This is a genomic window from Streptomyces sp. NPDC088387, from assembly GCF_044753385.1.
Taxonomy (GTDB): domain Bacteria; phylum Actinomycetota; class Actinomycetes; order Streptomycetales; family Streptomycetaceae; genus Streptomyces.
Genome location: NZ_JBIVNC010000004.1, coordinates 569,861 through 625,125, shown reverse-complemented (window position 1 = coordinate 625,125; position 55,265 = coordinate 569,861). Strand labels below are relative to the sequence as shown.

At 69.8% G+C, this 55,265-nt stretch carries 59 protein-coding genes and 1 pseudogene (1 of these 60 cut by a window edge); 36 read left to right on the top strand and 24 right to left on the bottom strand.

Translation table 11 applies throughout. From position 1 onward, the window contains the following. Positions 1-103: 103 nt before the first annotated feature. The gene (locus ACIQAC_RS14360; RefSeq protein ID WP_369389844.1) at positions 104-346 is read right to left on the bottom strand and encodes a helix-turn-helix transcriptional regulator; all 243 of its coding nucleotides are present in this window, start codon (positions 344-346) and stop codon (positions 104-106) included. A 466-nt stretch (positions 347-812) separates the two neighbouring features. Here ACIQAC_RS14360 and ACIQAC_RS14355 point away from each other — a divergent pair, with 466 nt between their 5' ends. Both ACIQAC_RS14355 and ACIQAC_RS14350 read left to right on the top strand, forming a co-directional pair. Then, positions 813-1,130 carry a helix-turn-helix domain-containing protein gene (locus tag ACIQAC_RS14355; protein ID WP_402190421.1) on the top strand — a complete coding sequence of 106 codons (318 nt, stop codon included), beginning with the start codon at positions 813-815 and terminating at the stop codon, positions 1,128-1,130. Position 1,131: 1 nt separating this feature from the next. Then, positions 1,132-2,463: a tyrosine-type recombinase/integrase gene (locus ACIQAC_RS14350; protein ID WP_402190750.1), complete on the top strand. Its 1,332-nt coding sequence runs from the start codon at positions 1,132-1,134 to the stop codon at positions 2,461-2,463. Positions 2,464-2,534: 71 nt separating this feature from the next. Here the strand turns inward: ACIQAC_RS14350 and ACIQAC_RS14345 are convergent, their stop codons facing one another. From ACIQAC_RS14345 to ACIQAC_RS14315, 7 genes are all read right to left on the bottom strand, one after another. Continuing rightward, complete coding sequence (locus ACIQAC_RS14345; RefSeq protein WP_402190418.1) at positions 2,535-3,080, bottom strand: Pycsar system effector family protein; 546 nt, start codon at positions 3,078-3,080, stop codon at positions 2,535-2,537. 54 nt (positions 3,081-3,134) lie between these two features. After that, on the bottom strand, positions 3,135-3,518 hold the full coding sequence (locus tag ACIQAC_RS14340) for a hypothetical protein (RefSeq protein ID WP_402190416.1): 384 nt from the start codon (positions 3,516-3,518) through the stop codon (positions 3,135-3,137). Continuing rightward, entirely contained in the window at positions 3,515-4,489 is a 975-nt protein-coding gene (locus ACIQAC_RS14335; protein WP_402190414.1) for a hypothetical protein, read from the bottom strand. Before ACIQAC_RS14335 ends, ACIQAC_RS14340 begins: the two co-directional genes overlap by 4 nt. A 99-nt stretch (positions 4,490-4,588) precedes the next feature. Further along, complete coding sequence (locus ACIQAC_RS14330) at positions 4,589-6,856, bottom strand: hypothetical protein (protein WP_402190413.1); 2,268 nt, start codon at positions 6,854-6,856, stop codon at positions 4,589-4,591. After that, entirely contained in the window at positions 6,853-7,683 is an 831-nt protein-coding gene (locus ACIQAC_RS14325) for a hypothetical protein (RefSeq protein ID WP_402190411.1), read from the bottom strand. The genes ACIQAC_RS14330 and ACIQAC_RS14325 overlap by 4 nt, the downstream gene beginning before the upstream one ends. Before the next feature lie 168 nt (positions 7,684-7,851). Beyond that, positions 7,852-8,526, bottom strand: coding sequence for a Crp/Fnr family transcriptional regulator (locus ACIQAC_RS14320; RefSeq protein WP_402190748.1), 675 nt, complete (start codon positions 8,524-8,526; stop codon positions 7,852-7,854). Between the two features lie 434 nt (positions 8,527-8,960). Then, positions 8,961-9,566 (bottom strand): hypothetical protein, encoded by a 606-nt coding sequence (locus ACIQAC_RS14315; RefSeq protein ID WP_402190409.1) that lies wholly within the window; start codon positions 9,564-9,566, stop codon positions 8,961-8,963. A gap of 392 nt (positions 9,567-9,958) precedes the next feature. Between ACIQAC_RS14315 and hemL the strand changes: the two genes are divergently transcribed. From hemL to ccsB, 7 genes are all read left to right on the top strand, one after another. Beyond that, complete coding sequence (gene hemL / locus ACIQAC_RS14310; RefSeq protein ID WP_402190406.1) at positions 9,959-11,302, top strand: glutamate-1-semialdehyde 2,1-aminomutase; 1,344 nt, start codon at positions 9,959-9,961, stop codon at positions 11,300-11,302. Positions 11,303-11,388: 86 nt separating this feature from the next. Next, a complete protein-coding gene (locus ACIQAC_RS14305) occupies positions 11,389-12,036 on the top strand; it encodes a histidine phosphatase family protein (RefSeq protein WP_402190745.1) in 648 nt (215 codons plus the stop codon). Between the two features lie 213 nt (positions 12,037-12,249). Beyond that, complete coding sequence (locus tag ACIQAC_RS14300) at positions 12,250-13,617, top strand: polysaccharide deacetylase family protein (protein ID WP_402190403.1); 1,368 nt, start codon at positions 12,250-12,252, stop codon at positions 13,615-13,617. Positions 13,618-13,683: 66 nt separating this feature from the next. Next, the gene (locus ACIQAC_RS14295; protein ID WP_402190400.1) at positions 13,684-14,340 is read left to right on the top strand and encodes a TlpA family protein disulfide reductase; all 657 of its coding nucleotides are present in this window, start codon (positions 13,684-13,686) and stop codon (positions 14,338-14,340) included. Positions 14,341-14,443: 103 nt separating this feature from the next. Next, positions 14,444-15,169, top strand: coding sequence for a cytochrome c biogenesis CcdA family protein (locus ACIQAC_RS14290; protein ID WP_402190744.1), 726 nt, complete (start codon positions 14,444-14,446; stop codon positions 15,167-15,169). 3 nt (positions 15,170-15,172) lie between these two features. Further along, the gene (locus ACIQAC_RS14285) at positions 15,173-16,945 is read left to right on the top strand and encodes a cytochrome c biogenesis protein ResB (RefSeq protein WP_402190398.1); all 1,773 of its coding nucleotides are present in this window, start codon (positions 15,173-15,175) and stop codon (positions 16,943-16,945) included. Then, complete coding sequence (gene ccsB / locus ACIQAC_RS14280; protein WP_402190395.1) at positions 16,942-18,117, top strand: c-type cytochrome biogenesis protein CcsB; 1,176 nt, start codon at positions 16,942-16,944, stop codon at positions 18,115-18,117. Before ACIQAC_RS14285 ends, ccsB begins: the two co-directional genes overlap by 4 nt. Before the next feature lie 10 nt (positions 18,118-18,127). Here ccsB and ACIQAC_RS14275 read toward each other — a convergent pair whose 3' ends face one another. Together ACIQAC_RS14275 and ACIQAC_RS14270 are read right to left on the bottom strand one after the other, a co-directional pair. Next, positions 18,128-19,108 carry an isopenicillin N synthase family dioxygenase gene (locus ACIQAC_RS14275; protein WP_402190393.1) on the bottom strand — a complete coding sequence of 327 codons (981 nt, stop codon included), beginning with the start codon at positions 19,106-19,108 and terminating at the stop codon, positions 18,128-18,130. Next, entirely contained in the window at positions 19,101-19,565 is a 465-nt protein-coding gene (locus tag ACIQAC_RS14270; RefSeq protein WP_402190391.1) for a nucleoside deaminase, read from the bottom strand. Before ACIQAC_RS14270 ends, ACIQAC_RS14275 begins: the two co-directional genes overlap by 8 nt. 139 nt (positions 19,566-19,704) lie before the next feature. Here ACIQAC_RS14270 and ACIQAC_RS14265 point away from each other — a divergent pair, with 139 nt between their 5' ends. After that, on the top strand, positions 19,705-20,475 hold the full coding sequence (locus ACIQAC_RS14265; RefSeq protein WP_402190388.1) for a CDP-alcohol phosphatidyltransferase family protein: 771 nt from the start codon (positions 19,705-19,707) through the stop codon (positions 20,473-20,475). On the opposite strand, the gene ACIQAC_RS14260 is transcribed toward ACIQAC_RS14265, so the two are convergent. Then, positions 20,414-21,235: a MerR family transcriptional regulator gene (locus ACIQAC_RS14260; RefSeq protein ID WP_402190386.1), complete on the bottom strand. Its 822-nt coding sequence runs from the start codon at positions 21,233-21,235 to the stop codon at positions 20,414-20,416. The two genes, ACIQAC_RS14265 and ACIQAC_RS14260, sit on opposite strands and share 62 nt — an antisense overlap. An 80-nt stretch (positions 21,236-21,315) precedes the next feature. On the opposite strand from ACIQAC_RS14260, the gene ACIQAC_RS14255 reads away from it, so the two are divergent. After that, a complete protein-coding gene (locus tag ACIQAC_RS14255; protein WP_402190383.1) occupies positions 21,316-21,921 on the top strand; it encodes a hypothetical protein in 606 nt (201 codons plus the stop codon). 77 nt (positions 21,922-21,998) lie between these two features. Here ACIQAC_RS14255 and ACIQAC_RS14250 read toward each other — a convergent pair whose 3' ends face one another. Then, positions 21,999-22,340 carry a PLD nuclease N-terminal domain-containing protein gene (locus tag ACIQAC_RS14250; RefSeq protein WP_402190381.1) on the bottom strand — a complete coding sequence of 114 codons (342 nt, stop codon included), beginning with the start codon at positions 22,338-22,340 and terminating at the stop codon, positions 21,999-22,001. An 88-nt stretch (positions 22,341-22,428) separates the two neighbouring features. Here ACIQAC_RS14250 and ACIQAC_RS14245 point away from each other — a divergent pair, with 88 nt between their 5' ends. Together ACIQAC_RS14245 and mqnP are read left to right on the top strand one after the other, a co-directional pair. Further along, positions 22,429-23,880, top strand: a complete 1,452-nt coding sequence (locus ACIQAC_RS14245; RefSeq protein ID WP_402190379.1) for a menaquinone biosynthesis decarboxylase — start codon at positions 22,429-22,431, stop codon at positions 23,878-23,880. Beyond that, complete coding sequence (gene mqnP / locus ACIQAC_RS14240) at positions 23,877-24,779, top strand: menaquinone biosynthesis prenyltransferase MqnP (RefSeq protein ID WP_402190376.1); 903 nt, start codon at positions 23,877-23,879, stop codon at positions 24,777-24,779. The genes ACIQAC_RS14245 and mqnP overlap by 4 nt, the downstream gene beginning before the upstream one ends. A gap of 327 nt (positions 24,780-25,106) precedes the next feature. On the opposite strand, the gene ACIQAC_RS14235 is transcribed toward mqnP, so the two are convergent. Next, the gene (locus ACIQAC_RS14235; protein WP_402190742.1) at positions 25,107-25,649 is read right to left on the bottom strand and encodes a rhomboid family intramembrane serine protease; all 543 of its coding nucleotides are present in this window, start codon (positions 25,647-25,649) and stop codon (positions 25,107-25,109) included. Positions 25,650-25,900: 251 nt separating this feature from the next. Here ACIQAC_RS14235 and ACIQAC_RS14230 point away from each other — a divergent pair, with 251 nt between their 5' ends. From ACIQAC_RS14230 to ACIQAC_RS14190, 9 genes and pseudogenes are all read left to right on the top strand, one after another. Beyond that, the gene (locus tag ACIQAC_RS14230; protein WP_402190374.1) at positions 25,901-26,584 is read left to right on the top strand and encodes a UbiX family flavin prenyltransferase; all 684 of its coding nucleotides are present in this window, start codon (positions 25,901-25,903) and stop codon (positions 26,582-26,584) included. Between the two features lie 112 nt (positions 26,585-26,696). After that, positions 26,697-27,152 carry an Lrp/AsnC family transcriptional regulator gene (locus tag ACIQAC_RS14225; protein WP_402190371.1) on the top strand — a complete coding sequence of 152 codons (456 nt, stop codon included), beginning with the start codon at positions 26,697-26,699 and terminating at the stop codon, positions 27,150-27,152. A 47-nt stretch (positions 27,153-27,199) separates the two neighbouring features. Continuing rightward, positions 27,200-28,363, top strand: coding sequence for an aminofutalosine synthase MqnE (gene mqnE, locus ACIQAC_RS14220; protein ID WP_402190370.1), 1,164 nt, complete (start codon positions 27,200-27,202; stop codon positions 28,361-28,363). Between the two features lie 370 nt (positions 28,364-28,733). Continuing rightward, a complete protein-coding gene (locus tag ACIQAC_RS14215; protein ID WP_402190367.1) occupies positions 28,734-29,258 on the top strand; it encodes a GNAT family N-acetyltransferase in 525 nt (174 codons plus the stop codon). 78 nt (positions 29,259-29,336) lie between these two features. After that, positions 29,337-29,636: a DUF4229 domain-containing protein gene (locus ACIQAC_RS14210; RefSeq protein ID WP_402190365.1), complete on the top strand. Its 300-nt coding sequence runs from the start codon at positions 29,337-29,339 to the stop codon at positions 29,634-29,636. A 129-nt stretch (positions 29,637-29,765) separates the two neighbouring features. Beyond that, entirely contained in the window at positions 29,766-29,894 is a 129-nt protein-coding gene (locus ACIQAC_RS14205; protein WP_402190363.1) for a putative leader peptide, read from the top strand. Positions 29,895-30,012: 118 nt separating this feature from the next. Next, on the top strand, positions 30,013-31,329 hold the full coding sequence (locus tag ACIQAC_RS14200; RefSeq protein ID WP_402190361.1) for a dicarboxylate/amino acid:cation symporter: 1,317 nt from the start codon (positions 30,013-30,015) through the stop codon (positions 31,327-31,329). A 287-nt stretch (positions 31,330-31,616) separates the two neighbouring features. After that, a pseudogene (locus ACIQAC_RS14195) lies at positions 31,617-32,414 on the top strand (family 16 glycosylhydrolase); the annotation flags it as partial. Positions 32,415-32,602: 188 nt separating this feature from the next. Beyond that, positions 32,603-33,247 carry a TetR/AcrR family transcriptional regulator gene (locus ACIQAC_RS14190; protein ID WP_402190360.1) on the top strand — a complete coding sequence of 215 codons (645 nt, stop codon included), beginning with the start codon at positions 32,603-32,605 and terminating at the stop codon, positions 33,245-33,247. A 51-nt stretch (positions 33,248-33,298) separates the two neighbouring features. Here the strand turns inward: ACIQAC_RS14190 and ACIQAC_RS14185 are convergent, their stop codons facing one another. Beyond that, complete coding sequence (locus tag ACIQAC_RS14185) at positions 33,299-34,177, bottom strand: MaoC family dehydratase (RefSeq protein ID WP_402190359.1); 879 nt, start codon at positions 34,175-34,177, stop codon at positions 33,299-33,301. Positions 34,178-34,476: 299 nt separating this feature from the next. Here ACIQAC_RS14185 and ACIQAC_RS14180 point away from each other — a divergent pair, with 299 nt between their 5' ends. Beyond that, positions 34,477-36,459: an AMP-dependent synthetase/ligase gene (locus ACIQAC_RS14180; protein ID WP_402190357.1), complete on the top strand. Its 1,983-nt coding sequence runs from the start codon at positions 34,477-34,479 to the stop codon at positions 36,457-36,459. Positions 36,460-36,473: 14 nt separating this feature from the next. On the opposite strand, the gene ACIQAC_RS14175 is transcribed toward ACIQAC_RS14180, so the two are convergent. Then, on the bottom strand, positions 36,474-36,743 hold the full coding sequence (locus ACIQAC_RS14175; RefSeq protein WP_402190356.1) for a DUF397 domain-containing protein: 270 nt from the start codon (positions 36,741-36,743) through the stop codon (positions 36,474-36,476). Then, positions 36,740-37,579 carry a helix-turn-helix domain-containing protein gene (locus tag ACIQAC_RS14170; protein WP_402190355.1) on the bottom strand — a complete coding sequence of 280 codons (840 nt, stop codon included), beginning with the start codon at positions 37,577-37,579 and terminating at the stop codon, positions 36,740-36,742. Before ACIQAC_RS14170 ends, ACIQAC_RS14175 begins: the two co-directional genes overlap by 4 nt. Before the next feature lie 117 nt (positions 37,580-37,696). Between ACIQAC_RS14170 and ACIQAC_RS14165 the strand changes: the two genes are divergently transcribed. Beyond that, a complete protein-coding gene (locus ACIQAC_RS14165; RefSeq protein ID WP_402190354.1) occupies positions 37,697-38,122 on the top strand; it encodes an ATP-binding protein in 426 nt (141 codons plus the stop codon). Positions 38,123-38,155: 33 nt separating this feature from the next. On the opposite strand, the gene ACIQAC_RS14160 is transcribed toward ACIQAC_RS14165, so the two are convergent. The 4 genes from ACIQAC_RS14160 to ACIQAC_RS14145 form a co-directional block, all read right to left on the bottom strand. Further along, on the bottom strand, positions 38,156-38,665 hold the full coding sequence (locus ACIQAC_RS14160; RefSeq protein ID WP_402190352.1) for a hypothetical protein: 510 nt from the start codon (positions 38,663-38,665) through the stop codon (positions 38,156-38,158). 89 nt (positions 38,666-38,754) lie between these two features. Beyond that, entirely contained in the window at positions 38,755-39,390 is a 636-nt protein-coding gene (locus ACIQAC_RS14155; protein WP_402190350.1) for a class I SAM-dependent methyltransferase, read from the bottom strand. 79 nt (positions 39,391-39,469) lie between these two features. After that, on the bottom strand, positions 39,470-39,784 hold the full coding sequence (locus ACIQAC_RS14150) for an AzlD domain-containing protein (RefSeq protein WP_402190348.1): 315 nt from the start codon (positions 39,782-39,784) through the stop codon (positions 39,470-39,472). Continuing rightward, positions 39,781-40,539, bottom strand: a complete 759-nt coding sequence (locus ACIQAC_RS14145) for an AzlC family ABC transporter permease (protein WP_402190346.1) — start codon at positions 40,537-40,539, stop codon at positions 39,781-39,783. The genes ACIQAC_RS14150 and ACIQAC_RS14145 overlap by 4 nt, the downstream gene beginning before the upstream one ends. Before the next feature lie 77 nt (positions 40,540-40,616). Between ACIQAC_RS14145 and ACIQAC_RS14140 the strand changes: the two genes are divergently transcribed. Then, positions 40,617-41,195 (top strand): helix-turn-helix domain-containing protein, encoded by a 579-nt coding sequence (locus ACIQAC_RS14140; protein WP_402190344.1) that lies wholly within the window; start codon positions 40,617-40,619, stop codon positions 41,193-41,195. A 127-nt stretch (positions 41,196-41,322) separates the two neighbouring features. Here ACIQAC_RS14140 and ACIQAC_RS14135 read toward each other — a convergent pair whose 3' ends face one another. Next, entirely contained in the window at positions 41,323-41,526 is a 204-nt protein-coding gene (locus ACIQAC_RS14135) for a cold-shock protein (protein WP_004984723.1), read from the bottom strand. 331 nt (positions 41,527-41,857) lie between these two features. On the opposite strand from ACIQAC_RS14135, the gene ACIQAC_RS14130 reads away from it, so the two are divergent. From ACIQAC_RS14130 to ACIQAC_RS14105, 6 genes are all read left to right on the top strand, one after another. Further along, positions 41,858-42,706 carry a menaquinone biosynthetic enzyme MqnA/MqnD family protein gene (locus tag ACIQAC_RS14130; RefSeq protein ID WP_402190342.1) on the top strand — a complete coding sequence of 283 codons (849 nt, stop codon included), beginning with the start codon at positions 41,858-41,860 and terminating at the stop codon, positions 42,704-42,706. A 140-nt stretch (positions 42,707-42,846) separates the two neighbouring features. Next, positions 42,847-44,634 carry a protein kinase gene (locus ACIQAC_RS14125; RefSeq protein WP_402190340.1) on the top strand — a complete coding sequence of 596 codons (1,788 nt, stop codon included), beginning with the start codon at positions 42,847-42,849 and terminating at the stop codon, positions 44,632-44,634. Positions 44,635-44,642: 8 nt separating this feature from the next. Then, the gene (locus ACIQAC_RS14120; protein WP_402190337.1) at positions 44,643-45,359 is read left to right on the top strand and encodes a prepilin peptidase; all 717 of its coding nucleotides are present in this window, start codon (positions 44,643-44,645) and stop codon (positions 45,357-45,359) included. Between the two features lie 166 nt (positions 45,360-45,525). Further along, complete coding sequence (mqnC, locus tag ACIQAC_RS14115) at positions 45,526-46,725, top strand: cyclic dehypoxanthinyl futalosine synthase (RefSeq protein ID WP_402190334.1); 1,200 nt, start codon at positions 45,526-45,528, stop codon at positions 46,723-46,725. Between the two features lie 7 nt (positions 46,726-46,732). After that, on the top strand, positions 46,733-47,335 hold the full coding sequence (locus ACIQAC_RS14110; protein WP_402190739.1) for a hypothetical protein: 603 nt from the start codon (positions 46,733-46,735) through the stop codon (positions 47,333-47,335). Positions 47,336-47,523: 188 nt separating this feature from the next. Further along, the gene (locus ACIQAC_RS14105) at positions 47,524-48,228 is read left to right on the top strand and encodes a demethylmenaquinone methyltransferase (protein WP_402190332.1); all 705 of its coding nucleotides are present in this window, start codon (positions 47,524-47,526) and stop codon (positions 48,226-48,228) included. Positions 48,229-48,258: 30 nt separating this feature from the next. On the opposite strand, the gene ACIQAC_RS14100 is transcribed toward ACIQAC_RS14105, so the two are convergent. Beyond that, positions 48,259-48,570, bottom strand: coding sequence for a PASTA domain-containing protein (locus ACIQAC_RS14100; RefSeq protein ID WP_402190329.1), 312 nt, complete (start codon positions 48,568-48,570; stop codon positions 48,259-48,261). A gap of 120 nt (positions 48,571-48,690) precedes the next feature. Further along, a complete protein-coding gene (locus ACIQAC_RS14095; protein ID WP_402190327.1) occupies positions 48,691-49,197 on the bottom strand; it encodes a GNAT family N-acetyltransferase in 507 nt (168 codons plus the stop codon). A gap of 47 nt (positions 49,198-49,244) precedes the next feature. Here ACIQAC_RS14095 and ACIQAC_RS14090 point away from each other — a divergent pair, with 47 nt between their 5' ends. Together ACIQAC_RS14090 and ACIQAC_RS14085 are read left to right on the top strand one after the other, a co-directional pair. Further along, a complete protein-coding gene (locus ACIQAC_RS14090; RefSeq protein ID WP_402190325.1) occupies positions 49,245-50,579 on the top strand; it encodes a geranylgeranyl reductase family protein in 1,335 nt (444 codons plus the stop codon). A 146-nt stretch (positions 50,580-50,725) separates the two neighbouring features. After that, on the top strand, positions 50,726-52,546 hold the full coding sequence (locus ACIQAC_RS14085; protein WP_402190322.1) for an FAD-dependent oxidoreductase: 1,821 nt from the start codon (positions 50,726-50,728) through the stop codon (positions 52,544-52,546). A 105-nt stretch (positions 52,547-52,651) separates the two neighbouring features. On the opposite strand, the gene ACIQAC_RS14080 is transcribed toward ACIQAC_RS14085, so the two are convergent. Then, complete coding sequence (locus tag ACIQAC_RS14080) at positions 52,652-53,506, bottom strand: C40 family peptidase (protein WP_402190319.1); 855 nt, start codon at positions 53,504-53,506, stop codon at positions 52,652-52,654. 706 nt (positions 53,507-54,212) lie between these two features. On the opposite strand from ACIQAC_RS14080, the gene ACIQAC_RS14075 reads away from it, so the two are divergent. The 3 genes in view from ACIQAC_RS14075 to ACIQAC_RS14065 are tightly spaced (at most 14 nt apart) and all read left to right on the top strand, a layout consistent with a single transcriptional unit that may run on beyond the window. Then, complete coding sequence (locus ACIQAC_RS14075) at positions 54,213-54,572, top strand: NADH-quinone oxidoreductase subunit A (protein ID WP_007383963.1); 360 nt, start codon at positions 54,213-54,215, stop codon at positions 54,570-54,572. Between the two features lie 14 nt (positions 54,573-54,586). After that, the gene (locus ACIQAC_RS14070) at positions 54,587-55,141 is read left to right on the top strand and encodes an NADH-quinone oxidoreductase subunit B family protein (protein ID WP_161166212.1); all 555 of its coding nucleotides are present in this window, start codon (positions 54,587-54,589) and stop codon (positions 55,139-55,141) included. Next, positions 55,138-55,265, top strand: the beginning of a protein-coding gene (locus ACIQAC_RS14065; protein WP_402190316.1) for an NADH-quinone oxidoreductase subunit C. Its footprint extends 679 nt past the window's final position; 128 of the gene's 807 nt are visible here — the first part of the coding sequence; its start codon is at positions 55,138-55,140; its stop codon lies beyond the right edge, outside the window. Before ACIQAC_RS14070 ends, ACIQAC_RS14065 begins: the two co-directional genes overlap by 4 nt.

Here is a 55,265-nt window from a genome sequence, read left to right as displayed (position 1 = left end):
GCGGTCAGCGCTGCCGCAGCCGCCACGGACCCGCCGCCTTGGCCCGAGCCCGTTCGGTGGGAGTCTCACACACCGGAAGGCAGCGGACCTCGAAGAAGGACGGTCAGGCCGTGAGGTCGTACGACGTCTGGGCGTCCAGCCACGCGTCCACCTCGCGCCAGCGGTAGCGCAGGTGACGGCCGACCTTGTGGACGCTGGGGCCGATGCCCCGGTACTTCCACTGGTAGAGGGTCTTCACCGGTACCCCGAGATAGGCGGCGACCTCCGCAGGGGTGGCAAGCGGGCCGCGCTGGGCAGCCGCAGCGGTGGCAGGGGCGTTGGTGCTACGGGGAGGGGTCTTCGGCACAGGGCTCCTTTTCGGTTTTGAACAATGGGCTGGACAACACAGCCACACCACTCGGAGAAAAGTCCAGAGTTGGTTCTGAAACTCCTCACTACTTCTTTCGGCGTGGCCGGGGAGAGGGAAACAGTAAGGGTGGATCCCCGGTTGCCGAAATCGCTCCCGCCAGGCCCGGATTTTCGCGCGGCGAAGCAACCGGTCGAGGTGCCGGAATCCGGTACCTCCGCAGCTCAGAGGTAACGCCTGGCGGTCAGAGATGACGTGACTGGCCCACCGGGCATCATGGCTTATGTATGTTCAAATCGCCCGTCTCGAAAACGGCGAGGGAAGTTAACACGATGCCTCGGCCGAAACGCCTCGCGATGTACCGGAATTCGACGAGATGAACGCCACTTCGCCCTCGAACGACTTTTGGAGAGTTTTAGAGCTAACTCTTGCCATGGCGCCCGGATGTAAGTTACAGGTATCTGTCATGCCCAACCGACCTGTCGAGATAGGCCCTGCCGGCCTCCACACCGCCCGCGCCATCGAGTACCTACGTCTCGTGCGCGGCCTGACCCAGCACCAGCTCGCCGCCCGCTGCACCGCATTGGGTCGTCCGACGGCCAACACCGCTCTCAGCCGCACCGAACGCGCCCGCCGCCGCTGCGACGTAGACGACCTCGTCGCCCTCGCCGTCGCGCTCGGCGCCCCTCCCGCAGCTCTGCTGCTCCCGTGGCCGACGCGCTCCCCGGTGTCCCACACCACCTCCCACTCCCTCACCCCCATCCAGGAGGCCCTTCTTGGCTGACGTGCACGACCGTTGGCACAAGTCCCACCCCAGGCCCACCGAGGCCGAGTGCGGCGAGCACAAGAGCCGTACGAAGCGGATGGTCCCCACCGCCGACCACGGCATCGGCAAGCGTTGGCAGGTCCGCTACCGCGACCTGGACGGCCACCAGCGAAAGGAGAACTTCCACACCAAGGCCGAGGCGGACAAGCGCGCCGCCGAGGTCGACGTCGAGATCCGGCAGGGCTCCTACGACGTCCCGGCCGAGACGAAGCAGACGCTCGGCGCCTACGCGCAGAAGTGGCTCGACGCGAACTCCGTCGGCCCGACCACCGCGCTCCGCTACGAGGCGACCGTCCGCAACCACATCCTCGAGCACCTCGGCCGACGCGAGCTGCGGTCCCTCAACCAGCCCTCAGTTATCCAGGGTTGGATCCGCACCCTCCAGGACGCCGGCCTGGAGGTGTCGACGATCGAGGGCATCTTCGACATCCTCTCCAGCATTCTTGGCGCAGCCGTGGAGGACGGACTGCTGCCAAAGAACCCGTGCAAGGCGAAGTCGGTCAAGCTTCCGACGGCGACCAAGAAGAAGATCATCCCTTGGTCGCTGGAGCGCGTCCGCGCGGTCATCGCCGGACTCCCGAAGCGCTTCCAGGCCGGCGGCAAGCTCGCCTTCGGCTGCGGTCTGCGGCAGGGCGAGGTGTTCGGCTTCGCCGTCGAGGACATCGACTCCAAGGGCGGCTGGATCCACGTCAACCGCCAGGTGCGGCTGGTCGGTACGAAGCTCGTCTTCGCCCTGCCCAAGGGCAACAGGATCTGGTCAGTGCTGTTGTCGGCTCAGCTCGCCGCCGCCCTCAAGGCCCACATGAAGGAGTTCCCGCCGGTCGAGGTCACCCTGCCCTGGACCAAGCCGGACGGCGAGCCGAAGACCTTCCGCCTCGTCTTCGTAGACAAGAAGGGGCGGGCCTACAACCGCAGCGTCTTCAACATGGGCGACTGGAAGCGCGCCCTGGCTGCCGCCGGCGTGATCCCTCCCCGCGAGCGGGGCGCGCGCTACCTCCAGGCGGCCCCTGACGACGGCATGCACGCCCTCCGGCACGCCTACGCCTCCGTACTCCTGGACGCGGGGGAGAGCATCAAGGCGCTCTCCGAGTACCTCGGCCACTCGGACCCAGGCTTCACGCTGCGGACGTACACGCACCTGCTGCCGTCCAGCGAGATCCGCACCCGTAAGGCGATCGATGACGCCTTCACCGAGGCCAACGCTGAAGACCGAGGTAGCGCTTCCGATGGTGGGGGTACATCCGTGCCTACACCGCAAGCAACGTGCCAGCGTTGTGCACTGGCCGCCTGACAGCCTCTTCCGGCACATGACGAGAGGGAGCGGTGGGCGAAACGGCCTGCATGGATTGGCTTGTTCGCCGCTCAGACTGCTGCCAGCACGCTCCCCCCAAGGGCAATCGTTCCGAGGAGGAAGCAGACCAGTCCTGTCCTGATCCACCGGTGCTTGGCCGCGACGATGTCGCTCGTGTTGCGGAGCGCGATCACCAGGCCGGACATCTGTTCCTCTTCGGTGGTGCGCAGAGCATCAGCGAGTACTCCGGAATCCGCGGCGCGACGGATGTCGAGGAAATACGTCAGGGGACTGCCGGCCCGCCACTGGCTCGCCCGGTAGCGAGGGGCTGTCGCGAACAGTAGAAAGCCCAGCGCAAGAGCCCAGGTCAGAGCGCTGGCCGCGCCCAGGGTTCGACTGAAGCCTGTGGCCGGCATCCTGCTCCAGTACGTGCTCAGGACGACTCCGGCACACACACCCAGCGCGCCAATGAGAACGGATGCCTTGGTGTCGGCACGGCCGATTTCGGTTCGCACCTCGGCCAGCAAGCGTTCCGCGGCATACACACCTGCGTGATCGGAATTGAGCGTTGGGGCGGGCCCGTGAGAGGAGGACGTTGTGCTCGTGACACGCATCATCTTCGGTTCTCCTGACATCGATTCCGGTTGGAGACATCCCCTGCCGCCGTCACATCACGGCAAACCGGACCACAGGAGGGCACCCGCTACCAGCAGGCCGCCCCACAACGCGCCGCGATGACCGAGTTGGCCTACTGCCTCGCGCAGCGCCGACAGGACGGTGCCCACACAGCGGTGTCCGGCGTTTGCGACAGCGCACACCGCGTCTCCGTAGGTGTAGGCGAAGGGGGCGGCGTGGCCGGAGACACGGCGCTGTGCCCGGGTCCAGCAGTATTCGGGCAACAGCAGTCCGACGACCATGACATTCATGGCGTATTCCATGCCGGTCTCTAGGTGCGTCAACAGTGGTACCGCAGCCCAGCGGAGCAGCACGTAGCAGGCGATGCCGACGACGAGAGCGGGCACGAGGGCCCGTTCAACGTCCGCGGGCGTGGTCACCGTTCGTCTCCCGATGCGTCCGGTCGCTCGTCCTGGTCACTGGTCCCCCGCTCCAGCTGTTCCCGATAGAGGGGGTGTTTGCGTGTCCGGCCCCGGCCGGCGTCGTTGAGCCGCTCCTTCACAGCCGACAGAGCCGCCCGCGAGGCATCCTCCAGCATGTGATCCTCAACTGCTCCGGAGTCGAGGACCCGCTCGATGACGCGGATCTGGTTGGCGCTGGCCTCGCGCTCGTCATCACGAATGGATTCGATGGCGAGCGGGATGTCCGCCGGATTCTGTGCGAGGTGCGCGCCCCAGCGCTCGAACTCGCCCTGAGACAGCAGCCGGGCGTAGAAGGAGCTGCGCTCCTCCATGACTTCGTGTTCGTTGTGGGTGCGCAGCCTGGTCAGTTCGTGCTCGCTCCGCGTCCGCTGCTTGGTGTAGTCGAGGGAGCGCAGTGAGGACAGTTGGCTGACCGCCTCCTCGTCGAGGCTGAGCCTGACTTCGCATTGGATGTCCAGCCCTTCGGCGGCCGCCAGAGGCGTGGTGACCAGCGCCTCCATCACTGCGACCTCGGCATCGGCGCTCTCCTCGATGGCGTACCGGCGGCTTTCCCGGCGCATCCGGGTCAGCAGGCGGGGCTCCAGCAGTGCACGGACGTCGCGGATCTGCCGTTCCACCACCTTGGCGGGGTCGATGACCCGCCAGGTTAGATCGGTCTCCGCGGAGAAGAACGCGGCATCGCCGTCGCTAGGCAGCCGGTGCTCCAGCGACATGTGTTGGATGCCCATGTCTACTTCGTACAGCGTGCGGAAGTTGCTGGTCACCAGCTCTCCGCGAGTGGGCTGCTGATGCGGGAGATACGTCTGCGGTCGTCCTCCGGACGTCAGGAACACGAGTGCGCGTTCCGCGTAGGCCGGTGGCCGGTGGCGTACGTATTCGAAGCGGCCCAGGCTCCGTATCTGGCGTACAGGGTCGTTGACGAGTGCCATGAGTTCTCCTGCTATCGGGGCATTGCGTACGAGGCGGTGAGTTGCGTGAGGCTGGCCGAGTCTTGGCGGCGGCCGGAACCGGGGATGACGGGTCTGCCGTCACAGGGGACGGGGCAGTGCCGCGGGGCCTTTGGCGAGGGCGATCCCGAGCCGGGCGGCCGTGGGGCTCTGGCCTCCGTCCGGGATTTTGACCCGGCGCAGAAGGAAATCCAACCGGTCCCAGTCGTTCTGGTTTTCGACCAGCAGAGGGAGCAGTCTGCCCAGCGCCTCCTCTACGTCCGACACCGTGTCGTATCGGTCCGTCTGCTCGAATGGCGCCTCGGTCGTAAAAGCTCGGTGCCGTGCCGCTTTCGCGGACGCACGCTCTGCGACCCGGACCCAGCGAACCAGTTCGTCACGTGCCGCGTCGCGGCTGGAGCGACTGTCCAGCAACGCCCGCCACATCACGACGGCGTACCGTCGGGCGTGGGCGTCGTGTTGCGCCAACCACAGAAGGCTCGGCCACGTCGTCGCCTCGGTGCTCACGGCCCGGTGGCGCCTGCGCGCACCCCGCAGAAATCCTGCTACTGCCAGTTCGCGCAGGGGACCAGAGCTTGCGTGCCACTGCACGAGTCGCTCCAGAACCGGGACGGCTGCGGGCCCCTGAAGCAACGCCTCCAGTGCCTGCTCAAGCGCTGACTGGAGTGCGCCGTCCGGTGGCGGTTCGGTCGCGGCCATCCGCCCGATGTCCCGGAGCGCACTCGGGGCTGTGGCCCCGCCCAGCAGAGCGTATGAGCGAGCGACCGTCCACCTCCGTGCCAGGTGACGTCGGCTGCTCCAGTCGGAGAGTAGGCGCCTGACCGCTGTGTCCATGCCATGTTCGGCGGCGGTGTACAGCGCCCATGCGGCGAGCTGCCGCTGCATCGGCCTCGGCGAAGAACCCCATTGATTGAGGAAGCTGTCGAAGGCGTAACCGAAGTCCACGGCCGCCAGCACTCCCGAGGCCACTGCGGCTCGGAGCCGTACGAAGGTCCGGCGGTCCGTCACGAGGGTGTCGAGCCAGGCCAACAGGGGCTTTCTGACAGCTGGATGGCTTGTCCAGACGTGGCGTAGGGCGGTGCTCCAGAGGGAGTGGTTCTGGAAGGCGACGACCCGTTCGGGCAAGCGTCCCCATGCGGTGTCGGTCTCTTCGTCGTGTTCCTGGGCCCTGGCCAACCTCAATCGGTCTTCCGGGGATGAACCGAATACGGGATATCCGGCGGTGCGATCGGGTTCCTCGACGGTGCGAAGCCGCATGTAGAGGAGGTCTCCGAGTTCGGCCACCAACGGATATGGCAATCCGTCGAATACGGCGAGCGAGATCAGAAACGCTTTGTCGCGCAGCGGGGCTCCGCCCGAATGCTGGTCCTCACTGAACCACCTGCTGGCGATCTCCTCGGCCGATCTACGGCCGTACCTAGACAGCTCCTCTTCGTCGCAGCGTCCCGCTGCGTACTCCACGAGAAGCCGAGCGAAGTCGGCGGCCTCCGTGGGTGACGGGCTGGCGCTCAAATACCGTATGGTCGGCTCCAGTTCGAGTAAACGTCGTACCCTGTCGGCCGCTGCGGCATCACCGGCCGGTCCGTCTGCCGCTGAGCCCTGGATCGCGTGCAGCAAGTGAGCCCGTGTGATGTCGGCGGCGGGAAGCGGTTGCCAATCGTGCGCTGTCACTTCATCCATGACGGTGCCGTGCGCTGCGACGACGACAAGGAGCCCGTCGTCCCCGAGACGGCGGCGGATGGCGTTGAGATGGATGTCCCGCAACGGACTGTCCTGGCTGGTGATCGGGTCCACCACCAAGTGGGCTCCGCCGGGCTGGACGTGGTCGGCGAAATCGGCCGACTCCGTGCCTGGATCCAGCGCAATCACCTCGCTGGCTTTTGGACCGACCTGCATGAGCATGCGCAGGGCCGCGGTCCTACGACCTGTGCCGGGCCGCCCGCGCAGAACGAGGACGCGCCGGGCGGTGAGTTGCGCGCACAGCTCGTCATACCGCCGATTCGGTGCGAACGTCTCGGCAAGGTAGTTGAGTTCCGCTGTCGGTAGAGGGCCGACAGTGTGCAACCGGGGCAGGCGGGTTTCGTGCAGGTGCACATCGACGCGCTTGTCGCCTGCGACGACATCGCCTGATACCTGGGTGTCCCCCATGACATTGGCTCGCCCTGACCGCAGGTGCGGGGCGAGAGCAAAAAGCTGCTCGATGGCCTCCCATGCCTCCGGGGCGGGGTCTTCATCCGGTGGCGGTGCCGCCACGTCCCCGGTATCGGCGGCCCGCCCGGGATCCTTCTCTGCCTTGGGTCCGGCGCCGGCGTCCTCGGGGTCTAAGGGGGCATCCACGTGCTGATTCACTCTCCGCTTCCTTCCACGTCCCGATGCCGAGTCGACCCGGTGGAGCTGGTACCAACGTGCTTGTCACCCGCAATGGCGTCCCCGGCGATGCTCGCGGTCCCGAAGAAGAAGTTGCCGGTGCGCGTGTGCAGCGCCGGAGCCGGAGCCGCGTCGGCCGAGTGCTCAGACCTGGGTACCGGTGCGGCCGCCTGCGCGGGGATGGACGACGAGGTCGACTCCGCGGCGGGCTGCTCCGATCCGGCGGTGTCGGTGTGCCGTCGCGAGATGTCGTGGTACCAGCCCGTCAGCGTGGCACCTTCTTTGCTGTCGACGGTCAGCGGGTGGAAGTGCTCGGGCCGTACACCTGGATGCGCGTGACGCACAACGCCCTGATACACGGCGTTGGACACGCAGAGGACACTCGGCTCCGACGTAGCGACAAGCTCCTTTCGTAGCGCCGGTGCGTCAAGGAGCCGGAAGGCATGGACGAGATCCGCGCCCACTGCACCGAACTCGTCCAGTGCCACTTCGCCGGTATGGACGACGATCCGCAGGCTGATCCGAGCACCCTCGGCGGCCAGCCGATTGGTGCTGACGAGTTGCTCAGGTGTCGCCGTCAGCAATGCCCTGAGCAGCGCGGGCTTCGGCACGGCCGGATCGATGAGGACGAAGACGCCGTCGCCGCGGTCCTCGCTGCGATACTCGGTCGGCTCGATGGCGGCAGCCGACAGCGTCTCGTGGAGGACTCTGTACAACATGCGGTGAATGACGGCTTGTTCGCTGTCGCGACGCCGCCCCGATCCCTCCATGTCCATGAGCAGGATCGTCTTGTTGCTGGGTTCCGCCATGTGTCTCTCCTCAGAAGCGCGCGACCGGCGCGCCAGGCCAAAGCGAAGTGCAGGAGGGCGAATCGACCACCGGGCCGACCGCCCTGGCTGTCCGGAGCGCTCCATACCCAGGGTCAACCAGCACGTCGTGCGCCGCGAGGATCATTGCCGCACGGTTGGTGTGACGGATTACGCAGAGCCGCCGATCCGCCGCAGCATGTCCGGCTTGACTACCACCAGGGCCTGACGGTGCGTGGTGACGTAGCCGCGCTCCCGTAGTTCACGAAGAAGCCGAGTAACCGACTCACGAGACGACCCCACTGCTCCGGCGAGCTCCTGCTGAGTGAGCGGCACCCTGACGAGAACGCCCTCTGGTACCGCCTCACCGTGGTGCTGAGCCAGCTCCAGCAGCAGGCGCGCCAGTCTCTCCTTGACGCCGCAGGCCGCGAGCTCCAGCCGCTTGCGGTCCGCGGCACGCATTCGGTCTGTGACAACGGCCATGAGCTGACGCGCCGCGGTCGGGTGGGCGTCAAGGTACGCCTTGAAGCGGTCCGCCGAGATGACCACTGCCCGCACCGGCTCCAACGTGGTCACCGAAGCGGACCGTGACGTGTCCTCGAGCGCGGCGCTTTCGCCAATGACGTCCCCAGGCCCGCGCAGAGCCAGCAGTGCTTCGTGCCCGCCGGGGGAACCGTCGGTCACCTTCACCCAACCTTCCAGGACGAGCAGGACGTGGGAGGACGGCTCGCCCTTCATGAGCAGGGCGGTACGAGCTGGATAACGCAGCTCGGCTCCGGCGCTGATCAACGCCGCCGAGGCCGCCTCCGGGAGCCGGGCGAGGTAAGGGACGCGGTCGTCGGTCAGAAGGGATACGGCGGCCTCAGCCGAAGCGCGTAAGGCTCCTGGCTTCGCGCTTCCAGCGGCGCTCTCCACAGCGGTGTCCTTCCCGCAACAGAACTCACTCGCCCCCAACGCCGCCCGTCAAGCGGACACCCGAGCAGTTCGCGGAAGCCTGCGGGATCGTCTGTGGCACGAGGTTTTGTCAAATGCCCGATGATTCTGACGCATGCCTCTGACGATGGGCAATGTTGAATGCACAACGCGTCACCGGCATCCCATCGACCTACGCGCAGTACCGGGACGGGCAGAGCACGAGTTACGGGGAAGGGCGCGGCGCACGCCAGTGGCCTGATCACAACTCATGTGCCCTCAATGTGCCCTGGCCGCCCAAGAGCCCCTCCCCGCCACCAAAAAGGGCGAGGCCCGAAGACCCCGCCCGAAACCACCGAAAGACCAGGTCACGGCCACACAAGGCAATACGGCTGATGCCCCGCCTCGTGGAGGCGGTGGCTGAAGTCCTGCCACTCGTGGAGCAGTTGGTACACGTTGAACGCGTCCCGCGGACCACCCCGGTCCGGGACCGTCGACCAGATGAAGGCGGCCGCGCCGACCGCTTCCTCGCCGATGCCGCGCAGGGGGTCGACGACCGTCATGGGGAGCTTCACGACCGCGTAGTCGGGGTGCAGGACGACCAGTTCCAGCGGCGGGACCTTGTGGAGGGGGACGCCCTCGATGCCGGTGAGGACCATCGCGGCCATCGTCTCCGGCTTGATCTTGGTGAACATGCCGTTCATACCGAGCTCGTCGCCGCCGAGTTCTTCGGGACGCATGGAGATCGGGACACGGGCTGCGGTCGCGCCGTCGGGCGCGCCGAAGTACTTGTACGTCACCCCCACCCGACCACCATTCCTGCTCCCGGCCCTGAGCCCGTCCAAGGGCTCACTCGGTGCACCCTGTGCCTGTCGCGCTTCGGCTTCCTCCGCTTCGCGTCGGTGCCTTCCCCGCCGGGCACGTCGAGGACCCAGGTCGTCGGTCCCCTCGCCCAGTCCGCCACCGCGATGCATATCTCCACCCGACTGCTTTTCTAGGAGGCGTGGCCCCCGCCGCGCAACCCGATCATCGTGTCAGTGACCTCCCCCACGGCCGCGCGCCGAAACGTGCGTTGAAACACCTGTCCGCAGGATCTTCGCAGCCCCCGACCAATACGGCTGGCACGAGCTGTGTGTCTCACCTCTCAGTTGTCAGTTTCGCAGATGGACGGGGAACGACCACCCGTTTGCGCCGCGCCGACGCCCGACGGCATGCGAGGGATCGGCGGGCATGTGACGGCTTGCACAGGTATCCGACCAGGGTCCGGCCGGGTTCCCCCGTCGCCTCCCGCGCGTCCCAACCCCCTGGCCTACCCTGAGGGCATCACTGCCCACGGAGTCCGAGAAGTCGGAGAAGTCGCAAGGTCATGAGCGAACTGCCCAGCGAAGTGCCCATCGAACGGCCCTATCCCTACGAAGCACCCGCCTCGCAGGCGCTGTTCGACCGTGCGGCGGCCGTCACGCCGGGTGGCGTGAACTCCCCGGTGCGCGCCTTCCGCGCGGTCGGCGGTACCCCCCGGTTCATGGTGTCCGGCACCGGCCCCTACCTCACGGACGCCGACGGGCGCGAGTACGTCGACCTGGTCTGCTCCTGGGGGCCGATGATCCTCGGGCACGCGCACCCCGAGGTGATCGCCGCCGTGCAGGCCGCCGTCGCCCGCGGTACGTCCTTCGGCACTCCCGGTGAGGGCGAGGTCGCGCTCGCCGAGGAGATGGTCGACCGGATCGCCCCGCTGGAGCAGGTACGGCTGGTCTCCAGCGGTACCGAGGCCACGATGTCCGCCATCCGGCTCGCCCGCGGCTTCACCGGCCGCACCAAGGTGATCAAGTTCGCCGGGTGCTACCACGGGCACGTCGACGCGCTGCTCGCCGCCGCCGGATCCGGCGTCGCCACCTTCGCGCTCCCCGACACCCCGGGTGTCACCGGCGCCCAGGCCGCCGACACGATCGTCCTGCCCTACAACGACCTCGAATCCGTACACGCCGCCTTCCACGCCCACCCCGGCGAGATCGCCTGCGTGATCACCGAGGCCTCGCCCGGCAACATGGGCGTCGTACCGCCGCAGCCCGGGTTCAACCAGGGGCTGAAGGACGCGTGCGCCAAGAACGGCGCCCTGTACATCTCCGACGAGGTGATGACCGGGTTCCGCACCAGCCGCGCCGGCTGGTTCGGGATCGACGGTGTCGCGCCCGACCTCATGACCTTCGGCAAGGTGATGGGCGGCGGGTTCCCCGCGGCCGCGTTCGGCGGTCGCGCCGACGTCATGGCCCATCTCGCCCCCGCCGGGCCCGTCTACCAGGCCGGCACCCTCTCCGGGAACCCGGTCGCGACCGCCGCCGGCCTCGCCCAGCTGCGGCTCCTCGACGACGCGGCCTACGAGAAGATCGACGCCGTGTCCGCGCGGATCCAGGCACTCGTCACCGAGGCGCTCACCAAGGAGGGCGTCGCGCACCGGTTGCAGACCGCCTCCAACATGTTCTCCGTCTTCTTCACGGGCCGGGACGTGCGCAACTACGAGGACGCCCGCAGGCAGGAGTCCTTCCGGTTCAACGCGTTCTTCCACTCGATGCTCGCGAGCGGCGTCTATCTGCCGCCCTCGTCCTTCGAGTCCTGGTTCGTGTCCACCGCTCACGACGAGCGGGCCATCGAGCGGATCGCCGACGCCCTTCCGGCGGCGGCACGGGCGGCAGCGGAGGCCACGGCGGCATGAGCAGCGAGAACGGCACCACAGACATCACCGACACCACAGACATCACCGACACCACAGACACCACCGACATCACCGTTGTGCATCTCATGCGGCACGGTGAAGTCGCCAACCCGGACGGCGTGCTGTACGGCCGCCTGTCCGGCTACCACCTCTCCGACCTCGGGCGCCGGATGGCCGACCGGGTCGCCGAGCACCTCGGCTCGCGTGACATCACCCACGTCGGCGCGTCCCCGCTGGAGCGGGCGCAGGAGACGGCCACGCCGATCGCCAAGGCGCACGGGCTCGACATCGCGACCGACGGGCGGCTCATCGAGGCCGACAACGTCTTCCAGGGCAAGACCTTCGGCGTCGGCGACGGGGCGCTGCGCCGGCCGGAGAACTGGAAGCACCTCGTCAACCCGTTCCGCCCGTCGTGGGGCGAGCCCTACGTCGACCAGGTCGTCCGGATGATGGGCGCGCTGGACGCGGCGAAGGACGCGGCGCGCGGGCACGAGGCCGTACTGGTCAGCCATCAGCTGCCGATCTGGATCGTACGGTCGTACGCGGAGCGGCGGCGGCTCTGGCACGATCCGCGCAAGCGGCAGTGCACGCTCGCCTCGCTGACGTCCTTCACGTATGCGGGGGACCGGATCGTGTCCGTGGGGTACAGCGAGCCGGCCCGGGATCTTGTGCCGGCGCATCTGCTTGCCGGCGCCAAGCCTGTGAAGGGGAAGGACAAGGCCTTCGGCGCGTGAGCGCTCCGCTGAGGAGGTGGGGTCGGTGAGGTGATCGACTGACGGCCGGTGGGGGCTTGTCGCGCAGTTCCCCGCGCCCCTGAGGGGGTTGGCCGTAAGGTTTCCGATTTGTGCCCCGCCTTGTGCGGAAACCTTCACGTTTGCGAGGAACCTCCCCGTTCGTCGTGCCCTCTTGCTGGGTGACCAGCAGAGAGCGCAACGGATGGGGATGGCATGCGTCACATCAGTCGTAGGGGAGCGATGGGTCTCGGCGCCGGGGCGGCGGCCGCCCTCGGGCTGGCCGCCTGCGGCACCCCCTCAGACGGCGCGAACCACGCGGGCGGTTCCCCTGCCGGCGGGGGCAAGGACCGGCCCGGCGGGTCGGGTACACCGACCGCCAACGCCAAGCCCCTCGGTGACGGCTCCACCTCGTACACCGGCAAGCAGCCCCACCAGCCCGACGCCCCGCGGCCGTTGGAGCCGGGCGAGACGCCGCCGCAGTTCGTGGTGTTCTCCTGGGACGGCGCAGGCGAGGTCGGCAACGGCCTCTTCCCGCGCTTCCTGGACCTCGCCAAGGAGCACGGCGCGCACATGACGTTCTTCCTCTCCGGGCTGTATCTGCTGCCCGAGTCGAAGAAGCGGCTGTACGAGCCGCCGAACAACCAGCGCGGCGCCTCCGACATCGGCTACCTCACCGACGAGCACATCAAGGCGACGCTGGAGAACGTCCGCCGGGCCTGGCTCGAAGGGCACGAGATAGGCACGCACTTCAACGGCCACTTCTGCGCCGGCTCCGGCACGGTCGGCAACTGGACGCCGCAGCAGTGGCGCAGCGAGATAGACCAGGCGAAGTCGTTCGTGAAGGAGTGGCGCAGCAACAGCGGCTGGACCGATCTGCCGTCGCTGCCCTTCGACTACGACAAGGAGCTCGTCGGCGGCCGTACGCCCTGTCTGCTCGGCCAGGACAACCTGCTGCCCACCGCCCGCGAGCTCGGCTGGCGCTACGACGCCTCCTCGCCCGGCGGTCTCCAGGTGTGGCCGCAGAAGAAGCAGGGGCTGTGGGACCTGCCGCTCCAGCAGATACCGTTCCCCGGCCATGGCTTCGAGGTCCTCTCGATGGACTACAACATCCTCGCCAACCAGTCCCTCAACTCCACCAAGGCCCCCGCGCACAACTACCCGGGCTGGCGGAAGCAGGCCACCAAGGCCTACATCAAGGGCTTCAGGCGGGCATATGAGACAAATCGGGCACCCTTCTTCATCGGCAACCACTTCGAGGAGTGGAACGGCGGCATATACATGGACGCCGTCGAGGAGGCCCTCAAGCACATCGCGCGCGAGAAGGAGCAGGGCGAGGACGTACGGCTCGTCTCCTTCCGGCAGTTCGTGGACTGGATGGACGTCCAGAAGCCGGAGGTGCTGGAGAAGTTCCGCGGTCTGAACGTCGGCGAGGCGCCGGCCGGCGGCTGGAAGAGCTTCGGCAGCGACACCGGGACGACCTCCGGGACGACCTCCGGGACGACCTCCGGCGCGGGCGACGGCACGGGCAGCGGCACAGGCAGCGGCACAGGCAGCGGCACAGGCACCGGAAACGCTGCCTGAAATGGGCGTTCGCGGTCCTGAGGGGGGTGCGCAAGATCCTCGGAACGGACATGCGAAACTTTTCACATGAGTGCCGCCAGCCGCGCCTCCATGCGCTCGAACCGCACCGCCCTCCGTGCCCGCCGCCGCACGATCTCCCGTGTCCGGCGCCGCGCCGCCCTGGGGGCGGGTGCCGCCGCGGTCGCGCTGTTCGCGTCCGCGTGCAGCTCCGGCGGCACGTCCGGGGGCGGTGGCGACACCGGCTTCATCACCGGCTCGGACGGCATCGCGACCGTCGAGAAGGGTGACCGGGCCGCCGCGCCCGACCTCTCCGGCGACACCGTCGACGGCAAGACGCTCGACGTGAAGGACTACACCGGCAAGGTCGTCGTCCTCAACGTCTGGGGCTCCTGGTGCCCGCCCTGCCGGGCCGAGGCGAAGAACTTCGAGAAGGTCTACCAGGACGTCAAGGACGACGGCGTCCAGTTCGTCGGCATCAACACCCGTGACACCTCCACCGGTCCGGCCCGCGCCTTCGAGAAGGAGTACGGCGTCAGCTACCCGAGTCTCTACGACCCGACGGGCAAGCTGATGCTCCGCTTCGAGAAGGGCACGCTCAACCCGCAGGCCATCCCCTCCACCCTGATCATCGACCGGGACGGGAAGGTCGCGGCCCGCACGCTTCAGGCGCTGAGCGAGGAGAAGCTGCGCAAGATGCTCGACCCGGTGCTCGCGGAGAAGTGACGTGAGCGCACTCGCCGGGGCGACCGCACTCGCCGCGACCGGCTACCAGAACCTCGCCGCGACCGGTTACCAGGACCTCGCCGCGACCGGCTACAACGACACGGTGCTCAACGGCGCCCTGCTCGTCGCCCTGCCCATCGCCCTGCTCGGCGGACTCGTCTCCTTCTTCTCCCCGTGCGTCCTCCCGCTCGTCCCCGGTTACCTCTCCTACGTCACCGGAGTCACCGGCACCGACCTCGCCGAGGCCCGGCGCGGGCGGATGGTCGTCGGCGCCTCGCTGTTCGTGCTCGGCTTCACCGCCGTGTTCGTCTCCACCGGCGCCCTGTTCGGCTACTTCGGCCAGACCCTCCAGGAGAACCAGGGCGTCCTCACCAAGGTGCTCGGCGTCTTCATGATCGCCATGGGTGTCTTCTTCATGGGCCTGATGCCCTGGCTCACCCAGCGCGAGTTCCGCTTCCACCGGCGGCCGGTGACCGGACTGATCGGCGCCCCGCTGCTCGGCGCGTTGTTCGGCATCGGCTGGACGCCGTGCATCGGCCCGACCCTCTCCTCCGTGCTGATCCTCTCCTCCGAGCAGGGCAGCGCCGGCCGCGGGGCGGTCCTGACGATCGCCTACTGCCTGGGCCTCGGCCTGCCCTTCGTACTCGCCGCCGTCGCCTTCCGCCGGGCCCTCGGCGCCTTCGGCTGGATCAAGCGTCACTATGTCTGGGTGATGCGGATCGGCGGCACCATGATGATCGCGACCGGGCTGCTGCTGCTGACCGGCGTGTGGGACAGCATCGTGCAGGACATGCAGACGTGGTCCAACGGCTTCACTGTGGGGATCTGATCGATGAGCGAGACCAAGACCGGCGCGCGCGACAAGTCCGCCCCGGACGCCCCGGATGTCCCGGACACCGCTGACACCGCTGACACCCCGGACACCGAACTCGGCAGCGCCGGCCGCAGCCTCTCCACCGCGCCCCGCGAGGACACCTCCACCATGGTGGGCATCGGCGTCGTCGGCTGGGCCCGCTGGTTCTGGCGCCAGCTCACCTCGATGCGGGTCGCGCTGCTGCTGCTCCTGCTGCTGTCGCTCGCCGCGATCCCCGGCTCGCTGATCCCGCAGACCGGCGTCGACGCCACCCTCGTCGACGACTTCCGCGTCCGCCACGAGACCCTCGCGCCGATCTACGACAAGCTCGGCATGTTCCACGTCTACAGCTCGGTGTGGTTCTCCGCGATCTACATCCTGCTGTTCGTCTCCCTCATCGGCTGTATCGTCCCGCGCACCTGGCAGTTCGTCGGCCAGCTGCGCAGCCGCCCGCCGGGCGCCCCGGGGCGGCTGACCCGGCTGCCCGCCTACACCACCTGGCGCACCGACGCCGAGCCGGAGCAGGTCCGCGAGGACGCGCTCGGACTGCTCAGGCGCGGCCGGTTCCGCGCCCATGTCGTTGACGACGCGGTCGCCGCCGAGAAGGGCTTTGTGCGCGAGGTCGGCAACCTCGTCTTCCACATCGCGCTCGTGGTGATGCTGATCGCCTTCGCCTGGGGCCAGCTGTTCAAGTCCGAGGGCAACAAGCTGATCCTGGAGGGCGACGGCTTCTCCAACACCCTCACGCAGTACGACGACTTCAAGTCCGGCAACCTCTTCACGCAGGACGACCTGGACTCGTTCAGCTTCACCCTGAAGGACTTCCGCGGCACCTACGAGCCGACCGGCCCCAACCGCGGCACACCCCGGGTCTACGAGGCGACGCTCAAGTACAGCGTCGGCGCGTACGGCAAGGAGAAGACCGTCAAGGTCGAGGTCAACAAGCCGCTGGAGATCGGCAACACCAAGGTCTACCTCGCCAGCCACGGCTACGCCCCGATCGTCACGGTCCGCGACGCCAAGGGGAATGTCGTGATGGACAAGGAGGCCGTGGCGCTGCTGCCGCTCGACGGCAACGTCACCTCCTCCGGCGCCATCAAGGTCATGGACGGCTACCGCAACGCGAAGGGCGAGAAGGAACAGCTCGGCTTCAACGCCTTCTTCGTGCCCACCTTCGCGGGCGAGGGCAACGGCACGATGCTCTCCCAGTTCCCCGCGCTGATCGACCCGCGGCTCGCGCTGTCCGCGTACCACGGCGACCTCGGTGTGGACGCGGGCATCCCGCAGAGCATCTACCAGCTCGACAAGACCAACATGAAGGAGTTCAAGGACTCCGAGGGCAAGCTGTTCAAGCAGCGGCTCAAGGTCGGCGACACCATGCAGCTGCCGAACGGGGCCGGCTCGGTCACCTTCGACGGCGTCAAGGAGTGGGCCGGCTTCCAGATCGCCCAGCAGCCCGCGAGCGGCTGGGCCCTGGGCGGGGCGATCGCCGCGATCTTCGGCCTCGCCGGCTCCCTGTTCGTCCAGCGCCGCCGGGTGTGGGTGCGGGCCGTGCGCGGTGCCGACGGCGTCACCGTCGTCGAGATGGCCGGACTCGGCCGCAGCGAGTCCGCGAAGGTGCCGGAGGAACTCGGCCGGCTCGCCGACGCGCTCTACGACAAGGCGCCGGGCGCTCCCGACGCGGAAGACCCACCCCAACCCGTTCCCGACTCCAGCGACTCCGCCGTACCTGCCGAAGGGGCTGAGAAGTGACTCTCGCCGCCGCCAACGAGAATCTCGCGAACATCAGCAACACGCTGATCTACTCCGCGATGGCCGTCTACACCCTCGCCTTCTTCGCCTACATCGCGGAGTGGCTCTTCGGCAGTCGCAGCAAGGTCGGCCGCACCGCCGCCGCGCTCACCGCCGACACCTCCGCCGCGGCCGGCGGGTCCGGGAACCGGCCCGCCGTCACCGTCCGCAAGGCCGGCGGCACCGCCGTACTGGAACGCCCCGCGGCCGAGACCGGGAACAAGGCCGAGTCCGGGGCCGCGTCCGATCAGCGGCCCAAGGTCGTGGTGCGGGCCGCGTCCGGGACGCGTGACGTGCCCGACGGGCCCGGCGCGCACGGCGGCAGCGAGAAGGGCGACCTCTACGGGCGTATCGCCATCTCGCTCACCGTCGTCGCCTTCCTCGTGGAGTTCGGCGGGGTGCTCGCGCGGGCGCTGTCCGTGGAGCGGGCGCCGTGGGGCAACATGTACGAGTTCAACCTCACCTTCTCCACCGTGGCCGTCGGGGTGTACCTGCTGCTGCTCGCGCTGAAGAAGAACGTGCGCTGGCTGGGCCTGTTCCTGATCACCTCGGTCCTCCTCGACCTCGGTCTCGCCGTCACCGTCTTGTACACCGCCAGCGACCAGTTGGTTCCCGCCCTGCACTCGTACTGGCTGTACATCCACGTCTCCACGGCGATCCTGTGCGGCGCGGTCTTCTACGTCGGCGCGGTCACCACGATCCTGTACCTCTTCCGGGACTCCCACGAGGCCAAGCTGGCGCGCGGCGAGGAGGCCGGCCGGTTCGCCAACTCGTTCCTGAGCCGGCTGCCCGCCGCCGCCTCGCTCGACAAGTTCGCCTACCGCGTCAACGCCGCCGTCTTCCCGCTGTGGACGTTCACGATCATCGCGGGCGCGATCTGGGCCGGCGACGCCTGGGGCCGCTACTGGGGCTGGGACCCCAAGGAGACCTGGTCCTTCATCACCTGGGTCGCCTACGCCTGCTATCTGCACGCCCGCGCCACGGCCGGCTGGAAGGGCCGCAAGGCCGCCTACATCGCGCTGGCCGCCTTCGGCTGCTGGCTGTTCAACTACTACGGCGTCAACATCTTCGTCTCCGGCAAGCACTCCTACGCCGACGTCGGTCTCGGCGCCCTTCAGGCGGTCGGTTTCTGATCACACGGCCTCAGTCGACCGTGATCGAGTCCAGCTTCTCCCGCAGATAGGCGTGCGAGTCGACCGGCTCGTACGCCACCCGCCCCACCGGTGCCGGCACCGACTCCACCCGGGTCCCTGGTGTGCACTCACCGAAGTACACCAGGGACATCAGCTCCTCAGCGGGCGCGTCCGCGGGCGGCGGCAGCACCCGGTGCCGGCCCGAACGCCACCGGTCGCCGGTCCAGCGGGCCATCAGATCACCGATGTTGATGGTCAGGGCCGCCGGATCGTACGGCGCGTCCTCCCAGCCGCCGTCCTCCGTCCACACCTGCAACCCGCCCCGGCCCGCCTGCCGGTCCAGGATCGTCACCGTGCCGAAGTCGGTGTGCGGGCCGATCCGGAACTGCCCCGGCTCGGGCTCGCCCAGCACCGCGCGCCCCGGGTACCAGTTGATGTTGAACCCGTACGTCGGGTGGTCCATGTGCCGGGTGAAGAAGTCCGCTTCGAGCCCCAGCGCGTCCCCGAGCAGGGTGAGCAGCCGGTTCTCCAGCTCGGCCATCCGCGTCAGGTACTCCTCGCACAGCGCGCGCAGTTCCGGCGTCTCGGCGGGCCACACGTTCGGCGCGTACCACTCGGCGTCGACGGCCGGATCCGCGAACGGCTCGCGCGTCGCGAACGTCAGCGACTCCTTCAGGTCCGGCGGGGTCTCGGTGCCCTCCGCGTACCCGTTGGCCTCCGCGCCGGGCCCGAGCCAGCCGCGCCCGCCGACCTTCGCCTCGTAGACCCGCTTCACCTCGGCGGGCAGTACGAAGAAGGCGCGCGCCGCCCGCCGGATCCCGTCCCGCAGCGCCGGATCGACTCCGTGCCCGGTGACCAGCAGGAACCCGGCGGTCTGCAAAGCCCGGTCGACGGTCCGGGCCACCCGGGCCCGCGCGTCCGCGTCACCGGTCAGCCACGGCCGCAGATCGATCGTCGGAACACGGGGCTGGGGCGTCCGGGGCTCACTCACCGATGTCCTCGTTCCACAGGTCGGGGTGGTTCTCGACGAAGTCGCGCATCAGCGCCACACACGCGGGGTCGTCCAACAGCACGATCTCCACACCGTGTTCGGCCAGCCAGTCGTGTCCGCCGGTGAAGGTGACCGCCTCGCCGACCACCACCCGGGAGATGCCGAACTGCCGGACCAGACCGGAGCAGTACCAGCACGGCGACAGCGTGGTCACCATCGTCGTGCCCCGGTACGTCCGCTGCCGCCCCGCCGCGCGGAAGGCCGCCGTCTCCGCGTGCGTCGACGGGTCGCCGTCCTGCACCCGCCGGTTGTGCCCACGCCCGAGGAGGGTTCCGTCGGGCCCGTAGAGCGCGGCACCGATCGGGATCCCGCCCTCGGCGAGCCCGGCCCGCGCCTCGGCGAGCGCGGTTCCGAGCCACGCACGGGCACGGTCGGTGTCGAGCGGTAGCTGATCCATACGTTCATGCTGAGGCCGCCCGCCGAGGACGGCAACGCACACGTGCGCGGGGCCCCCGAAACCCCGCTCGGTGATCTCTGTACCCTGAGCCGATCACCGCCGCGTCAGCGGCAGTTGGGCCTGCCGAAAGGAACTGTTCATGAGCGCCCCCGCGCCGGCTCTGGAGGAGCTGCGCCAGGTCTGCCAGCCGCAGGCGAAGCTGGCCAGCCGCAACGGCGAGCACTGGGCGGGCCGGCTCTACATGCGCCGCGTCTCGCTGCGGCTGACCCGGCATCTGGTCCGCACGCCCGTCACCCCGGACCAGCTGACCTGGACGATGGTGTGGTGCGGCATCGCGTCCGGCGCCGCGCTGCTGATCCCGGGCCTCACCGGTGCCGTACTGGCCGTGGTGCTGATGCAGTTGTTCCTGCTCTTCGACTGCGTGGACGGCGAGGTCGCCCGCTGGAAGGGGCAGAACAGCGCGGCCGGCATCTACGTCGACCGGCTCGGCGCCTACCTCGCCGACGCGGCCCTGATGATCGGCATCGGCTTCCGGGCCGCCGGGTCCGGGTTCGACGGCTGGGTGTCACTGGGGCTCGCGACCGCGCTCGGTGTGGTGCTGCTGAAGGCGTCGACGGACCTGGTGGACGTGGCGCGCGCCCGGCGCGGGCTCGCGGTCGCCGACGACGAGGCCACCCGCCCGCGCTCGGAAGGTGTGGCCACGGCCCGCAGACTCGCCGCCGCGTTCAAGCTGCACCGGGTGACCAACGGCATCGAGGCCTCCCTCGTGCTGCTGGCCGCCGCGGTCGTCGACGTGGCGCTCGGCGGCCTGGACGCGACCCGCTGGGCGCTGGTCGGGATCGCCGCGATCACCTGGGTGATGGTCCCGGCCCATCTGCTGTCGATCCTGTCGTCGTCGCGCCTGCGCTGACGTCCGCGGCCGTTCCGGCGGCGAGGTCCGTGCCGGCCGCGAGGTCCGTGCCCGCGTCCAGGTAGGCGTGCAGGGCGCCCGCGCCCTCCAGCATGGCCCGGGAACGGGCCGTCAGGGCCTCGCCCCGCGCGGCGATCGCCGCCCGCAGCGCCGCACTCGACCCCTCGCGCCGCAGCCCTTCGAGCACCGGCCGGATCTGGTCGAAGAGCTGATGCCCCTGGCGCAGTGTCCGCACGATCCGGGCGTCGCGGACATCGACCGGGGCATAGCTGCGATGCCCGGTGACCGGCTCGCGCCCCGGTGTGAGCAGCCCGGCCGCCTCCCACACCCGCAGCGCCGACGTCCGTACGCCGAGCAGCGCGGCCACCTCGCCGATCCGCAGCCGGGAGCGGGGCAGCGCGGGCGGCGGCGACTCGGCGAGGGCCCCGATCGCCTCGCCGGTGGCGCGCAGCGCCGTCCGCTCCTCGTGCAGCGCGGCGTGCGCGGCGTCCACCAGCGCCAGCGCGCCCGGTACGTCGCCGGCGTGCACGGTCCGCATCACGGCGGGCGCGGTCACCGGCCCGTACCCCTTCAGCAGCGTGCGGAAGGTCAGCAGGGCCCGCCGGTGCCGGTCCCCGAACATCCGGTAGCCGGACTCCGTGCGCCCCGCGGGTGGCAGTACACCCGCGTCCTCGTAGTTGCGGATCTGCTGGGTCGACAGGCCGGTCAGCCGGGCGAGGTCGACGGGGCGCAGCCGGGTGCGGTGGTTGTCTTCGGTCATCGGGAGGAAGCGTGCCACCGGTGCGAACGAACCGGGCGCGCGGCCCGTCCCCGTACCGACCCAACCGGACGGAGGGGACGATGAGGCACCGACCGAACTCCCGCAGGACCCTTGCCCTGAGCTGTGCCGCGCTGGCGCTGGCCGCGCTGCCGGGGTGCCGTACGCAGAACGCCGGAGTGGAGTTCGCCCCGGCCACCGAACCGTCGGAGCAGTGCGTCGGCAGCCGGCCCGCCGGGAGCCTGCCCGGCCGCGACGCCGCCGACGCGGAGGGCGATCCCGCCTTCCCGACGTACGTCCACATCGACACCACGCTCCGCGAGCGCCACAGCGACGTCTACACCGGTGTGGAGGCCGGCGACGACGTGACGGTCCTGGACGTGTACCGGATCCCGTCCGCCGCGTTCGACAAGGACGTGTGCGGTTCCGCCGAGAAGGGGGTGACCGTGCGGCTGCACAACACCGACATCAACCGGGAGCGGCTCGAAGCGCTTGCCGAGCGGGTCACCGACGAGTCGGACCGGTGGGAGAGCACGTTCCGGATCGCGTCGATCGGCGCCGACGCGAAGGGCTATGTGCTCGTCGGCGTGGACGAGCCGCACCTCGCTCTGCCCGTCCTGGAGCGGGAGTTCGGGGCGGGGCACATCAGGGTGGAGCGCGAGGAACGGGCGTCGCTGCTGACCGGGTGACCGGGGGACGGGGTGACCGGGGGACGGGTGACCTGGGGGACGGGTGACCGCTTCCGGCCTTCCGGCGACTGTGCCGGTCAGGAACCCTTGGGGTCCTCGCCCCGGTCCTTCTCCTCGTCGCCCGTGTGGTCCTTGTTCTCGTCCGACAGGGACTTCAGGAACTCGGGGTTGTCGTCGGGCGCGACGAACCGCGCGCGTCCGCCGCCGGCCCGCACCCCCGACCAGCCCTCGGCCGCCGGTGACCGCTTCTTGCCCGCGATCAGCCAGGAGATCGAGCCGACCAACGGGAACACCAGCACGAGAATCGCCCACAACGGCTTGGGCATGTGCCGGATGTCCTCGTCCTTCGTGCTGATGCAGTCGATGAAGGTGTAGATGCTCAGCGCCAGCGGCACCAGGAACATCAGCAGCCTGAGCATGAGCGACAGCCTCCCGCGACGAGATGGAGGGCGGCCGTGACCGGCCCCGTGAGAGGGCCAGCGTAACGGCTCGGGGATACTGGACCCCATGGCTTACGACGATCTTCGCTCCCTGCTCAGGGCACTGGAGCGCGAGGGTGACCTGAAGCGCGTGAAGGTGGAGGTCGACCCGTATCTGGAGGTCGGGGAGATCGTCGACCGGGTGCAGAAGGCCGGCGGCCCCGCGCTGCTCTTCGAGAACGTGAAGGGCGCCTCGATGCCCCTCGCCATGAACGTCTTCGGGACCGACCGGCGCCTGCTCATGGCCCTCGGACTGAAGTCGTACGGCGAGATCAGCGGGAAGATCGGCGGGCTGCTGCGGCCCGAGCTGCCGCACGGGTTCGTCGGTGTCCGCGAGGCGTTCGGCAAGCTCGGCGCGATGACCCACGTACCGCCGAAGAAGGTCAAGGACGCGCCGGTGCAGGAGGTCGTGCTGCACGGCGACGACGTGGACCTGGACCAGCTGCCCGCGCTGTTCACCTGGCCGGGGGACGGCGGCTCGTTCTTCAACCTGGGGCTGACGCACACCAAGGACCCCGAGTCGGGCATCCGCAACCTCGGGCTGTACCGGCTCCAGCGCCACGACCGGCGGACCATCGGTATGCACTGGCAGATCCACAAGGACAGCCGCAACCACTACCAGGTGGCGGCCCGGCGCGGCGAGAAGCTGCCCGTCGCGATCGCCTTCGGCTGCCCGCCCGCCGTGACGTACGCGTCCACCGCGCCGCTCCCCGGCGACATCGACGAATATCTGTTCGCCGGGTTCCTCGCGGGGAAGCGGACCGAGATGGTCGACTGCAAGACCGTGCCGCTCCAGGTGCCGGCGCAGGCGGAGGTCGTCCTTGAGGGGTGGCTGGAGCCGGGCGAGATGCTGCCGGAGGGGCCGTTCGGCGACCACACCGGCTTCTACACGCCGCAGGAGCCGTTCCCGGCGCTGAAGATCGACTGTGTGACGATGCGGAAGCGTCCGCTGCTCCAGTCCATCGTGGTCGGGCGCCCCCCGACGGAGGACGGCCCCCTGGGCCGCGCCACCGAACGCTTCTTCCTGCCCCTGCTCAAGATCATCGTGCCGGACATCGTGGACTACCACCTGCCCGAGGCCGGCGGCTTCCACAACTGCGCGATCGTCTCGATCGACAAGAAGTACCCCAAGCACGCGCAGAAGGTGATGCACGCGGTCTGGGGCGCGCACATGATGTCCCTGACCAAGCTGATCGTGGTCGTCGACTCCGACTGCGACGTGCACGATCTGCACGAGGTCGCGTGGCGGGCCCTCGGCAACACCGACTACGCCCGTGACCTCTCGGTCGTCGAAGGTCCCGTCGACCATCTCGACCATGCCTCCTACCAGCAGTTCTGGGGCGGCAAGGCGGGTATCGACGCGACGAGGAAGTGGCCCGAGGAGGGCTACACGCGGGACGGCGGATGGCCCGAGATGGTGCTGTCCGACCCGGAGACGGCGGCGACGGTCGACCGCCGGTGGAAGGAGTACGGCCTGTGAGCAGCGCTTCCGCCGCGATCCCGCAGCCAGGACGCACGAAGGCGTTCCTGCGTCTGGTGATGATCGAGCACTCGGTCTTCGCGCTCCCCTTCGCCTACATCGCCGCGCTGACCGCGATGTTCCAGACCGACCGGAACATCCACTGGGGCCGGCTGCTGCTGGTGACGTTCTGCATGGTCGGCCTGCGCACCTTCGCGATGGCCGTGAACCGGATCATCGACCGCGAGATCGACGCGCGGAACCCGCGGACCGCCCACCGCGAACTGGTGACGGGCGCGATGTCCGTCCGCCACGCCTGGACGGGCGCCCTGGTCGCCCTGGTGGTCTTCCTGGGCTCGGCGGCCCTGCTGAACCCCCTGTGCCTGGCCCTCGCCCCCATCGCCGTGATCCCGATGGTCGTCTATCCCTACGGCAAGCGGTTCACGAACTTCCCGCAGGCCATCCTCGGTATCGCCCAGGCCATGGGCCCGATCGGCGGCTGGCTGGCGATCACCGGCGAGTGGTCCTGGGACGCGGTCATCCTGGGCCTCGCCGTCGGCATCTGGATCGGCGGCTTCGACCTGATCTACGCCTGCCAGGACGTCGACACCGACCGGAGGATCGGCGTGATGTCGGTCCCGGCCCGCTTCGGCATCCCGGCGGCGATCTGGGGCGCGAGGATCTGCCACACCATCACCACCGCGCTGTTCGTCTGGTACGCGGTGGAGACCGGCGCCGGCGCCTTCTTCTGGACCGGCCTGCTGATCGTCGCGGGCGCGTTCGTCTACGAGCACACCATCGTCCGCCCCCACGACCTGTCCCGCGTGAACCGAGCCTTCTTCAGTGTCAACGGCTTCATCGGCATCGCCCTGTTCCTCTGCGCCCTCCTGGACCTGATGGTGCGGGGGCTGACGGTCTGAACGCGGGGGTCTGCGTGCCGGTTGAGCGCGGGTGGTCTGCGTGCCGGCGGAACGCGGGTGGTCTGCGTTCCGGCTGAACGCGGCTGGTCTGCGTGCCGGGAGGTCTGTGCATCGGCGGTCTGCGCGCCGCCGGGGGTGGCATGCGCGCGGGGTGACATGCGCGCGGGGCGGCGTGCGCGCAGGGTGGCGTGCGCGCGGGGTGGCGTGCGTGCCGGGGGCGATCAGGTGCCGCCCGGCCAAGCATGCGCCCCGGGATCCGGCCCGGGACACGCGACCCCGGACGCGCGGGCTCGGGCGCGCGGGCTCGGGCGCGTGGGCCCGGGCGGGCTACGCGCCGGGTATCCGCTCGCGCCCCCGCCTGCGCAGCAGGAACGCCGCTGCCACGCCCGCTATGAGGCCGATCAGGTGGCCCTGCCAGCTGATGCCTGTCTGGGTGGGGGCCAGGCCCGCGAGGATGGAGCCGCCCCAGATCGCGGCTATCAGCAGGCCGGCCAGGATGCCCAGCGGGCGGCGCTCGACGAAGCCGGTGACCAGGAGGTAGCCGAACAGGCCGAAGATCAGGCCCGAGGCGCCGGCCGTGTTGGTGCCGGACGGGGCGACCAGCCAGACGCCCAGCCCGTCGGCCACGATGATCAGCGCGCTGACGGCGAGGAACCGGCGGATCCCGCCGAGCGCGGCCAGGAAGCCGAGGACCAGCAACGGCACGGTGTTCGCCATGAGATGGCCGAAGCCGAAGTGGATGAACGACGCCGGGACGATGTCGACCAGGTCCGACGGGTCGCGCGGCACGATGCCGAAGCCGTCCAGCTCGTGGCCGGTGGCGACGTCGACGATCTCCAGCACCCAGAGCAGCGCCACCCAGGCCAGCATCAGTCTGGCCGCCGCCCACACCCGGCCCGTACGCCAACCGTCCGCGCCCGCGCCGGTGCGCCGTCCGACGCCCGCTCCAGGACGCGACCCGAAGCCTGATCCAGGACGTGATCCGAAGCCCGATCCGAAGTCCGACATGGCAACCCCCGAGGCTGATTCGTCACTTGATGCAACGCCCCGGACCCCTTGACCGGTTCCCACCCGGCCGGGCCGGATATTGCCACCCCGTCAAGGCGGATAGGCTCGGTCCCGTGAACCCAGCCAAGCCAGGAGAGACGCCCCGTACGCCTTGGATCGTGGGGGTGTCCGGAGCTTCCGGCACCCCATACGCCGCCGCCGTACTCCGTGCGCTCCTCACGGCCGGCGAGAGCGTCGACCTGGTGGTGTCCCGGGCCTCCCGGCTCACCCTGCTCGACGAGACGGGCATCTCCTTCCGGGACGGCCACTGGCAGGACGACCTGCGGGAATGGCTCTCCCGCGGAGCCGACGGCAAGCCGGACTCCTACACCGTGGACCTGACCGGGGTCCGGTACTGGAGCGCCGGGGACCTGGCGGCCGGGCCCTCCTCGGGCTCGTACCGCACCAAGGGCATGCTGATCGTGCCCGCGTCGACGGCGTCCGTCGCCGGTGTCGCCCTCGGCCTCTCCAAGGATCTGCTGCAACGCGCCGCGAGCGTCACCCTCAAGGAGGGCCGCCCGCTGGTCGTCGCCGTGCGTGAGACCCCGCTCGGCGGGCAGACCCTGCGCCACCTGGTCACCCTGGACGACGCGGGAGCCGCCGTCGTACCGACCTCGCCCGCCTTCTACGCGGGAGCCACGCACATCCAGGACCTGGTGGACTTCGTGGCCGGCCGGGTCCTCGACGCGGCGGGCGTCACCCACACGCTCTACCGCCGTTGGCACGGCGAACTCGGCGGCGGCTCCGGCACGGACTGACCCCGCCGCCGGACGCACACATACGCCGGATGCACACATACAGACGTATACGCACGTATCGACACGCACCCCCCTCATCCGTCAGACCTCTTCAGCGGAAGGCTTCGATCGCATGGACGCCGTGGACAGGCAGCTCATCCAGGCACTGAGGGAGAACGGCCGGGCCTCCTACGCGGAGCTGGGCCGCCTCGTCGGCCTGTCGGGCCCCAGCGTCACCGACCGGATCAACCGGCTGGAGGCGGCCGGTGTGATCACCGGCTACCGGGCCACCGTGGACTCCGCCTCGCTCGGACTCGGTGTCATCGCGCTGATCGGCATCTCGCTCTCCGACGCCGCCGACCACGAGGACGTGGCCCTCAGACTCAAGGAGCTCCAGGAGATCGAGGACTGCTGGTTCATCGCGGGTGACGACTCCTTCATGCTCAAGGTGCGCGCCACCGACGTGGACGGCCTGGAGAAGATCATCCGGCGGCTCAGCGGCACCAAGGGTGTCTCCCGGACCCGTACCACCATCGTGCTCTCCACCAAGTGGGAGAACCGGGTCGGGGAACTGCCCGAAGAGGTGTGAGCGGGGTGGGCGTACGGTGGGTTCGGAATTCTGAGAGAGGTGTGGGTATGGACGTCGGACTCAAGCGCGAGCTGGAGCAGAAGGTCCGTTCCGGTGAGCGGCTGACCCGCGAGGACGGCGTCGCGCTGTACGAGTCGGACGACCTGGCCTGGCTCGGCGGCCTCGCGCACGAGGTGCGGACCCGGAAGAACGGCGACGTGGTCCACTTCAACGTCAACCGCCACCTCAACATGACGAATGTGTGCACGGCGTCCTGCGCCTACTGCTCGTTCCAGCGCAAGCCGGGCGAGAAGGACGCGTACACGATGCGGATCGAGGAGGCGGTGAAGCTCGCGAAGGAGATGGAGTCGGAGCATCTCACCGAGCTGCACATCGTCAACGGTCTGCACCCGAACCTGCCGTGGCGCTATTACCCGCGCTCCCTGCGCGAGCTGAAGTCCGCCCTGCCGGACGTCTCGCTGAAGGCGTTCACGGCGACGGAGATCCACCACTTCGAGACCATCTCCGGGCTCAGCGCGTCCGAGATCCTGGACGAGCTGATCGACGCGGGTCTCGAGTCGCTCACCGGTGGTGGCGCGGAGATCTTCGACTGGGAGGTGAGGCAGCACATCGTCGACCACAACACCCACTGGGAGGACTGGTCGCGGATTCACCGTCTCGCCCACGAGAAGGGTCTGAAGACGCCGGCCACGATGTTGTACGGCCATATCGAGGAGCCGCGGCACCGGGTGGACCATGTGCTCCGCCTCCGTGAACTCCAGGACGAGACCGGCGGGTTCCAGGTCTTCATCCCGCTGCGGTACCAGCACGACTTCGTGGACGTGAAGGACGGCAAGGTCCGTAACCGGCTTCAGGCGCGGACGCAGATGGCTACGCCGATGGAGGCGCTGAAGACGTTCGCGGTGTCGCGGCTGCTGTTCGACAACGTGCCGCACGTGAAGGTGTTCTGGGTGATGCACGGGGTGCAGACGGCTCAACTGGCGTTGCAGCACGGGGCGGACGACATGGATGGGTCGGTCGTGGAGTACAAGATCACGCACGACGCGGACAACTACGGTACGCCGAGCAAGCTGACCCGTGAGGACCTGCTGGACCTGATCCGCGACGCCGGGTTCCGTCCCGTGGAGCGGAACACCCGCTACGACATCCTCCGCGAACACCCGGGCCCGGACGCGACGCTGAGGGAATCCCCCCAACCCATGCGCCTCTGACTCCGTCCGGGTGGGTGGCCGATCGCGCAGTTCCCCGCGCCCCTGGGGTGGATGCGGTCGGTTTCCGTCTGCGGCCGGGTGGGTGGCTGGTCGCGCAGTTCCCCGCGCCCCTGGGTGGGCGATGCCTCGGCTGGTTGTGAAGCGCCGACACCTTGCGAGACGCGGAACCTGTCCAACCTAAGGGGCGCGGGGAACTGCGCGACCAGCCCTCACGGACCCGCACCCGAAGTCGTACCCAGGGGCGCGGGGAACTGCGCGAACGGCCCCCACGGACCCGCACCCGAAGTCGTACCCCCAGGGGCGCGGGGAACTGCGCGAACAACCCCCACGGACCCGCACCTGTCCCCGGCGTAATGGCTACAATTCCCCCGTGTCCCTTACCTTTACCCTGGACCCCCCGGTCGACCCCGCCCTGCGCGACGGGATCCTCGATCTGTGGGCGGACGTCACCAACGCCGGTGGAGCCGTCGGCCACGTCCCGCCGGTGACGCGAGAAGAGATACGCCCAGACCTGGTGGGCCAACTCGCCGCGATGGCAGACGGCACCAGACGCCTACTCGTGGGCCACGACGCCCAGGGCCAAGTCGCCGCCACCGCGTTCCTCGCCTTCAACTCCCACCGCCTGATGACCCACTGGCTCTGGCTGTACACGGTGATGGTCCACCCCCGCCACCAGGGCAAGGGCTACGGCCGAGACCTCCTCACCGCAGCCGAACAGGCCGCCCGCACTCTCGACGGCATCGAGGCGATCCGCCTCACCTGCCGAGGCGGCCTCGGCCTGGAACGCTTCTACGCCTCCTGCGGCTACAAGGAAGTCGGCCGCATCCCCGCCGCGATCCGCGTGGCCCCCGGCGACGACCGCGACGACGTCATCATGCTGCTGCCGCTGAACTGAGCACCCGGACACCCCCCTCCAAGATCGGACATCCGGCATGCTTCACTGGACGGTGTCCCTACGGAAGACTGGATTGAGATGCTCCGCTACACACTGATGCGCCTCGGGATCTTCGTGGGCTGCCTCGTGGTCGTCTGGGGCCTCGTCTACTCCGGCATCGCCCCGCGCGGCCTCGGCGACTCCAACGGCATGTGGATCGCGCTGCTCGCCCTGGTCCTCTCCGCACCGATCAGCTTCGTCGCGCTGCGCAAGGAGCGGGACCGCGCCTCGGTCGGGATCGTGACGAAGGTCGACCGGATGAAGGCCAACCTGGAGGCCAACCGCAGCCAGGAGGACGTCGCCGACGACGCCGCACGCGCGCAGGGCCAGACGTCGTAGCCCACACCCCGCTCGCACCTCAAGCGCCCCGCTTTCCCGGGGCGCTTTGCTTTATGCCGATCTTGGGCGTGGCCTACCTCTCAAACCCAGGCTTTGAGATCCCCAAAGCTTGAGTGTTACGGTCTGGACATGATGTCCGCAGCTACGTCCGCCATGCCTCCGAGCACTCCGCTCGTCGAGCGCCTGCACGTGGACCTCTGTCGCTGCGCCTCCGCGAGCTGTCCGAGCTGTCCGAGCCGTCTGAGCTGTCGACTCTGACGTTCCCGCGGTCCCGTATCTCCGCGTCTCCCCGCATCAGTTCGCCGCGCCGGCCCTTCGGATAACTCCCGGCGCCGGTTTCCCCGTCCCCCGCGTATCCGCGCATCCCTGATGGAGCATGTCCGTGTCCGTGCGCACAAATCACCTCAAGCTGCCCTTCTGGGCGCAGATACTCGTCGGCCTCGTGCTCGGCGTCGTACTCGGCTGGCTCGCCAGAACCGGTGACGTGTCGTGGCTCGTCACCACGCTGGAGAAGATCGGCGACATCTTCATCGGCCTGCTGAAGCTGGCCGTCGCCCCGCTCGTCTTCTTCGCGATCCTGGTCTCGATCACCAACCTGCGGAAGGTCAACAACGCGGCCCGCCTGGCCTCCCGCACCCTCCTCTGGTTCATGATCACCTCGCTGATCGCGGTGGCCATCGGCATCACGATCGGCCTGGTCACCAACCCCGGCGCCGGTACCGGCCTCACCCCCGAGGACGGCGCCAAGCCGCAGACCACCGGCTCCTGGATCGACTTCCTGACCGGCATCGTGCCGACCGACGTCATCACGCCGTTCACCGAACTCAACGTGCTCCAGATCGTGTTCATGGCCGCCGTCGCCGGCATCGCCGCGCTCCAGCTCGGCGAGAAGGCCCAGCCGATCCTCACCCTGAGCGAGTCCGTCCTCGAACTCCTCCAGAAGGCCCTGTGGTGGGTCATCCGGCTGGCCCCGCTCGGCACGGTCGGCCTGATCGGCAACGCCATCGCCACCTACGGCTGGGACCTGCTCGGCAAGTACGCCACGTTCACCGCGGACATCTACGTCGGCTGCGCGATCGTCCTGTTCGTGGTCTACCCGGTGCTGCTCGCGACCGTCGCCAAGCTCAACCCGCTCCAGTTCTTCAAGGGCGCCTGGCCCGCGCTCCAGCTGGCCTTCGTCTCCCGCTCCTCGGTCGGCACCATGCCGCTGACCCAGAAGGTCACCGAACGGCTCGGTGTGCCCAAGGAGTACGCGTCCTTCGCGGTGCCGTTCGGTGCGACGACGAAGATGGACGGCTGCGCCGCGATCTACCCGGCGATCGCCGCGATCTTCGTGGCGCAGATCTTCGACATCCAACTGGGCGTCGGCGACTACCTGCTGATCGCGTTCGTCTCGGTCGTCGGCTCCGCCGCCACGGCCGGCCTCACCGGCGCGACGGTCATGCTGACGCTGACCCTGTCCACGCTGGGCCTGCCCATGGAGGGCGTCGGCCTGCTCCTCGCCATCGACCCGATCCTCGACATGATGCGCACCGCCACCAACGTGGCCGGCCAGATCGTCGCCCCGGTCATCGTCGCCGCCCGCGAGAAGATCCTCGACCGTGACGCGTACGACCACGCGCTCAGCTCCCCGATCGACGACCAGCGTGACGAGCCCCGTGACAAGGCCCGCCCGGTTCCCGTCCCCGCCTGACACCTTCCGCCCCGAAGGTGATCCCGGGCCCCCGTTCCTCGACGGAACGGGGGCCCGGATCGTTGGCAGGCCGGATCCGGACCGTACGTCCTTGATTGCGATTGCCAATCGGAATGGTCCGTACCTAGCTATTGACGGTCCTTCGTCCCACCCCTTAGATCGGGAGGCGTCCCTTCAATCCCCCCACACAGCCGGTGTCCCGTGCGACGGGGCGCCGCACGGAAGGGAGACTCGTGACGTCTTCACGATTTCTCCGCAGGTGTTTGCTGGCAGCGCTGTCCGTCACCATGGTCGGCTCGGCCGCGGTCGCCGTCCCCCCATCCGCGCAGGCCGAGACGGCCGGCGCGCAGGCGGTGACGTTCTCCGACTACTTCGACGGGGCGGCCGGTTCGGCGGTCAACGGCTCGAAGTGGCAGATCGAGACCGGCGACAACGTCAACAACCATGAGCGCCAGATGTACACGGCCGGCAACGCCAACGCCGCGCTCAACGGGCAGGGCCAGCTGGTGATCACGGCCCGCCGGGAGAACCCGGCGAACTACCAGTGCTGGTACGGCCGGTGCGAGTACACCTCGGCCCGGCTGAACACCGCCGGGAAGTTCACCGCGCAGTACGGGCACGTCGAGGCGCGGATGAAGATACCGCGCGGCCAGGGCATGTGGCCCGCGTTCTGGATGCTCGGCAACGACCTCGGCCAGGTCGGCTGGCCCGCCTCCGGCGAGATCGACATCATGGAGAACGTCGGCTTCGAGCCCTCCACCGTCCACGGTACGATCCACGGCCCCAACTACTCGGGATCCGGCGGCATCGGCGCGGGCTACACCCTGCCGGGCGGGCAGGCCTTCGCCGACGCGTTCCACACCTTCGCCGTCGACTGGTCGCCCAACCAGATCACCTGGTCCGTGGACGGCAACGTCTACCAGACCCGCACCCCCGCCGACCTCGGCGGCCGCCAGTGGGTCTTCAACAAGCCCTTCTTCATCATCCTCAACCTCGCGGTCGGCGGCTACTGGCCCGGCGACCCCAACAGCTCCACGGTCTTCCCCCAACAACTAGTGGTAGACCACGTCACAGTCACCACAAGCTAGCCCCCCACCCCTCAACCCCGGCTGCGCCGCCATCCGACGGCGGGACGGGCGGCGCAGCCGCCGTCCCGCCAGGGGCGCGGGGAACTGCGCGATCGGCCCCCACCGGACCCGCACCCGACCCCCACCCCAAGTCCCCCCGCTCCCACCAGGTTCAGCCGGTCAAGGCGGAACGTAGGGTAAGACGTATGGGTGCCGTGAAGACCAAGCGGATGCCGCGCGCCGTCCGTGAGCAGCAGATGCTGGACGCCGCCGTGCAGATCTTCGGGCAGCGTGGATACATGGCCGCGTCGATGGACGACATAGCCGAACTGGCCGGAGTCTCCAAGCCGTTGGTCTACCTCTACCTCAACTCGAAGGAAGAGCTCTTCACCGCCTGCATCCGCCGCGAGGCCACCGCACTCACCGAGGCGGTCGTGGCCGCAGCCCGCACCGACCTGCCCGCCGACCGGCAACTCTGGGAAGGGCTGCTGGCGTTCTTCACCCACACCGCCCGCAACCCCGACGGCTGGGCCGTACTGCACCTCCAGGCCCGCACGCACGGCGAGGCCTTCCGCGAAGAGATCACCTCGCTCCGCGCCGAGATCGTGGCGTTCGTGACGGAGCTGATAGCCGTCGCCGCACGTGACGCCCACCCCGACCCCGACCTCGTCGACCGCGAGGTCGCCGGCCTCGCGGAGGCCCTCGTCGGCGCCGCCGAGGCCCTCGCCGCCTGGGCCAACGACACCCCCGGCGTCACGGCCCGCCAGGCCGCCGGCACCCTGATGAACTTCGCCTGGACCGGCCTCGGCGACCTCATGGCGGGCCGCTCCTGGTCACCCCCGCCCGCCTGACGGGGCCCTCCTCCCCAACCCCCGTCCAGGTGCCCCACGTATCGCTCCCGGTCACCGCCTCCCGCCCGGCGCGACCCCCTCCACACTCCCGGCCAGGTGCAGTTTCCCGTCCCTGCCGCGCAGTTCGAACCGGTCGCCCTCCGCCGCGTACTCCACCACCCCCGGCAGCAGCACCGGCGCCCTGAACTCCGCCCGTACCCGCACCGCGTCGGGTGTGCCGTGCGCCGCGAGCGCCCGGGCCACCGTCCACATGCCGTGCGCGATCGCCCGCGGGAAGCCGAACAGCCGGGCGGTGAGCGGGTGGAGGTGGATGGGGTTGTGGTCGCCGGAGACGGTCGCGTACCGACGGCCCACGTCCCCGGCCAGCTGCCACTCCGCCCGGGCGGGCAGCACGGGGCGCGCATCCGGCGCTTCCCCTCGCGCCGCCGCCGTCCCCGTCCGGTGCCGCGCCAGGAACGTACTCACCGATTCCCATACAACGGCCCCGCCCTCCCGCAGCTCCGTCACCACCCGCGCCTCCGTCCCCCGCCGGTGCGGGGACAACCCCGCGACCCGCACGGCGAGTTCGTAGCGCGCGTCGAGGCGGAGCGGGGTGTGCCGGGTGATGTCGATCGACGTGTGGACCAGGCCGAGGAGCGGGAGCGGGAAGCGGCGGTCGCTCATCAGACGGAGGGCCGCCGGGAAACCGAGGACATGCGGATACGTGACCGGCAGGGCGTCCGCGCCGGTCGGGAAGCCGCACACCCGCTCGTACGCGGTCAGGTGTGAGAGGTCGAGGCGGGGGAGGGGCAGGACCAGCCGGGTGCGGGGGAAGGCGGCGTCGGGGCGGGGGCGTTTGAAGGGGGAGAGGAGCGCGCCCCGGGCGAGCAGCGGAGGCAGGGCGGGAGCGGCGGGCAGCACGGTCGTCGTGGGGCCGGCGGAATCCGTCACGCGGTCGACCATCAACGACTCCCCACCTCGGTGACCTGCAAACATGACACTGACTCAGGAGTAATGTTACCGCAGGTAACGAGCCGGCGCGCAAGAGTGCCCGGCTGCACACGCCCACCCCGGGACCGGCTCCGGAAAACCCCCGAACCCGCACGAACTCCCCACGACCCAGCCGTACGATCACGTGTTGCCCGGCGAGGCGGCCGAACCACGGCCCAGGCGCTGAACGCCTCCGTACGCCCGGCGCGTACCTCATGCAGAAGAGCAGTGCACGGCTGCGCAAGGCCCCAGGAGCTGCCATGACCATCTCGTACTCGTCCTCGTCCGCCCCGCTGCCCGCGAACTCCACGGCCGCGTCGGCGTCGTCGGCGTCCTCGGCGTCGTCCCTGGAGTACGACCCGGACGGCGGGCCGGTGCTCGTGGAGCCGGAGATCCGGCGGCTGGACGGCGAGGTGCGCGAGGTGGCCGTACCGCCGCTGGTGCCGCCCGTCTCGCACGGGTCGCTGGCCGACGTGCCGTTCCAGAACGCGGAGGTCTCGCCGGGGCATCCGATCCTCAGCCGCCGCGCGCCGGACGGCACCTGGACCGACGTCACGGCGGCCGAGTTCGCCGCGCAGGTGCGGGACGTGGCGAAGGGGCTGATCGCGGAGGGGCTGGTCCCGGGGGACCGGATCGCGATCATGTCCCGGACGTCGTACGAGTGGACCCTGCTGGACTTCGCCGCCTGGGCCGCCGGCCTGGTGACCGTGCCGGTGTATCCGACCTCCTCCGTCTTCCAGACCCGCTGGATCCTCCAGGACTCCGGTACGGTCGCGATGCTCACCGAGACCGCCGAGCAGGCCGCCGCGATGGGCCCCGAACTCGGGCATCTGCCGGACCTGCGCCACCTGTGGACCATCGACAAGGGGCATGTGGACCGCCTCGCGGAGGTGGGGCGTTCGCTGCCGGACTCCGAGGTCGGCGTACGGCGCGGGGTACTGGGCCCCGACACGCTCGCGACGATCGTCTACACCTCCGGCACCACCGGCCGCCCCCGCGGCTGCGCCCTCACCCACGGCAACTTCCTCGCCGAGGTCGACAACGCGATCGAACTCCTCTACCCGGTCTTCCGGGCGAAGACCAACGAGGAGCCGTCGACCCTGCTCTTCCTGCCGCTGTCCCACATCTTCGGCCGCATGGTGGCGGTGGCGTGCGTCCGCGCGCGCGTACGGCTCGGCCACGCGCCCAGCCTCAAGGCCGCGGACCTGATCGCCGACCTGGCCACGTTCCGGCCGACGTTCCTGCTGGCCATCCCGTACATGCTGGAGAAGATCTACAACAGCGCCCGCGCGAGCGCCGAACGCAAGGGCAGGGCAAGCACCTTCGACCGCGCGGCGAGCGTCGCCAAGCGCTACGGCGAGGCCCAGGAGGCGGCCCTGAGCGGCGCCGGACACGGCCCCGGCCGCGGCCTGCGGGCCGCCCGCGCGATGTACGACCCGCTCGTCTACCGCAAGCTCCGCAACGCGCTCGGCGGCCGGGTCCGCCAGCTGATCTGTGGCGGCTCACCGCTCAGCCGGGACATCGCCGCGTTCTACGCGGGCGCGGGCATGCAGATATACGAGGGCTACGGCCTCACCGAGACGACCGGCGCCTCCACGGTCACCCCACCGCTCAAACCCCGGATCGGCACGGTCGGCTGGCCGCTGCCCGGCACCCGCGTCCGGATCGCCGCCGACGGCGAGATCCTGCTCTCCGGCGGCCAGGTCTTCCGCGGCTACTGGGACCCGGCCGCGGGCGGTGTGGTCCCGGCGAGCCCGGACGGCTGGTTCCCCACGGGCGACATCGGCCGTCTGGACGACGAGGGCTATCTCAGCATCACCGGCAGGAAGAAGGAGATCCTGATGACCGCGGGCGGCAAGAACGTCGCCCCCGCGCCCATGGAGCACTTCCTGTGCACCCACCCCCTGATCTCCCAGTGCCTGGTCCTCGGCGACCGCCGCCCCTACATCACCGCGCTGATCACCCTGGACCCGGACGGCATCACCCACTGGCGGCAGATGAACGGCAAGCACCCGGTGCCGCCGGAACTCCTGGTCACCGACACGGAGTTGCTGGCCGTGCTGCAACGCGCGGTCGACGAGGGCAACCGGCTGGTCTCGCGCCCCGAGTCCATCCGCCGCTTCACCGTCCTGCCGGCCGACTTCACGGAGTCGTCGGGCCATGTCACCCCGTCGATGAAGCTCCGTCGCGAGGAGATTCTGCGGGACTTCTCGGACGTGGTGGAGGCGATGTACGAGGGGTAGGGCCGACGGCCGCCTCAGGAGCGGAACGTCGTGGCGTCGTTCGCGCAGTGACCCGAGGCGAGGAACGCCGCCCAGGCAGTCGGGGCGAGAGTGACGTGGCCTCCGGCGGGGTTCTTGGAGTCACGGAGGTGGATGGCGTGGGGGGAGGTGGCGACCTCCACGCATTCGCCGCCCTCGCCGCCGCTGTACGAGGACTTGTGCCAGGTGTACGCGGCTTCCACGCATTCGCCGCCCTCGCCACTGCTGTAGCTGGACTTAAACCAGTTGAGCTGCTCGTGGGTCATAGCTCCTCCAGCTTCTGCTCGATCAACTTCCGGGACTCTGACGGAGAGAGTGCCATCGCCCGCATGATCCCATAACGGTCAACGATCTTGCGTACCTCTTCCGGATCGGTGATCAACCGTGGATGCCCTTGCGCTTCCGTGTATGCCACCGGTCCGTGTCCCTTGGGCGTCAGCAGGTTGAACGCACTGTCCAGGTTGGGATGTTCCTCCATCCAGGTCGGCATCACCTGAATCTCGACGTTCTGCATCTGTCCGACTTGCAGCAGGCGCCGAAGCTGATCCCCGTGCACCCGCCGACCACCGATCGGCCGGTCCAGCAGGACCTCTTCGAGGACGTAGCTCACGATCGGCGCGGGGGTGCGCTCAAAGATCTGCTGCCGGGAGAGCCGGTCTGCGACGCGCCTCTCGATCGTCTCCTCGTCGAGGAACGGTCGACGCTTCCCGAATACGGCCCGCGCGTGATCCTCGGTCTGCAACAGGCCGGGCACGCTGTGGTTGGCGTAGAAGTGCAGCTCAACCGCCTCCGCCTCCAACCCCGCATAACTCCGGTACCACTCCGGATGCCGTGTCCGGACCTTCGTCATCGCCTCCCTGACCTCCGGGATCACCTCCCGCAACAGGCCTCCGGCATCCAGGAGTTCGTCCGCCTTCTCCAGCACCTCGGGCCGAAGATTGCGTACGCCGCGCTCCATCGCCGAGATGGCGTCAGGGCCGTAGCCCACCAGTTGCCCGAACTCCTTCTGCGTCAGCCCTTTGCGCTCGCGCAACAGCTTGAGCATCTTGCCCAGCGCTGTGAAGAGCCCTGTTGTGCCCTCTGCCTCCGCCGGTGTCTCCATCCGCCCCGTGCCTCTCGTCCGACATCCCGTACAGGGAACACAGCGAACCCGTACGACTACCGACCGTCGCCAAGTCGCCCCTGGTCAGGGTAAGTACAAGCGGCCACGCTCAGTGACGTGAACGGCGAAATCTCCACCCCCACCCAGGAACTCACCCAGCGCCTCAGTGCCACCCCGAGGGGCGCCCGGCTCGCCCGGCGTCTTGTGGCGCAGCAGTTGGCGGACTGGGGCTACCCGCACGAGAGCGAGGTGAACGACACGGCTCAGCACGTGGTGGCCGAGCTGGCGGCGAACGCGGTCACGCATGGCCGGGTCCCGGGCCGGGACTTCGAACTGCGTGTCGCGCTCGCCGCAGAAGGCACACTGCGTATCGAAGTGAGTGACCCGAGAGGTGACCGCCCGTTGCGGTTTGTGACCGAACCGGACGGCGAGTCGGGCCGTGGCCTGATCCTCGTCACGCTGCTGTGCGTGGCGTGGGGGGTCGCAGAGCGGCAGGTCGGCAAGACGGTGTGGGCGGAGGTGTCACTCAAGGAACGCGGCTGAGAGGGTCGGCTCCCACCGGGCCCTCCCTGCGGGTTACGCGTCGAAGATCTTGAAGGTCTCGATGTTGTCGTTGGCCCGGTCGCCCACGTAGGACGTGGCGTAGCCGTAGTAGTAGAGGACGCCCGAGCCGTTGTTGAGGACGGCCTGCTGGCCGTCGCAGTTGTTGTACGTCCGGAACGACGAGATCGAGGTGCGCCACAGGCCGGTGTTCAGCACGTAGCCCGCGGAGTCGCAGGGTCCGAAGTTGCCGTACAGGTCGTTCCAGCCGCCGCCGAAGTTGGCGTTGTCGTACCAGGTCATGAGCAGGGTCGAGGCGCTCTGCCGTACCGCTGCCGCCGCCGAGGCACGGGAGTCGGCGCAGACCCGGTTCTTCACCCGGGAGACCTTCTCGCCCGCCTTCACCGGCTCGACCACCGTGGCGCAGTACTTGCCCTCCGACGCCTTCGGGGTCTCCGCGGCCGACACGGTCGGCGCCAGTCCGACGAGACCGACGAACGAGGCGGCCACGGCGAGGGTGGCGGCGGTACGGGTGCGCAGTTGCATAACGTTTCCTTGTGGCTGGGGGATGGTGGCGCACGAAGGCTAGGTCGGCGCGGCCCTGACCGGTACTGGAAGTTTCCGGAGGGCCGTCGTCAGGGCCGCCGCGCGATCAGGTACGCCTGCGGTGTCGACTCGCCCTCTTCCTCCTCCGCCGCCCGGACCGTCCGGGAGCGCATCTCGAACCCGGCCCCCTCCAGCAGCGCGGCGATCTGCTCGGGCCGGCGGCGCTGGAAGTCGATGGAGACGGGCCGGCCCCACGCCTCGTCGTAGTGCCGGGGTACGTCCCCCACCTGGAAAGCGATGAACAGATGCCCTCCGGGACGCAGGACGCGGTGGAACTCCCCGAACAGCTCGGGCAGTTGATCCACCGGTGTGTGGATGGACGAGTACCGCGAGACGACCCCCGCCAGCGTGCCGTCCGGGATCCCCGTCGCCAGCATCGAGCCGCGCTCGAACCGCAGCCCCGGGTTCTCCCGCCGTGCCACGGCCAGCATCGACTCCGAGAGGTCAAGCCCGAACACCTTCAGGCCCAGCCCGGCCAGATGTCCCGTCACCCGCCCCGGCCCGCACCCCAGGTCCGCCACCTCCCCGTCCGTGCCCACGAGTTCCGCGAACCCGGTCAGCAGCGCCCGCTCCATCGGCCGGACCAGATCCTCACGGAACTGCTCCGCGTAGTCCTCGGCCACGGCGTCGTAGAAGACCCTCGTCAGAGTCTCGTTGTCGGTCATGGACGGCGACCCTAACGGCCCCCACTGACAACGGGTCCGCCGGCCGGGATCCGCCGGCCGGGATCCCTCGGCGGGGGCCTCAGCCCACGCCCGCCAGCCGCAGCGCCGCCGTGACCCCCGCCGCCCCCAGCACCACCACCACGAACGGTGCGCCCCGCCATGCCAGTACGCCGCCCGTCAGCACCCCCGCCGGACGCGCCCACCCCGCGAAGCCGCCGTCCTCGGTGAGCGCGCCCGTCGCCAGCAGGGCCACCAGCAGCACCACCGCACCGGCGGAGAGCAGCTCCCGTACCCGGGACGGCAGTTCGACCCGCCCGTGCAGCGCGGGCCCCACCAGCCGGAAGGCGTACGTGCCCACCGCGAGGGCCAGGATCATCGCCACCGTCGCGCTCATGCCGCCGCCACCTCCTCGTCCTCCTTCTCCTCCTTCTCCTCGTTCTCTTCCTTCTCCTCCTTCTTCCGGCCGCGTCCGTGGACCGCGAGGCCCGCCAGGGCCAGCAGTACCGGCAGTCCGGCCGGGACGAGCGGAGCCGCCGCGAGGGCCAGTGCGGCCCCGAGCAGCGCGGCCCGCCGGACGGGCGCGTCCTTGCGCAGGATCGGCATGACCAGCGCGACCAGCACCGCGGGGAACGCCGCGTCGAGGCCGAAGCGCGCGGTGTCGCCGAGCGCGCCGCCCGCCAGGGCCCCCGCGAGCACGGTGATGTTCCAGACGGCGAACAGGCCGACGCCGGAGATCCAGAACGCGGCCCGGCGACGCGCCGGATCCTCCTGCGCCAGCGCGAACGCGACCGTCTCGTCGGTCACCAGATGCGCCCCAAGGAGCCGCGCCACCCGGCCCCGCCCGAGGATGTCGGCGACGGCGAGACCGAAGGCGACGGTCCGGGTGTTCAGGAGCAGGCCGGTCGCCGCCGCGGCCACCGGACCACCGCCCGCCAGCAGCACGCCGACCGCGCTGAACTGCGCCGAGCCCGCGTACACGAACAGCGACATCACCACCGGCACCCAGACCGGCAGACCGCCCGCCACGGAGATCGCCCCGAAGGACAGCCCGACGACTCCGCTCGCCACCCACAGGAGGGAGGCGTCACGGACAAGAGCGGGGGTCCGTGGTGTTCGGGGAGTTCGTGGTGTTCGGAGCAGCGAACGCATGTTCACTAGAATGAACAGAAGTAAGACTGTTCGTCAAGGCGAACGATCGGACCGACACAGCGAACGGAGTGTTCACGGTGGATGCCGGTACCAGCGGCCCGACCCCGCCCCGCCCACCCCTCGACTGGATCGCGGGCGCCCTGCGCCGCGAGCGCACCCGCGTCGGACTCTCGCTGTCCGAGCTGGCGAAACGGGCCGGGATCGCCAAGTCCACGCTGTCCCAGCTGGAGGCGGCGAGCGGGAATCCGAGCGTCGAGACGCTCTGGGCACTGGCCGTGGCGCTCGGCGTGCCGTTCAGCGTGCTGGTGGAACCGCCGATTCCGCAGGTGCAGGTGATCCGGTCGGGTGAGGGGCCCGCCGTCCGCTCGGAACAGGCGGGCTATGCGGCGACCCTGCTCTCGGCGAGCCCGACCGGTGCCCGGCGCGATCTCTACGACATCCGGCTGGAGCCCGGCGGCGTACGGGATTCGGAACCGCATATTCCGGGGACCGTGGAACACCTGGTCGTCGCCGCCGGACGGGTGAAAGCCGGTCCGCACGGAGCCCAGGAGGAACTCCGGGCCGGCGACTACATGAGCTACCGGGGCGACGTGGCCCATTCGTACGAGGCGCTGGAGCCCGGCACGAAGTTCGTGCTGATCATGCAGCACGTTTGAGAGCAGGGCCCGCTTGAATTCGCGGAGAATTCATCTCACGCGGCGGGTGCCGGGAAAGGGCAGGAGCCCCGTCGCCTTGCGGCGCGGGGCTCCTTGGGTACTGCACTCGATCCTTGATCCGAGGGGATCAGACCGGGGTGACGTTCTCCGCCTGCGGGCCCTTCGGGCCCTGGGTGACGTCGAAGGACACCTGCTGGTTCTCCTCAAGGGACCGGAATCCGGTCGCGTTGATCGCGGAGTAGTGGACGAAGACGTCGGGGCCGCCGCCTTCCTGGGCGATGAAACCAAAGCCCTTTTCGGCGTTGAACCACTTCACGGTTCCGGTAGCCATAAGCCCTCCTTGGGCCCAAAGGGTTGCCCTGCTCCAGAACCAGCAAGTGTGAAGACAAGATTCTGCACATTCGCATATGTCTAGGAACGACGAGAGCCCGCGGTCACATGCTCCGCAGGCTCTGTACTGCAAGGGAAACCAAACTGCAACTTGCGGGCGAGCCTAGCACGCAGGCAGGGGAATGCAATAGAGGTCAAGATCACGTCACCCGGACGTTTGAAGGACCGGGACGGTGATGACGACCGTCCCGGGAAGCGCGGTCGGCGGAGTGGACGCGTCCGACGGCGGGGGTGGGCTCCGTACCGTACCCCACAGGGTCTAGCCTCGCGATGTGGACAATTCCCGCACCCGGCCGCGTGTCGGCCACATCCAGTTCCTCAACTGCCTGCCCCTGTACTGGGGGCTCGCCCGGACCGGCACCCTCCTCGACTTCGAGCTCACGAAGGACACCCCGGAGAAGCTCAGCGAGGGACTGGTGCGCGGTGATCTCGACATCGGTCCCGTCACCCTCGTCGAGTTCCTGAAGAACGCCGACGACCTGGTCGCCTTCCCCGACATCGCGGTCGGCTGCGACGGACCCGTCATGTCCTGCGTGATCGTCTCCCAGGCCCCGCTGGACCGGCTGGACGGCGCCCGCGTCGCCCTCGGCTCCACCTCGCGCACCTCGGTGCGGCTGGCCCAGCTGCTGCTGGCGGAACGGTTCGGCGTCCGGCCCGACTACTACACGTGCCCGCCCGACCTCAGCCTGATGATGCAGGAGGCCGACGCCGCCGTACTGATCGGCGACGCGGCGCTGCGCGCCAACCTGGTCGACGGGCCCCGGTTCGGGCTCCAGGTGCACGACCTCGGCACGCTCTGGAAGGAGTGGACCGGGCTGCCGTTCGTCTTCGCCGTCTGGGCCGCCCGGCGCGACTACCTCGCCCGCGAGCCGGTCATCACCCGCAAGGTCCACGAGGCGTTCCTGGAGTCCCGCAACCTCTCTCTTGAGGAGGTCGGCAAGGTCGCCGAGCAGGCCGCCCGCTGGGAGGACTTCGACGAGCGGGTCCTGGAGCAGTACTTCACCACCCTGGACTTCCGCTTCGGCGCCCCGCAGCTCGCGGCCGTCGAGGAGTTCGCCCGCCGCGTCGGCCCGACGACCGGCTTTCCGGCGGACGTGAAGGTGGAGCTGCTGAAGCCGTAGCGGCGCTTCCCGCCAGCCCGTGGTGGCGCCCGCTTTGGCGGTTGTGGCGCCTGCCGCAGTCACGGCGGGCCCGTGCTTATACGCTTCCGGGCAGCAGGCCAGGCGTACGGGGCACGGGGCAGACAGGGGGAGAGGCCGCGATGCAGCCGCTCGGAGCCGATGAACCTACCGTTGTGGGGCCCTACCGGCTGCTCGGCCGGCTGGGGGCCGGCGGGATGGGCCGGGTCTACCTCGGCCGCAGCGCGGGCGGCCGCACGGTCGCCGTCAAGATCGTCCACCCGCACTTCGCGTACGACGAGGAGTTCCGCACCCGCTTCCGCCGCGAGGTCGACGCCGCGCGCCGGGTCGGCGGCGCGTGGACCGCGCCCGTCCTGGACGCCGACCCCGACGCCGCCGTGCCCTGGGTCGCCACCGCGTACGTGGCCGGACCCTCCCTGACCGCCGCCGTCGCCGAGGGCGGCCCACTGCCCGCCCACTCGGTACGCGCCCTCGGCGCCGGCCTCGCCGAGGCGCTGGCCGCCGTCCACGAACTGGGCCTGGTCCACCGCGACGTCAAACCCTCCAACGTGCTGCTGACCCTCGACGGCCCGCTCCTCATCGACTTCGGTATCGCCCGCGCCACCGAGGGCACCGCCTCCCTCACCTCCACCGGCGTCTCCGTCGGCTCACCGGGCTACATGTCGCCGGAACAGATCCTCGGCAAGGGCATCTCCGGCGCCGCCGACGTCTTCTCCCTGGGCGCGGTACTGGCGTACGCCGCGACCGGTCAGCCGCCCTTCCCCGGGGACTCCTCGGCCGCGCTGCTCTACAAGGTCGTGCACGAGGAGCCGCGCCTCGACGGGCTGGAGGCGCTCGACGGCGGCCTGCGCGAACTGGTCGCCGACTGCCTCGCCAAGGAACCGTCCGCGCGGCCCGCGCCCGCCGAGATCTCCGGGCGGCTGGCACCCGAGGGCGCGGCCCGCCTCGTCGCGGGCGGCTGGCTGCCGGGGCCGCTGGTGGAGCGGGTCAGCCGGAGCGCGGTGCAACTGCTCAACCTGGAGGCCGTGGACACGTCCCCGTCGGGACCGGTCGGCTTCAGCAGCCCGGCGGTGGGGGTGGGCGCGGGCGCGCAGGGGACACAGGGGACGTTCGGGCCGCCGCCGGTGATGACGCCCGGCGGCACGGACGGGTCGGGGCCGTACGGCTCGGGCTCGCAGGTCCCGTACGCGTCCGATCCCCGTATGGCGAGTTCACCGTCCGTGGCGGGCACGGGCACGGGGGCGAGTACGGGCATGGGTACGGGCGGTGGTGTGCCGGAGCCGCGGGACGCGACCCCCGCTCCCGGCAGGCTCTCCGTCTCCGTGGCGGCCACCTCCACCACCGGGGACGGCGGGCGCGGACGGCGGATGAGCTGCACGGTGGCCCTCGCGGTCGCCGGGGCGCTGGCGGCGGTGACGGTCGGGTCGGTCTTCGTCCTCGACCTGCTGCCGGGCGAGAAGAAGGAGAGCGCGGGTTCCGACTCGGGGGCCGATTCCGGGTCCGACCCCGCGAAGACGCCGTCGGCGACGGCGTCTTCGAGCGAGGAGAGCGGCCCGGGTGTTGTGCCCGCGCGGTATCTCGGCGCGTGGGAGGGGCAGGGGACGGCGAGTGGCGGCCTCGTCCCGATGGGCACCTTCCGCGTCACGGTGGAGCAGACGAAGATCGGCGGCAGTCTCGGCGAGGTGCTCAACACCGACCCCATCGGCGGCGAGTGCGTCGATGAACTCACCCTGGAGAAGGTCGAGGAGAACCGGCTGATCGCCAAGGGCAGGGGGGCCAAGGGCAACCCGGCGACGTGTGCGAAGGAGGAGCACACGGTCTGGCTCACACCGACCGGCGACGACGTCACCTACGAGTCCGACAGTCAGGCCTCCGGCAGTCCGACGGCCCGACTGACGAAGGTCGAGTAGCCGGCGCCATGGTGACCGTCGTCGTCGCCGTGCTCTGGGGCGCGCTCGCCGGGGCGCTGCTGCCGCGCGCGGCGTACCGGCTCTCCGTACCGCCGGAGGAGCCGTGGCGGGACCGGTGCCCCGAGGGCCATCCCTTGGGCGGCCTGCTCGGCCGGGCCCGCTGCCCGGAGTGTGCGCGGGCCTATGGCCCCGGCCCTGTGGTGCCCGCCCTCCTCACCGCGCTGCTGTGCGCGGGCCTCGCCCTGGCGACCGGACCCCGCCCCGAGCTGGTCGTCTGGCTGGCGGCCGGGCCCGTCGGGGTACTGCTCGCGATCGTCGACGTACGGGTGCAGCGCCTGCCGGACGTCCTCACCCTGCCGCTCGCGGCCGTCGTCCCGGCCCTGCTCGGCGTCGCCGCGCTGCTCCCGGACCACGCGGGCCACTGGCCGACGGCCCTGCTAGCCGCCCTCGCGCTGGGCGCCGGCTACCTCGTCCTGCACGAGATCAACCCCGGCGGCATGGGCTTCGGCGACGTGAAGCTGGCGCTCGGCGCGGGGGCGGCACTGGGCTGGTACGGCTGGCGGACGGTACTGCTCGGCACGTTCGTCGCGTTCGTGTGCGGCGCGGTGTACGGGGGAGTGCTGGCCGTCGTACGGCGGACGGGGCGCGGGACGGCCGTACCGTTCGGGCCGTTTCTGCTCGCGGGGGCGTACGCCGGGGTGGTGTTGGAGGCCGCGGCGGTCTGACGGGCGGCGGGCGGCCGGGGCGGCGGATGCGGGTCCGGGTGGGCGGACGGGGGTCCGGCGTGTGGGCCCCGGGCTGGCCGGAAGGCGGGGAAACGGCTGGCGTAGGGTGGTGGAGTCCGTCCAGACCTGGGACAAAGTCCCGACCCTTGACGAAAGGGACGCTTCGGTGACCGAGAAGGCCGACCTTCAGTCCGTGCTCGACCGTGCCGCCGAAGGTGGGCGGATCACCCCCGAAGAGGCCCTCACCCTCTACCGCGACGCCCCGCTGCACGCGCTCGGCGCGGCCGCCGACACTGTACGCCGCCGCCGCTACGCCGGTGTCGAGCACATCGCGACGTACATCATCGAGCGGAACATCAACTACACGAACGTCTGTGTGACGGCGTGCAAGTTCTGCGCCTTCTACGCCCCGCCGAAGGCCAAGGACAAGGGCTGGACGCGCGATCTGGACGACATCCTGCGCCGCTGCGCGGAGACCGTCGAACTGGGCGGCACGCAGATCATGTTCCAGGGTGGCCACCACCCGGACTACGGCGTGGAGTACTACGAGAAGCACTTCGCGGCCATCAAGAAGGACTTCCCGCAGCTCGTCATCCACAGCCTGGGGGCGAGCGAGGTCGAGCACATGGCGCGGATCAGCAAGGTCTCCGTGGAGGAGGCGATCCGGCGGATCAACGCGGCCGGGCTCGACTCCTTCGCCGGCGCCGGCGCCGAACTGCTCCCCGAGCGCCCGCGCAAGGCCATCGCTCCGCTGAAGGAGAGCGGCGAGCGCTGGCTGGAGATCATGGAGACCGCCCACAACCTGGGCGTCGAGTCCACGTCGACGATGCTCATGGGCACGGGCGAGACCAACGCCGAGCGCATCGAGCACCTGCGGATGATCCGTGACGTACAGGACCGCACGGGTGGCTTCCGCGCCTTCATCCCGTACCTCTACCAGCCGCAGAACAACCATCTGAAGGGCCGCACCCAGGCCACGATCTTCGAGTACCTGCGGATGATCGCCATCGCCCGGCTCTTCTTCGACAACGTCGCCCACATCCAGGGCTCCTGGCTGACCACCGGCAAGGACGCGGGCCAGCTCACGCTGCACTACGGCGCGGACGACCTCGGCTCGATCATGCTGGAGGAGAACGTCGTCTCGGCGGCGGGCGCCAAGCACCGGTCCAACCTGCTCGAAATGATCGAGATGATCCGTACGGCGGACCGGACCCCGGCGCAGCGCTCCACCACGTACCAGCACCTCGTCGTCCACGACGACCCGGCGAACGACCCCGTCGACGCGCGGGTCATGTCGCACATCTCGTCCACGGCGATCGAGGGCGGCACGGCCCACCCGGAACTGAAGCTGCTCGCCTCCAACTGACCCGGTGGTGCTGACCCTTCACGCCGACGCGCGCGGCCGGGCGTACGCGGTGCGCGGCGAGTGGATCGAGGCGGTGGGATCCCTGGCGGAGCTCACCGCCGCGCTGCCGACCGCCCGTGTCCGCCAATGGCCCGGCATCCTCACGCCGGGCCTGATCAACCCGTACGGCCCGGAGCTGCTGGACCACGCCTACCATCCGGACCCGCGCGAGGCACCCGAACTGGGCACCGAGCCCCTGACCGGCGACGCGCTGGCGGCCCTCCCGATGGACGACGCCCGCTGGGGCGCGAGCGCCCGCCGGGGCCTTCAACGCATGCTGGCCCACGGCACGGTGGCGATCGCCGGAACCCCGGCCCGCCCGACGGTGGCCGCGGCGGTACGCCGGTCGGGCATCGGGGTGGTGGGCAGACTCGGTGACCCCGGCGGAGTCCCCGCCCTCGACCCCTTCGCGGGCGGCCGCCCGGCGGATTTCCCACCGCCCAGGGAAGCGGGCTCGGCCGCGAGCTTCGCCGTCTTCGACGCACGGGACGAGACGGAACTGTCCGCCCGTGGTGCGGCCACCTGCATGGCAACAGTCGTGGCGGGCCGCCTCGTGTACCGCCGGCGGTAGAACGTTCTGGGGCGCGGTGAACCGCGCAAGCGCTTCCGGAGCGCCGGGAGCGGCAGAGGCCTTCAGGGGCGCGGGGAACTGCGCGACCAGCCCCCCACTACCCGCACAGAACCACCCACCGGCGGAAGCCCACCCCCCGGCCAGGAGCCGCACCACCCTCCAGGCCGGCGGGCTGCAACAATGAAGCCGTGACCCGCGCCTCCTTGAACAAGCAGCCCCACGAAGTCGCCTCCATGTTCGACGACGTAGCGGAACGCTACGACCTCACGAACGACGTCCTGTCCCTCGGCCAGGACCGCGTATGGCGCAAGGAGGTCGCGAAGGCGGTAGACGCCCGCCCCGCCCAGAAGGTCCTCGACCTCGCCGCCGGCACGGCCACCTCGTCCCTCCCCTTCACCCGCGCCGGCGCCTACGTCGTCCCCTGCGACTTCTCCCTCGGCATGCTCCAGGTCGGCAAGCAGCGCCACTCCTGGCTCCCGTTCACCGCGGGCGACGCGACCCGCCTGCCGTTCCGCGACGACGTCTTCGACGCGGTGACGATCTCCTTCGGCCTGCGCAACGTGCAGGACACGGACGCCGCCCTGCGCGAGATGTACCGCGTCACCCGCCCCGGCGGACGCGTCGTGATCTGCGAGTTCTCCCACCCGACGTGGGCACCCTTCCGCACGGTCTACACCGAGTACCTGATGCGCGCCCTGCCGCCGGTCGCCCGCTCGGTGTCCTCGAACCCGGACGCGTACGTCTATCTCGCCGAGTCCATCCGCGCCTGGCCCGACCAGCCCGCCCTCGCCGACCGGCTGAAGGCGGCCGGCTGGTCGAAGGTGGCGTGGCGGAACCTGACGGGCGGCGTGGTGGCCCTGCACCGGGGCTTCAAGCCCACCACCCCCGCCTGACGGCCCCGGCGGCCCCGGCGGCCCCGGCGGTCAGTGGATCGCCTCGAACGCGTCCCCGGGCTGGTCCAGCTCCCGCTGCATCCCGCCACTGGGCGGATTCGGAATCCGCGGCTCCCGCACGCCCGCGCCTCCGCCGCCCTCACCCTCGCCGAGGTCGAACCACACGGTGACCACCGCGCCGAGCGGCACCTCCACACCGGGCGGCGGGTACTGCCGTACGACATAGTCGACGACCGTGTGGTCGAAGTCCGGTCTGTCGGGCGCGGCGAGCATGACCCCGTGCGACGTGGCCGCCTCGCGGGCGTCCATGGCCATCAGTCCGACGAGCTTCGGTACGCGCACTTCGGGCTTTTCGCGTGGTATGCGCACAGATGTCACCCCCAGCGGTACTGGCAGGGTAACCGCCAAGGGGTGTCATCCGGAAGCGCCAAGTATCGTTCTGTAGCCGACCGTTACTGTGAGTCACAGATCAAGTCGGTAGCAGTGGCCCTGCTTTTTGCTCGTCGGCGCCGTGAAGACCTCCGCGAGCCGCATCCCGAGCCGCTGGGTCACCGCGATCGAGCGGGCGTTGGCCGCGTAGACCATCGCGATCACGCTGCTCGTGCCGGTGGCCCGCACCCGCTCCAGCGTCTGCTGCGCCGCGGCCGTCACATACCCCTTGCCCCAGTGCTCCCGGCCCAGCCGCCAGCCGATCTCGATCTCGCCCTTGGGCCCCCACTCGCCGGGCCAGGGCTGGGCGCCCGTGAAGCCGAGCACCCGGTCCTCCTCGTCGAGGACGGTCCACAGACAGAAGCCGCGTTCGGCGTCGTGTCTGCGCTGGCGCGCGGTGAGCTCCTCGTAGACGGACAGCTCGGCGGATTTCCCGCCATGGAACTCCATGACGTCCGGATCGTCGAAGATCCGATGCCATACGACGGCGTCCTCGTCGGTGGGGACACGCAGCCGTACCACGGGGAGAGCTCGGTTCACGGGGTATCCCTTCGGCCGGTTGATCAATTCTGCTGAATAGACTGCCCATGTCCAGTGCCGGTCGGCACGCAGATTTCGAGCTTTGGGGAGATCCCGTCGTGACCGAGCCTCTGTCGGACAACACCGCGGATGTGATCGTCGTGGGCGCCGGACCGGCCGGCGCCACGACCGCGTACCACCTGGCCAGGGCCGGGCTCGACGTACTGCTCCTGGAGAAGACCGAGTTCCCGCGCGAGAAGGTGTGCGGTGACGGGCTCACCCCGCGGGCCGTCAAACAGCTCGTGGCGATGGGCATCGACATCTCCGAGGAGGCCGGCTGGCTGCGGAACAAGGGCCTCCGCATCATCGGCGGCGGCTCCCGGCTCCAGCTGGACTGGCCGGATCTCGCCGCCTACCCGAACTACGGCCTGGTCCGTAAGCGCGACGACTTCGACGAGCAGCTCGCCCGCCAGGCCCAGAAGGCCGGCGCCCGTCTCTACGAGCGCTGCAACGTCGGCTCCGCCCTCATCGACGACCGCACCGGCCGGATCACCGGCGTGCGGGCCAAACTCGGCGAGGAGAAGCGCGAGGTGACCTTCCACGCGCCGCTCGTGGTCGCCGCCGACGGCAACTCCACCCGGCTGTCCCTCTCGATGGGGCTGCACCGGCGCGAGGACCGCCCGATGGGCGTCGCCGTACGGACGTACTTCACCTCGCCCCGCCACGAGGACGACTACCTGGAGTCCTGGCTCGAACTCTGGGACCGCCGCGGCCCCCAGGACCGCCTCCTGCCCGGCTACGGCTGGATCTTCGGGATGGGCGACGGCACGTCCAATGTCGGCCTCGGTGTCCTCAACACCTCCGACTCCTTCAAGGAACTGGACTGGCGCGAGGTCCTCAAGGCCTGGTGCGCCTCCATGCCGGAGGACTGGGGCTACACGCCCGACAACATGACCGGCCCGATCCGCGGCGCCGCCCTGCCCATGGCCTTCAACCGCCAGCCGCACTACACCAAGGGCCTGTTGCTCGTCGGCGACGCCGGCGGCCTGGTGAACCCCTTCAACGGCGAGGGCATCGCCTACGCCATGGAATCCGGCCAGATCGCCGCCGACATCACCGTCCAGGCCTTCGCGCGCGCCACCCCGGCCCAGCGCGAGATCGCCCTCCAGCGCTACCCGCGCGTCCTCAAGGACACCTACGGCGGCTACTACACGCTCGGCCGCGCCTTCGTGAAGCTCATCGGCAACCCGAAGGTCATGAAGCTCGCCGCCGAACGCGGGCTCACCCACCCGATGCTGATGAAGTTCACCCTGAAGCTCCTCGCCAACCTCACCGACCCCACGGGCGGCGACGCGATGGACCGCATCATCAACGGCCTGAGCAAGGTGGCCCCCAAGGCCTGAACCGGCGGGAGCGCCGGGCGGGCCGGGGGCCGGGAGGGTCGGGGGGGCCGGGAGGGTCGGGGGGCCGGGCGGGGCCGCGCGGGCCGTGCCGGCGGCCGGATATCGGGCTTACGGGTGGGGCCGTCCGTCCCTACCCTCCCGTAACCATGACAACAGAACCCACCCCCCACCACCCCGGGCTCCGGCCGGGCCCGTCGCGCAGACGCTTCCTCGCCGGGACCGGGGTGACGGCCGGCGCCCTCGCCGTGGGCGCCGCGGGGAACGCCGTGGCCGCCCCGGCCGGCAAGCGGGTCGCCGTACTCGGCGGCGGCGTCTCCGGACTGAGCGCCGCCCACGAACTCGCCGAACGCGGCTACCGCGTCACCGTCTACGAGTACTACGACGTCCTCGGCGGCAAGGCCCGCTCGATGGACGTCCCCGGCAGCGCGGCGGGCGGCCGCAAGCCGCTGCCCGGCGAGCACGGCTTCCGTTTCTTTCCCGGTTTCTACCGGAACCTCCCGGACACCATGCGCCGCATCCCCGTCCCCGGGAACGCCGACGGCGTACGCGGCAACCTCCGCGGCGGCACCGAAGCCCTGTTCGCCCGCGCGGACGGCCGCCCCGACCTGCACTTCCCGCTGCGCCGCGTCACCACCCCGCCGCCGCTCGGCACCCTCACCCCGTCCTGGATCCGCGACCAGCTGCTGTCCGTCCTCGACCTCGGCACCCGGCTCCCCGCGCACGAGGCCGCCTACTTCGCCAACCGGGTCCTGGTCCACCTCACCAGCTGCGACGCCCGCCGCGAGGACCAGTGGGAGAAGACCACCTGGTGGGAGTTCATCCGCGCGGAGGAGATGAGCGCCGAGTACCGCACCCTCCTCGGCATCGGCCAGACCCGCAATCTGGTCGCCACCCGCGCGGAGGTCGCCTCCACCCGTACCGTCGGCCGCGTCATCATCGAGGCCCTGCTGCTGTGGGGCCTGCTCGGCCGGGGCATGGACGGCCCCGACGCCGACATCGACCGGGTCCTCAACGCCCCCACGAGCGAGGCCTGGATCGACCCCTGGCAACGGCACCTGAGCTCACTGGGCGTCGAGTTCGTGCTCGGCACGCGCGTGCGGGACATCGCCTACGCCGGCGGCCGCGTCACGGGCGTCCACGTATCGGCGCGCGACGGCGGCCAGGACCGTACCGTCACCGCCGACCACTACGTCTGCGCCCTGCCCGTCGAACACGCCCTCGGCACCTGGGGCCCGGCCCTGCGCGCCGCCGACCCGCAGCTCGCCCGCTGCGCGGCGCTGCGCACGGACTGGATGACCGGCGTGATGTTCTACCTGCGCACGCCCACCCCGGTCGTGCACGGCCACGTCAACTGCCTCGACTCGCCCTGGGCGGTGACGGCCGTCGGCCAGGCCCAGTTCTGGGACGGACGGGACTTCGCGCGCGACTACGGCGACGGCCGCGCCCGCGACTGTCTGTCCGCGATCATCTCCGAGTGGGACAAACCCGGCATCCTCTACGGCAAGCCGGCCCGCGCCTGCACCCAGGAGGAGGTCGTCGCCGAACTCTGGGCCCAACTCAAGGACGGCCTCAACGACTCCGGCAAGACCACCCTCACCGACGCCGACCGCCTCGGCTGGTTCATGGACCCGGCTGTGACGGGCCTGGGCAGCCCGGACCCGCAGAACCGCGAGCAGCTCCTCATCCACCCCACCGGGACGCTCCACAACCGCCCCACGGCCCGCACAAGGGTCCCCAACCTCTTCCTCGCCGGCGACTACGTGCGCACGGATGTCGACCTCGCGAGCATGGAGGGCGCCAACGAGTCGGCCCGCCTCGCCGTCAACGCCCTCCTCGACGCGGACAATTCGGACGCCGAGCCGTGCCGGGTCCACGAGCTGTACCGCCCGCCGGAGCTGGAACCCCTCAAGCGCGTCGACGCCCTGCGCCACGCGCTGGGCCTGCGCAACACCTTCGACCTCGGGTAGTCCCCGCGTTCGTGCGGAGAAACGGACGGGGCCGCTGCCCCCGAGCGGCTGCGGCCCCGTCCGTACGGTGTTCGCGGTGTTCGCGGTGTTCGCACACCTCCCGCGTCAGAGCACGCGTACCGCGCCCGACGCCGGGTACCCGGAGAGGTCCTGGATGACAACGCCCTTGGAGGGGTTCGCCGCGTCCAAGTACTGCCCGTTTCCGACATATACGCCCACGTGGTACGCGGAGCCCTTACCGCCCCAGTACAGGATGTCGCCCACCTGGAGGTTGGACGTGCCGACCTCGGTACCGACCATCGACTGGTCCTGCGAGACCCGGGGAAGGTCCACGCCGACCTGCTTGTAGGCGGCCTGGACGAGGCTGGAGCAGTCCCACGCGCTGGGGCCGGTGGCGCCCATGACGTAGGCGTCGCCCAGCTGGGCCTTCAGGAACGAGATCACCGTCGCGACGCTGCCACTGCTCGGCACCGACAGGTCGGAGCCGCTCTCGACGCCACCGCCGTTCGACGTGGTGGTGAGGGTCGTGCGCTCGGCGTCACGCGCGGCACGCTCGGCGGCTGCCTTGCGGGCCTCCTCAGCTGCCTTCTTCTTGGCCTCGGCCTTCTTCTTGGCGTCCGCCAGGTCGAGCTTGGCCTTCTTCGCGGCGTCGGCGGCCGCGGCGTCGCGCTCGGCCTCCAGCTCGTAGTTGGCCGCCGCCAGCTGCGTGGCGTAGGCGGACTTCGAGACCTGGACGGACAGGTCGGCCGTCAGGGTGGGCAGTTCGAGCGTCTGCGTCACCGGCTCGGCGGCGTTCGCCGTGGCCGCCGACGCGCCGCCTACTGCGACGGTGCTGAGGATGCCACCGGCAACTCCGGCCCGCATCGCGAGCGTCGAGGCGCTGCGCTGCCGGGGCTTCCGGTGGCTTCGTATGTGAGCGGTGTGGGACATGGGACCAACCGGTATCAGGGGCTCCTCCATACCTTCAAGAAACGTGTGGTGCGCCACAGTTGTTCAATGGGAGTCCCGAATCCCGGGCGTGTCACTCTTTATTGACGCCGTAACGGACATTGCGGACGGGCCGTAATCAGCCTGTGATCATGGACTTTCATCGTTACGCCCGAATTGCCCCGCACCTACCACCAGTTGCGAAGGTTGGCCAAGCCCGGTTCTCAGGCGCCTCTCATGAATGTGGCGGAGGTCACGGAACGGTTACCCGGGTGGGTGCGTCTTGTGTCGGCCGCCTGCTCCGGCCCCGCTCGTGAATGCGTGCACACGTCCACACCCGTCCTCCGGCTCCCTCTGATGTGTGAACGCGTCCCACTATCAAGCGCTCCGGTCCAACTCCAATTTGCATGCAGCGGAACCATCTTGATATGGAGACGCCCTCTCTGAGCTGCTCTGACTTGCGAAAATGTCACCAATGGTGATCGCTCGGACGCTTCACGTGCGAAGATCACCGCTCATCCGACTTCATGATCGTTCGTCAGGTGGTGGAGATCACAAAGCTTGTGCAATACCCCGTGTCGCAGATCACAGAGCGGCGGGCATAAGATGCGGAGCAGTTGGGCTTGTGACCTGCTTCACATGTTCTCGATCTTCGCCGGAACGAGCGGGACTGGTGGGGCAGATGCGAGCCCATGAACCACCGCCAGCAGTCAGCGCCGACTGAGAGGAGCGAGGAGCGGTGAACGCGTATGCGCCCATCCTCGTACTGGGAGCCCTCGGGGCAGGCTTTGCGATCTTCTCCGTGGTCATGGCCACGCTGATCGGTCCGAAGCGGTACAACCGCGCCAAGCTCGAAGCGTACGAGTGCGGAATCGAGCCGACCCCCACGCCGGCCGGCGGCGGGCGCTTCCCCATCAAGTACTACCTGACGGCGATGCTCTTCATCGTCTTCGACATCGAGATCGTCTTCCTCTACCCGTGGGCCGTCACCTTCGACGCCCTGGGTGTCTTCGGGCTCGTGGAGATGCTGCTCTTCGTGCTCACCGTCTTCGTCGCCTACGCGTATGTGTGGCGTCGCGGCGGCCTGGAATGGGACTGAGGGGCCTTTAAGTCATGGGACTCGAAGAAAAGCTGCCGAGCGGATTCCTGCTGACCACCGTCGAGCAGGCCGCGGGATGGGTGCGCAAGTCGTCCGTCTTCCCCGCCACGTTCGGCCTGGCCTGCTGTGCCATCGAGATGATGACCACCGGAGCCGGCCGCTACGACCTGGCGCGCTTCGGCATGGAGGTCTTCCGCGGCTCACCGCGCCAGGCCGACCTGATGATCGTGGCCGGCCGGGTCAGCCAGAAGATGGCGCCGGTGCTGCGGCAGGTCTACGACCAGATGCCCAACCCCAAGTGGGTGATCTCCATGGGGGTCTGCGCCTCGTCGGGCGGCATGTTCAACAACTACGCGATCGTCCAGGGCGTCGACCACGTCGTCCCCGTCGACATCTATCTCCCCGGCTGCCCGCCGCGGCCCGAGATGCTGATGGACGCGATCCTCAAGCTGCACCACAAGATCCAGAACTCCAAGCTCGGCGTGAACGCCGAGGAGGCGGCCCGGGAGGCCGAGGAAGCGGCGCTCAAGGCCCTGCCGACCATCGAGATGAAGGGGCTGCTGCGGTGAGCGACGCCAGCGGAGCCAAGGGAGCCAAACCGGGCGACGGGGCCGGCGGGACCGGCGGGACCGGCGACGGTGGCGGGGGTGGCGGGGTCAACCCCGAGAAGGACCTCGCGGCCTCCAACCTCCC

Coding starts and splice junctions, on each gene's coding strand:
- ACIQAC_RS14325 (WP_402190411.1), bottom strand. CDS start 7,683: ATGGCGGAACCCAGCAACAAGACGATCCTGCTCATGGACATGGAGGGA.
- ACIQAC_RS14265 (WP_402190388.1), top strand. CDS start 19,705: ATGAGCGCCCCCGCGCCGGCTCTGGAGGAGCTGCGCCAGGTCTGCCAG.
- ACIQAC_RS14210 (WP_402190365.1), top strand. CDS start 29,337: ATGCTCCGCTACACACTGATGCGCCTCGGGATCTTCGTGGGCTGCCTC.
- ACIQAC_RS14345 (WP_402190418.1), bottom strand. CDS start 3,080: ATGATGCGTGTCACGAGCACAACGTCCTCCTCTCACGGGCCCGCCCCA.
- ACIQAC_RS14285 (WP_402190398.1), top strand. CDS start 15,173: ATGAGCGAGACCAAGACCGGCGCGCGCGACAAGTCCGCCCCGGACGCC.
- ACIQAC_RS14245 (WP_402190379.1), top strand. CDS start 22,429: ATGGCTTACGACGATCTTCGCTCCCTGCTCAGGGCACTGGAGCGCGAG.
- ACIQAC_RS14070 (WP_161166212.1), top strand. CDS start 54,587: ATGGGACTCGAAGAAAAGCTGCCGAGCGGATTCCTGCTGACCACCGTC.
- ACIQAC_RS14155 (WP_402190350.1), bottom strand. CDS start 39,390: ATGACCGACAACGAGACTCTGACGAGGGTCTTCTACGACGCCGTGGCC.
- ACIQAC_RS14175 (WP_402190356.1), bottom strand. CDS start 36,743: ATGACCCACGAGCAGCTCAACTGGTTTAAGTCCAGCTACAGCAGTGGC.
- ACIQAC_RS14085 (WP_402190322.1), top strand. CDS start 50,726: ATGACAACAGAACCCACCCCCCACCACCCCGGGCTCCGGCCGGGCCCG.
- ACIQAC_RS14090 (WP_402190325.1), top strand. CDS start 49,245: ATGTCCAGTGCCGGTCGGCACGCAGATTTCGAGCTTTGGGGAGATCCC.
- ACIQAC_RS14190 (WP_402190360.1), top strand. CDS start 32,603: ATGGGTGCCGTGAAGACCAAGCGGATGCCGCGCGCCGTCCGTGAGCAG.
- ACIQAC_RS14120 (WP_402190337.1), top strand. CDS start 44,643: ATGGTGACCGTCGTCGTCGCCGTGCTCTGGGGCGCGCTCGCCGGGGCG.
- mqnE (WP_402190370.1), top strand. CDS start 27,200: ATGGACGTCGGACTCAAGCGCGAGCTGGAGCAGAAGGTCCGTTCCGGT.
- ACIQAC_RS14225 (WP_402190371.1), top strand. CDS start 26,697: ATGGACGCCGTGGACAGGCAGCTCATCCAGGCACTGAGGGAGAACGGC.
- ACIQAC_RS14080 (WP_402190319.1), bottom strand. CDS start 53,506: ATGGAGGAGCCCCTGATACCGGTTGGTCCCATGTCCCACACCGCTCAC.
- ACIQAC_RS14170 (WP_402190355.1), bottom strand. CDS start 37,579: ATGGAGACACCGGCGGAGGCAGAGGGCACAACAGGGCTCTTCACAGCG.
- ACIQAC_RS14180 (WP_402190357.1), top strand. CDS start 34,477: ATGACCATCTCGTACTCGTCCTCGTCCGCCCCGCTGCCCGCGAACTCC.
- ACIQAC_RS14335 (WP_402190414.1), bottom strand. CDS start 4,489: ATGGCACTCGTCAACGACCCTGTACGCCAGATACGGAGCCTGGGCCGC.
- ACIQAC_RS14205 (WP_402190363.1), top strand. CDS start 29,766: ATGATGTCCGCAGCTACGTCCGCCATGCCTCCGAGCACTCCGCTCGTC.
- ACIQAC_RS14355 (WP_402190421.1), top strand. CDS start 813: ATGCCCAACCGACCTGTCGAGATAGGCCCTGCCGGCCTCCACACCGCC.
- ACIQAC_RS14160 (WP_402190352.1), bottom strand. CDS start 38,665: ATGCAACTGCGCACCCGTACCGCCGCCACCCTCGCCGTGGCCGCCTCG.
- ACIQAC_RS14305 (WP_402190745.1), top strand. CDS start 11,389: ATGCGGCACGGTGAAGTCGCCAACCCGGACGGCGTGCTGTACGGCCGC.
- ACIQAC_RS14235 (WP_402190742.1), bottom strand. CDS start 25,649: ATGCTGGCCTGGGTGGCGCTGCTCTGGGTGCTGGAGATCGTCGACGTC.
- ACIQAC_RS14125 (WP_402190340.1), top strand. CDS start 42,847: ATGCAGCCGCTCGGAGCCGATGAACCTACCGTTGTGGGGCCCTACCGG.
- ACIQAC_RS14135 (WP_004984723.1), bottom strand. CDS start 41,526: ATGGCTACCGGAACCGTGAAGTGGTTCAACGCCGAAAAGGGCTTTGGT.
- ACIQAC_RS14270 (WP_402190391.1), bottom strand. CDS start 19,565: ATGGATCAGCTACCGCTCGACACCGACCGTGCCCGTGCGTGGCTCGGA.
- ACIQAC_RS14295 (WP_402190400.1), top strand. CDS start 13,684: ATGAGTGCCGCCAGCCGCGCCTCCATGCGCTCGAACCGCACCGCCCTC.
- ACIQAC_RS14145 (WP_402190346.1), bottom strand. CDS start 40,539: ATGCGTTCGCTGCTCCGAACACCACGAACTCCCCGAACACCACGGACC.
- ACIQAC_RS14255 (WP_402190383.1), top strand. CDS start 21,316: ATGAGGCACCGACCGAACTCCCGCAGGACCCTTGCCCTGAGCTGTGCC.
- ACIQAC_RS14260 (WP_402190386.1), bottom strand. CDS start 21,235: ATGACCGAAGACAACCACCGCACCCGGCTGCGCCCCGTCGACCTCGCC.
- ACIQAC_RS14315 (WP_402190409.1), bottom strand. CDS start 9,566: ATGCATCGCGGTGGCGGACTGGGCGAGGGGACCGACGACCTGGGTCCT.
- ACIQAC_RS14150 (WP_402190348.1), bottom strand. CDS start 39,784: ATGAGCGCGACGGTGGCGATGATCCTGGCCCTCGCGGTGGGCACGTAC.
- ACIQAC_RS14200 (WP_402190361.1), top strand. CDS start 30,013: ATGTCCGTGTCCGTGCGCACAAATCACCTCAAGCTGCCCTTCTGGGCG.
- ACIQAC_RS14250 (WP_402190381.1), bottom strand. CDS start 22,340: ATGCTCAGGCTGCTGATGTTCCTGGTGCCGCTGGCGCTGAGCATCTAC.
- hemL (WP_402190406.1), top strand. CDS start 9,959: ATGAGCGAACTGCCCAGCGAAGTGCCCATCGAACGGCCCTATCCCTAC.
- ACIQAC_RS14300 (WP_402190403.1), top strand. CDS start 12,250: ATGCGTCACATCAGTCGTAGGGGAGCGATGGGTCTCGGCGCCGGGGCG.